46 protein-coding genes and 1 tRNA gene (2 of these 47 cut by a window edge) are annotated in these 57,671 nt (G+C 70.2%); 20 read left to right on the top strand and 27 right to left on the bottom strand.

Annotated elements, in window-relative coordinates; genetic code table 11:
* From ABZT93_RS05460 to ABZT93_RS05435, 6 genes are all read left to right on the top strand, one after another.
* Positions 1-661, top strand: the final stretch of a protein-coding gene (locus tag ABZT93_RS05460) for a cellulose binding domain-containing protein (RefSeq protein ID WP_356099283.1). Its footprint begins 734 nt before the window's first position; the window shows 661 of its 1,395 coding nt (coding positions 735-1,395); the start codon falls outside the window, past its left edge; it ends in the stop codon at positions 659-661.
* Between the two features lie 205 nt (positions 662-866).
* Complete coding sequence (locus tag ABZT93_RS05455; RefSeq protein WP_356099280.1) at positions 867-2,171, top strand: extracellular solute-binding protein; 1,305 nt, start codon at positions 867-869, stop codon at positions 2,169-2,171.
* Positions 2,172-2,184: 13 nt separating this feature from the next.
* Positions 2,185-3,165 carry a sugar ABC transporter permease gene (locus tag ABZT93_RS05450; RefSeq protein WP_356099277.1) on the top strand — a complete coding sequence of 327 codons (981 nt, stop codon included), beginning with the start codon at positions 2,185-2,187 and terminating at the stop codon, positions 3,163-3,165.
* Positions 3,162-4,058, top strand: a complete 897-nt coding sequence (locus ABZT93_RS05445) for a carbohydrate ABC transporter permease (RefSeq protein WP_356099274.1) — start codon at positions 3,162-3,164, stop codon at positions 4,056-4,058. The genes ABZT93_RS05450 and ABZT93_RS05445 overlap by 4 nt, the downstream gene beginning before the upstream one ends.
* A gap of 26 nt (positions 4,059-4,084) precedes the next feature.
* Positions 4,085-5,398: a glycoside hydrolase family 36 protein gene (locus ABZT93_RS05440; protein WP_356099271.1), complete on the top strand. Its 1,314-nt coding sequence runs from the start codon at positions 4,085-4,087 to the stop codon at positions 5,396-5,398.
* Positions 5,395-7,383 carry a beta-galactosidase gene (locus tag ABZT93_RS05435; RefSeq protein ID WP_356099268.1) on the top strand — a complete coding sequence of 663 codons (1,989 nt, stop codon included), beginning with the start codon at positions 5,395-5,397 and terminating at the stop codon, positions 7,381-7,383. Before ABZT93_RS05440 ends, ABZT93_RS05435 begins: the two co-directional genes overlap by 4 nt.
* 94 nt (positions 7,384-7,477) lie before the next feature.
* Here ABZT93_RS05435 and ABZT93_RS05430 read toward each other — a convergent pair whose 3' ends face one another.
* The 4 genes from ABZT93_RS05430 to ABZT93_RS05415 form a co-directional block, all read right to left on the bottom strand.
* Positions 7,478-8,917, bottom strand: a complete 1,440-nt coding sequence (locus ABZT93_RS05430) for a GH1 family beta-glucosidase (protein WP_356099265.1) — start codon at positions 8,915-8,917, stop codon at positions 7,478-7,480.
* A 123-nt stretch (positions 8,918-9,040) separates the two neighbouring features.
* Positions 9,041-9,934, bottom strand: coding sequence for a carbohydrate ABC transporter permease (locus ABZT93_RS05425; protein ID WP_356099262.1), 894 nt, complete (start codon positions 9,932-9,934; stop codon positions 9,041-9,043).
* Positions 9,931-10,959, bottom strand: a complete 1,029-nt coding sequence (locus ABZT93_RS05420; RefSeq protein WP_020123272.1) for a sugar ABC transporter permease — start codon at positions 10,957-10,959, stop codon at positions 9,931-9,933. The genes ABZT93_RS05425 and ABZT93_RS05420 overlap by 4 nt, the downstream gene beginning before the upstream one ends.
* Positions 10,956-12,281 (bottom strand): ABC transporter substrate-binding protein, encoded by a 1,326-nt coding sequence (locus ABZT93_RS05415; protein ID WP_356099258.1) that lies wholly within the window; start codon positions 12,279-12,281, stop codon positions 10,956-10,958. Before ABZT93_RS05415 ends, ABZT93_RS05420 begins: the two co-directional genes overlap by 4 nt.
* A gap of 354 nt (positions 12,282-12,635) precedes the next feature.
* Between ABZT93_RS05415 and ABZT93_RS05410 the strand changes: the two genes are divergently transcribed.
* Positions 12,636-13,691: a LacI family DNA-binding transcriptional regulator gene (locus ABZT93_RS05410; protein ID WP_356099255.1), complete on the top strand. Its 1,056-nt coding sequence runs from the start codon at positions 12,636-12,638 to the stop codon at positions 13,689-13,691.
* Between the two features lie 117 nt (positions 13,692-13,808).
* On the top strand, positions 13,809-14,588 hold the full coding sequence (locus ABZT93_RS05405; protein ID WP_356099252.1) for a serine/threonine protein kinase: 780 nt from the start codon (positions 13,809-13,811) through the stop codon (positions 14,586-14,588).
* Between the two features lie 9 nt (positions 14,589-14,597).
* Here ABZT93_RS05405 and ABZT93_RS05400 read toward each other — a convergent pair whose 3' ends face one another.
* Positions 14,598-15,494, bottom strand: coding sequence for an SDR family oxidoreductase (locus tag ABZT93_RS05400; protein WP_356099249.1), 897 nt, complete (start codon positions 15,492-15,494; stop codon positions 14,598-14,600).
* 165 nt (positions 15,495-15,659) lie between these two features.
* Between ABZT93_RS05400 and ABZT93_RS05395 the strand changes: the two genes are divergently transcribed.
* The gene (locus ABZT93_RS05395) at positions 15,660-16,535 is read left to right on the top strand and encodes a LysR family transcriptional regulator (RefSeq protein ID WP_356099246.1); all 876 of its coding nucleotides are present in this window, start codon (positions 15,660-15,662) and stop codon (positions 16,533-16,535) included.
* 49 nt (positions 16,536-16,584) lie between these two features.
* Here the strand turns inward: ABZT93_RS05395 and ABZT93_RS05390 are convergent.
* The 4 genes from ABZT93_RS05390 to ABZT93_RS05375 all read right to left on the bottom strand — a co-directional run bounded on the left by ABZT93_RS05390 (position 16,585) and on the right by ABZT93_RS05375 (position 19,365).
* Positions 16,585-16,660, bottom strand: a tRNA-His gene (locus tag ABZT93_RS05390).
* 77 nt (positions 16,661-16,737) lie between these two features.
* On the bottom strand, positions 16,738-17,340 hold the full coding sequence (gene orn / locus ABZT93_RS05385; RefSeq protein WP_356099243.1) for an oligoribonuclease: 603 nt from the start codon (positions 17,338-17,340) through the stop codon (positions 16,738-16,740).
* A gap of 103 nt (positions 17,341-17,443) precedes the next feature.
* Positions 17,444-18,673: a helix-turn-helix domain-containing protein gene (locus ABZT93_RS05380; RefSeq protein WP_356099240.1), complete on the bottom strand. Its 1,230-nt coding sequence runs from the start codon at positions 18,671-18,673 to the stop codon at positions 17,444-17,446.
* A 386-nt stretch (positions 18,674-19,059) separates the two neighbouring features.
* Positions 19,060-19,365: a hypothetical protein gene (locus ABZT93_RS05375; protein ID WP_356099237.1), complete on the bottom strand. Its 306-nt coding sequence runs from the start codon at positions 19,363-19,365 to the stop codon at positions 19,060-19,062.
* Positions 19,366-19,714: 349 nt separating this feature from the next.
* Between ABZT93_RS05375 and ABZT93_RS05370 the strand changes: the two genes are divergently transcribed.
* Positions 19,715-20,242 (top strand): universal stress protein, encoded by a 528-nt coding sequence (locus ABZT93_RS05370; RefSeq protein WP_020123262.1) that lies wholly within the window; start codon positions 19,715-19,717, stop codon positions 20,240-20,242.
* Positions 20,243-20,466: 224 nt separating this feature from the next.
* Here the strand turns inward: ABZT93_RS05370 and glmS are convergent, their stop codons facing one another.
* Together glmS and ABZT93_RS05360 are read right to left on the bottom strand one after the other, a co-directional pair.
* Positions 20,467-22,284 (bottom strand): glutamine--fructose-6-phosphate transaminase (isomerizing), encoded by a 1,818-nt coding sequence (gene glmS, locus ABZT93_RS05365; protein WP_356099234.1) that lies wholly within the window; start codon positions 22,282-22,284, stop codon positions 20,467-20,469.
* Positions 22,285-22,297: 13 nt separating this feature from the next.
* On the bottom strand, positions 22,298-22,555 hold the full coding sequence (locus ABZT93_RS05360; protein ID WP_356099790.1) for a hypothetical protein: 258 nt from the start codon (positions 22,553-22,555) through the stop codon (positions 22,298-22,300).
* Between the two features lie 165 nt (positions 22,556-22,720).
* Here ABZT93_RS05360 and ABZT93_RS05355 point away from each other — a divergent pair, with 165 nt between their 5' ends.
* Entirely contained in the window at positions 22,721-24,283 is a 1,563-nt protein-coding gene (locus tag ABZT93_RS05355) for a metallophosphoesterase family protein (protein WP_356099232.1), read from the top strand.
* 187 nt (positions 24,284-24,470) lie between these two features.
* Here the strand turns inward: ABZT93_RS05355 and ABZT93_RS05350 are convergent, their stop codons facing one another.
* The 11 genes from ABZT93_RS05350 to ABZT93_RS05300 all read right to left on the bottom strand — a co-directional run bounded on the left by ABZT93_RS05350 (position 24,471) and on the right by ABZT93_RS05300 (position 39,205).
* On the bottom strand, positions 24,471-26,141 hold the full coding sequence (locus tag ABZT93_RS05350) for an RICIN domain-containing protein (protein WP_356099229.1): 1,671 nt from the start codon (positions 26,139-26,141) through the stop codon (positions 24,471-24,473).
* Positions 26,142-26,307: 166 nt separating this feature from the next.
* Complete coding sequence (locus ABZT93_RS05345; RefSeq protein ID WP_356099226.1) at positions 26,308-28,080, bottom strand: IucA/IucC family siderophore biosynthesis protein; 1,773 nt, start codon at positions 28,078-28,080, stop codon at positions 26,308-26,310.
* Positions 28,077-28,610: a GNAT family N-acetyltransferase gene (locus ABZT93_RS05340; protein ID WP_356099223.1), complete on the bottom strand. Its 534-nt coding sequence runs from the start codon at positions 28,608-28,610 to the stop codon at positions 28,077-28,079. Before ABZT93_RS05340 ends, ABZT93_RS05345 begins: the two co-directional genes overlap by 4 nt.
* On the bottom strand, positions 28,607-29,884 hold the full coding sequence (locus ABZT93_RS05335; RefSeq protein WP_356099219.1) for a SidA/IucD/PvdA family monooxygenase: 1,278 nt from the start codon (positions 29,882-29,884) through the stop codon (positions 28,607-28,609). The genes ABZT93_RS05340 and ABZT93_RS05335 overlap by 4 nt, the downstream gene beginning before the upstream one ends.
* Positions 29,868-31,310 carry a lysine decarboxylase DesA gene (gene desA, locus ABZT93_RS05330; RefSeq protein ID WP_356099216.1) on the bottom strand — a complete coding sequence of 481 codons (1,443 nt, stop codon included), beginning with the start codon at positions 31,308-31,310 and terminating at the stop codon, positions 29,868-29,870. The genes ABZT93_RS05335 and desA overlap by 17 nt, the downstream gene beginning before the upstream one ends.
* 143 nt (positions 31,311-31,453) lie before the next feature.
* Positions 31,454-32,287, bottom strand: coding sequence for a siderophore-interacting protein (locus tag ABZT93_RS05325; protein ID WP_356099213.1), 834 nt, complete (start codon positions 32,285-32,287; stop codon positions 31,454-31,456).
* Between the two features lie 116 nt (positions 32,288-32,403).
* Positions 32,404-33,450 carry an ABC transporter substrate-binding protein gene (locus tag ABZT93_RS05320; protein ID WP_356099210.1) on the bottom strand — a complete coding sequence of 349 codons (1,047 nt, stop codon included), beginning with the start codon at positions 33,448-33,450 and terminating at the stop codon, positions 32,404-32,406.
* Between the two features lie 128 nt (positions 33,451-33,578).
* The gene (locus ABZT93_RS05315) at positions 33,579-34,739 is read right to left on the bottom strand and encodes an acyl-CoA dehydrogenase family protein (RefSeq protein ID WP_356099207.1); all 1,161 of its coding nucleotides are present in this window, start codon (positions 34,737-34,739) and stop codon (positions 33,579-33,581) included.
* Between the two features lie 6 nt (positions 34,740-34,745).
* Entirely contained in the window at positions 34,746-35,666 is a 921-nt protein-coding gene (locus tag ABZT93_RS05310) for a hydroxymethylglutaryl-CoA lyase (protein WP_356099204.1), read from the bottom strand.
* Positions 35,663-37,582, bottom strand: coding sequence for a biotin carboxylase N-terminal domain-containing protein (locus ABZT93_RS05305; RefSeq protein WP_356099201.1), 1,920 nt, complete (start codon positions 37,580-37,582; stop codon positions 35,663-35,665). The genes ABZT93_RS05310 and ABZT93_RS05305 overlap by 4 nt, the downstream gene beginning before the upstream one ends.
* Positions 37,583-37,588: 6 nt before the next feature.
* Positions 37,589-39,205 carry a carboxyl transferase domain-containing protein gene (locus ABZT93_RS05300; protein WP_356099198.1) on the bottom strand — a complete coding sequence of 539 codons (1,617 nt, stop codon included), beginning with the start codon at positions 39,203-39,205 and terminating at the stop codon, positions 37,589-37,591.
* Between the two features lie 97 nt (positions 39,206-39,302).
* Here ABZT93_RS05300 and ABZT93_RS05295 point away from each other — a divergent pair, with 97 nt between their 5' ends.
* The 3 genes from ABZT93_RS05295 (at position 39,303) to ABZT93_RS05285 (ending at position 42,051) form a co-directional block, all read left to right on the top strand.
* Complete coding sequence (locus ABZT93_RS05295) at positions 39,303-39,896, top strand: TetR/AcrR family transcriptional regulator (RefSeq protein ID WP_356099195.1); 594 nt, start codon at positions 39,303-39,305, stop codon at positions 39,894-39,896.
* Positions 39,897-39,992: 96 nt separating this feature from the next.
* Positions 39,993-41,150, top strand: a complete 1,158-nt coding sequence (locus ABZT93_RS05290; RefSeq protein WP_031044246.1) for an acyl-CoA dehydrogenase family protein — start codon at positions 39,993-39,995, stop codon at positions 41,148-41,150.
* A 34-nt stretch (positions 41,151-41,184) separates the two neighbouring features.
* Positions 41,185-42,051, top strand: coding sequence for an acyl-CoA thioesterase II (locus ABZT93_RS05285; protein ID WP_356099191.1), 867 nt, complete (start codon positions 41,185-41,187; stop codon positions 42,049-42,051).
* 7 nt (positions 42,052-42,058) lie between these two features.
* Here ABZT93_RS05285 and ABZT93_RS05280 read toward each other — a convergent pair whose 3' ends face one another.
* Positions 42,059-42,847: a phosphatase gene (locus ABZT93_RS05280; protein ID WP_356099188.1), complete on the bottom strand. Its 789-nt coding sequence runs from the start codon at positions 42,845-42,847 to the stop codon at positions 42,059-42,061.
* Between the two features lie 70 nt (positions 42,848-42,917).
* On the bottom strand, positions 42,918-44,378 hold the full coding sequence (locus ABZT93_RS05275) for a helix-turn-helix domain-containing protein (RefSeq protein ID WP_356099185.1): 1,461 nt from the start codon (positions 44,376-44,378) through the stop codon (positions 42,918-42,920).
* Between the two features lie 106 nt (positions 44,379-44,484).
* On the opposite strand from ABZT93_RS05275, the gene ABZT93_RS05270 reads away from it, so the two are divergent.
* The 3 genes from ABZT93_RS05270 to ABZT93_RS05260 are packed head-to-tail and all read left to right on the top strand — an operon-like array spanning position 44,485 to position 48,622.
* Positions 44,485-45,930, top strand: a complete 1,446-nt coding sequence (locus tag ABZT93_RS05270; RefSeq protein WP_356099182.1) for a sodium:solute symporter — start codon at positions 44,485-44,487, stop codon at positions 45,928-45,930.
* A 44-nt stretch (positions 45,931-45,974) separates the two neighbouring features.
* Positions 45,975-46,943, top strand: a complete 969-nt coding sequence (speB, locus tag ABZT93_RS05265; protein WP_356099179.1) for an agmatinase — start codon at positions 45,975-45,977, stop codon at positions 46,941-46,943.
* Positions 46,940-48,622: a thiamine pyrophosphate-binding protein gene (locus ABZT93_RS05260; RefSeq protein WP_356099176.1), complete on the top strand. Its 1,683-nt coding sequence runs from the start codon at positions 46,940-46,942 to the stop codon at positions 48,620-48,622. The genes speB and ABZT93_RS05260 overlap by 4 nt, the downstream gene beginning before the upstream one ends.
* Before the next feature lie 18 nt (positions 48,623-48,640).
* Here ABZT93_RS05260 and ABZT93_RS05255 read toward each other — a convergent pair whose 3' ends face one another.
* From ABZT93_RS05255 to ABZT93_RS05245, 3 genes are all read right to left on the bottom strand, one after another.
* Positions 48,641-49,447, bottom strand: coding sequence for an endonuclease (locus ABZT93_RS05255; RefSeq protein WP_356099173.1), 807 nt, complete (start codon positions 49,445-49,447; stop codon positions 48,641-48,643).
* 197 nt (positions 49,448-49,644) lie between these two features.
* Complete coding sequence (locus tag ABZT93_RS05250) at positions 49,645-51,144, bottom strand: FG-GAP and VCBS repeat-containing protein (protein ID WP_356099170.1); 1,500 nt, start codon at positions 51,142-51,144, stop codon at positions 49,645-49,647.
* Positions 51,145-51,335: 191 nt separating this feature from the next.
* Complete coding sequence (locus tag ABZT93_RS05245) at positions 51,336-53,558, bottom strand: glycosyltransferase family 39 protein (protein WP_356099168.1); 2,223 nt, start codon at positions 53,556-53,558, stop codon at positions 51,336-51,338.
* A 143-nt stretch (positions 53,559-53,701) separates the two neighbouring features.
* Here ABZT93_RS05245 and ABZT93_RS05240 point away from each other — a divergent pair, with 143 nt between their 5' ends.
* From ABZT93_RS05240 to ABZT93_RS05230, 3 genes are all read left to right on the top strand, one after another.
* Positions 53,702-54,544 carry a serine hydrolase gene (locus ABZT93_RS05240; protein WP_356099165.1) on the top strand — a complete coding sequence of 281 codons (843 nt, stop codon included), beginning with the start codon at positions 53,702-53,704 and terminating at the stop codon, positions 54,542-54,544.
* A gap of 48 nt (positions 54,545-54,592) precedes the next feature.
* Positions 54,593-55,618 carry an esterase-like activity of phytase family protein gene (locus tag ABZT93_RS05235; RefSeq protein ID WP_356099162.1) on the top strand — a complete coding sequence of 342 codons (1,026 nt, stop codon included), beginning with the start codon at positions 54,593-54,595 and terminating at the stop codon, positions 55,616-55,618.
* Positions 55,619-55,710: 92 nt separating this feature from the next.
* Positions 55,711-57,671 carry the 5' portion of an ABC transporter ATP-binding protein gene (locus ABZT93_RS05230; protein WP_356099159.1) on the top strand. The gene runs 1,747 nt beyond the window's last position, so only the first 1,961 of its 3,708 coding nucleotides appear in the window; it begins with the start codon at positions 55,711-55,713; its stop codon lies off the right edge, out of view.

The following is a 57,671-nucleotide window of genomic DNA, read 5'->3' as shown; positions in this document are numbered from 1 at the left end:
CTCCGGCTCCGAGCTGGCCACGACCTGCTCCTCGGCGGACGCGCTGGCGGCGGCGTACGGCAAGGTCGTGGACGCGTACGGCCTCACCAAGGTCGACTTCGACGTGGAGGGCGGGGCGCTGCCGAACACGGCCGCGAACACCCGCCGGGCGCAGGCGATCGCGAGGCTCCAGGACCGGCACCCGGGCCTGGACGTCTCCTACACCCTCCCGGTGATGCCCGAGGGCCTCACCCAGGACGGCGTGGACCTGCTCGCGAACGCCAAGTCCAATGGCGTGAGGATCGACACCGTCAACATCATGGCGATGGACTACGGGGCCTCGTACAGTGCGGACATGGGCACCTACGCCGAGCAGGCGGCCACCGCCACCCAGGCGCAGGTCAAGGGGGTCCTCGGGCTGTCCGACAGCGCGGCCTGGAAGACGGTCGGCGTGACGCCGATGATCGGGGTCAACGACGTGGCCTCGGAGATCTTCGAGGTCGACGACGCCTCCCAGCTCGTGAACTTCGCCAAGGCGAAGGGACTCGGCGGGCTGTCGATGTGGTCCGCCACCCGGGACAAGCAGTGCCCCGGGGGCGCGAAGCCCTCGGCCGACGCGAGCTGCAGCTCGGTCGTCCAGGACGCGTTCGCCTTCTCGAAGGCCTTCGCCGCCTACAACTGAACCCGCCCACCGCCGACGGGGCTCCTGGGTCACCGGTAGGCAGGGATGTCGGTCACGTTTCGACAAATCGCGCCGGAAGCTATTGACGCATGACCTGACATAACGCTGTCATTGCGCCAACGTGTTCGGTCAAGTTGGTTTCTGGTCGGTTTCGACTGGTCTCCAAAACCCTCCGTGCCCGAACCCCTGCCTTCAGGAGCCGTACATGCGTGACCTCTCGTCCTCTCTCCCGTCGCCCAGCCGCCGTGGTCTGCTCAAGGGTGTGGGCGGTGCCGCCCTGCTCGGGGCCGGTATCCCCCTGCTGTCCGCCTGTGGCGGCAGCGGCAGCTCCTCGGACCCCAAGACCGTCACGCTGGGCTCCAACCAGTCGGACGCCGTGCCGAAGAAGGCGTACGGGGAGATCTACACGGCGTTCACGAAGCAGTCGGGGATATCCGTCAAGGTCAACACCAAGGACCACAACACGTTCCAGGAGCAGATCAACTCGTATCTGCAGGGCACGCCGGACGACGTGTTCAACTGGTTCGCCGGGTACCGCATGCAGTTCTTCGCGGCCAAGGGGCTGGCCTCGCCGGTGGACGACGTGTGGGAGAAGATCGGCGGCAACTTCCCGGACGCGATGAAGAAGCTGTCCAAGGGCGCCGACGGCAAGTACTACTTCGTGCCGCTGGTCACCTACCCGTGGGCGATCTTCTACCGCAAGAGCGTCTTCAAGCAGCACGGCTACGAGGTCCCCACCACGTGGGACGCCTTCGTGAGCCTGTGCAAGCAGATGAAGAAGGACGGCCTGGTCCCGATCGCGTTCGGTGACAAGGACGCCTGGCCGGCGATGGGCACCTTCGACCAGATCAACTTCCGCACCAACGGCTACGACTTCCACGTCGAGCTGATGGCGGGCAAGGCCTCCTGGACCGACGCCAAGGTCAAGACCGTCTTCGACCACTGGGCCGAGATCCTTCCCTACCACCAGGACGGCTTCATGGGCCGCACCTGGCAGGACGCCGCCCAGACCCTGGTGGCGAAGAAGGCGGGCATGTACGTGCTGGGCTCCTTCGTGGCGCAGCAGTTCAGCAACAAGGCCGACCTGGACGACCTGGACTTCTTCGCCTTCCCGGAGATCAACTCCGCGTACGGCCAGGACACCGTCGAGGCGCCGACCGACGGCTTCATGGTGAGCAAGTCGCCGAAGAACAAGGCGGGCGTCACCAAGCTGATGCAGTACCTGGGCACGCCGGAGGCAGAGCAGATCTACCTCAAGTCCGACACCAGCGTGGTGGCCGCCTCCAACAAGGCCGACACCTCCTCCTACACGCCGCTGCAGAAGAAGGCGTACGACATGATCTCGAACGCCAAGAGCCTGACCCAGTTCATGGACCGTGACTCGCGTCCCGACTTCACCTCGACGGTGATGCAGCCCTCGCTGCAGAAGTTCCTCCAGAACCCCAAGGGCGTCGACAGTCTGCTGTCCTCGATCGAACGCCAGAAGAAGACGATCTTCGCGTCCTCCTGAGCTGAGCGGCTGAATGACTACCGACACGAACACGAAGAGCCCGGAGGCGGCCGCGGTGCCGCCTTCGGGCCCTGCGCCTGCGAACAAGCGGGTCCCGCGGGGGCACAAGCGCCTGCTGACCCGCCGTGACCGGCTCACGCTCGGCTTCATGGCCGGCGTGCCCACGGTCCTGCACGTGGCCCTGGTCTGGGTCACCGCCCTGGCCTCGATCGCCCTGGCCTTCACCAGCTGGGACGGTATCGGCTTCGACTCCATCAAGTGGGTGGGGCTGGACAACTTCAAGCAGTTGTTCACCGACAACCCGCAGTTCTGGCCCGCGGTCGAGCACAACATCATCTGGTTCGTCGTGCTCATCCTGATCCCGACGCCGTTCGGCCTGTTCCTGGCCGTCCAGCTGGACAAGAACATCCGCTTCTCCCGCGTCTACCAGACCGCGTTCTTCCTGCCGGTCGTGGTCTCGCTGGCAGTGACCGGATTCGTGTGGCAGCTGGTCTACAACCCCGACACCGGGCTGATCAACAGCCTGATCGGGGCGAACAAGCCGGGCCACTACATCGACTGGATCGGCGATCCGAAGCTGAACCTGTGGGCGGTGCTGATCGCCGCGTCCTGGCGGCACACCGGCTACATGATGATCCTGTACCTGGCCGGCCTCAAGGGCGTCGACCCCTCCCTCAGGGAGGCGTCCTCGCTGGACGGCGCGAACGAGTGGCAGACGTTCAAGAACGTCATCTTCCCCACCCTGCGCCCCACCAACACGGTCGTCCTGGTGGTCACGATCATCGAGGCGCTGCGCGCCTTCGACCTGGTCTTCGTCTTCAACAAGGGTGCCCAGGGCACCGAATTGCTGTCGATCCTGATCACCAACAACATCATCGGCGAGTCCAGCCGGATCGGTTACGGCTCGGCGATCGCCGTGGTCCTGCTGGTCATCTCCCTCGCGGTCATCATCCCGTACCTGATCGCGACCTTCCGGAAGGAGCGGCGCGCATGAGCACCACCGTCGCCACCGGCGCGCCGGCCAAGCAGCGCACGCCTGTCCGCCCCGCCCGGATCCTGCTGCACGTCTTCCTCGCCGGCACCGCGCTGGCCTGGCTGGCGCCGCTGCTGTGGGCGGTCCTCGCCGCCCTCAGGCCCTACTCGGAGACCAGCAACAAGGGCTATGTCTCCTGGCCGGACACGCTGAACTTCGACAACTTCAAGAACGCGTTCCAGCAGTCCGACATGATGCACTACTTCGGCAACACGCTGATCATCGCGGTGCCGGCCGTGCTGATCACCCTGCTGTTGTCGTCGATGGTCGCCTTCTACGTCAGCCGCTTCGACTTCCGCCTCAACATCGCCCTGCTGCTGGTGTTCACCGCCGGCAACCTGCTCCCGCAGCAGGTCATCATCACCCCGCTGTACCGCATGTACCTGCTCATCGACCTGCCCGGCATCACGGTGAGCGGCAAGCTGTACGACTCCGCGCTGGGCCTGGTGCTGATCCATGTGGCGTTCCAGTCCGGGTTCTGCGCCTTCGTGCTCAGCAACTACATGCGGATGCTGCCGCACGAGCTGACGGAGGCCGCCCTGGTCGACGGTGCCTCGGTGTGGCGGATGTACTGGCAGATCGTGCTGCCGCTGTGCAAGCCCGCGATGGCCGCGCTGGGCACGTTGTTGTCCATCTGGATCTACAACGACTTCTTCTGGGCGATCGTGCTGATCTCCACCGGCGAGAACATGCCGATCACCTCGGCGCTGAACAACCTCTCCGGCCAGTTCTTCACCGACCCCAACCTGGTCGCCGCCGGCGCCCTGCTCACCGCGATCCCCACCCTGGTCGTGTACTTCGTGCTCCAGCGGCAGTTCGTCAGCGGACTGACCCTCGGCGCCAACAAGGGCTGACCGCCCTCACCTGAGAGAGAACCACCGTGCCCCACCCCTTCACCACGCTCGCCTCCGTGCCCGTGGACCCCGTCAGGGCCCGCGTCCACGAGGAGGGCTGGCAGTCCTGGAGCCCCAGCGGCGCGTACACCCTCGGTGACAAGCCGTACCGCCCGACGAACGACAACTGGGCGACGGTCTGCTACCGGCCGGGCGTCACCGTCCCCGAGGGCGCCTTCCAGGGCGAGGGCCTGCTGGCGCTGGATCCGGGGGACGGATCGCCGGTACGGCTGTGGGCGGCGCCGGACCCGCTGCGGGAGGTGCCGTCGATCCGTCTGATCGTCGAAGGCTCCGTGGCGGAGGTCCTGGCCGACGGCCCGGTGAAGGAGTTCACGGGCACCGACATCCAGTCGGTACTGGCCGAGTGGGCCGCCGGACTCGGGGTCGAGACGCCCCGTCCGGCGCCCACCGTCTGGTGCTCCTGGTACGAGTACTTCACCGAGGTCACCGAGGACGACATCCACGAGAACCTCCGTGCGATGGACACCCTCGACCTGCCCGTCGACGTCGTCCAGATCGACGACGGCTACCAGAAGGCCCTCGGCGACTGGCTCACCCTCTCCGGCCGCTTCCGCTCCCGCGCGGGCATCGCTGACGCGATCCGGGCGCGGGGCCGCCGGGCCGGCATCTGGACGGCCCCCTTCCTGGTCGACCCGGCCAGTGACCTGGCCGCCCAGCACCCCGACTGGCTGGTCGAGGACCTCGACGGAGGCTTCCTGCACGCCGGCCGCAACTGGGGCCACGACCTGTGCGTCCTGGACACCACCCACCCCGAAGCGGCCCAGTACCTGGGGTCGGTCTTCAGGACCCTGGTGTCCGAGGGCTACGACTACTTCAAGGTCGACTTCCTGTACGCGGGGGCGCTGGCAGGCGTACGGCACTCCTCCGCGGACCCGCTCACGGCGTACCGCTCGGGCATCGAGCTGATCCGTGAGGCCATCGGCGAGGAGGCATACCTGCTCGGCTGCGGCGCGCCCCTCCTGCCCTCCATCGGCCTGTTCGACGCGATGCGCGTCAGCCCCGACACGGCCCCGCACCGCCGCCCCGAGGCCGACGACTACAGCCAGCCGGGCCAGGACCCGGCCGAGTTCACCGGCGCCGCACGCCAGTGGCAGCACGGCCGGCTCTGGGTCAACGACCCCGACTGCCTGATGGCCCGCCCCGCCGTGGAGACCCGCGAGCGCTGGGCGGCCCACGTGGCGGCGACGGGCGGCCTGATGGCTTCGAGCGACCGCCTGCTGTCCCTGGACCAGTGGGGCGTGGAGACGACCCGCCGCCTGCTCGGCGGTGACGTCCGATGATCGCGGAGGGCATCGCCTACGGCGGCGACTACAACCCCGAGCAGTGGCCCGAGGAGGTCTGGGCCGAGGACGTACGCCTCATGCGCGAGGCGGGCGTGAACATGGTCAGCGTCAACATCTTCGCGTGGGCGCTCCTCGAACCCAGCGAGGGCGAGTACGACTTCTCGCGCCTCGACCGGATCCTCGCCCTGCTCCACGAGAACGGCATCGCCGCGGACCTCGCCACACCGACGGCGGCCCCGCCGGCCTGGTTCTTCCGTGAGCACCCGGAGGCGCTGCCGGTCGACAAGGACGGCAGGAGACTGTCGTACGGCAGCCGCCAGACGTTCTGCCCGTCGAGCCCCGCCTACCGTGAGGCGGCCCTGCGGATCGCCCGGGTGCTGGGGGAGCGGTACGCCGACCACCCGGCGGTCGTGATGTGGCACGTCCACAACGAGTACGGCTGCCACAACGCGGAGTGCTACTGCGAGGTGAGCGCGGCGGCCTTCCGGCGCTGGCTGCGGGCGAAGTACGACGACCTGGCCGCGCTCAACCACGCCTGGGGCACGACCTTCTGGAGCCAGTGGTACTACGACTGGGACGAGATCATCCCGCCCCGCGCCACCGGTGCCGTGCCCAACCCGACCCATCAGCTGGACTGGCGGCGCTTCTGCAGCGACGAGCTGCTGGCCCTGTGCAAGGCGGAGCGCGAGGTGCTGCGGGAAGCCGCTCCCTCGGTGCCGGCCACCACCAACTTCATGGTGATGTACAACTTCGACGCGCTGGACTACTGGCGCTGGGCACCGGAGCTGGACGTCGTCTCCAACGACCACTATCTGAGGTCGACGGATCCCGAGTCGGAGATCGACATCGCGCTCAGCGGCGACCTGGTGCGTTCGCTGGCGGGCGGCCCGTGGCTGCTGATGGAGCACTCGACCGGCGCGGTGAACTGGCAGCCGGTCAACCGCGCCAAGACAGCGGGGGAGTTGCGTCGCAACGCCCTCGCGCACGTCGCCCGCGGTGCCGACGGCATCGCCTACTTCCAGTGGCGGGCCGCGAAGGCGGGCGCCGAACAGTGGCACTCGGCGATGCTGCCGCACGCGGGCACGGACAGCCAGATCTGGCGAGACGTGGTGGCGTTGGGCGCGGACCTGAAGGCGCTGGCCCAGGTGCGGGGCAGCACCAGCCCCGCCTCGGTCGCCGTGGTCTGGGACTGGAACGCCCGCTGGGCCCTGGAACTCCCCTCCCAGCCCAGCGAGTCGGTCCGCTACCTGGACCTGGTCCGGGCCTGGTACGAGCCGCTCTGGCGCTCCGGCGTGGCCGTGGACTTCGTGCACCCGTCGGCGGACCTGTCGCGGTACCGGCTCGTCCTCGCCCCCGCCCTCTACCTGGTCGACGACGAGGGCGCGGCGAACCTGACCGGCTTCGCGTCGGGCGGCGGCACGCTGGTCGTCGGCTTCCACAGCGGGGCCGTCGACGCCAACTGCCATGTCCGCCTGGGCGGTTACCCGGGCGCCTTCCGTGAGGCACTCGGCGTCAACACGGACGAACTGTTCCCGCTGCTGCCCGGCGAGACCGTGCCCCTGGACGGCGGCGGTACGGCCTCCCTGTGGTCGGAGCGGGTACGGCCGGCCGGCGCGGAGGTCGTGACCTCGTACACCTCGGGTCCGCTGAGCGGAGTCCCGGCGGTCACCCGCCACACCTACGGCGAGGGCGTGGCCTGGTACCTGGCCACCCACCCCGACCCCTCGACACTGGCGGCCCTGCTGGACCGCATCCGCACCGAGGCGGGCGTGACGCCGGTACGGGAGACGCCGGAGGGCGTGGAGACGGTGCTGCGGCGCGGCGACGAGGCGGACTATCTCTTCCTGATCAACCACGGTGAGCGGGCGGCGGAGGTCCAAGTGTCCGCGCGCGCATCGGAGTTGCTGAGCGGCAAGACCGTCGAAGGCGGCCGGGTGACGGTGGCGCCGGGCGACGTGGTGGTCGTACGGGAAGTCCGCTGAGCGACCTCGAAGGAACTGCCGCGGTGGAACGCGGCGGGGCGCGGCACCCCCCTCGGATGCCGCGCCCCTTCCCCGTCCCCCGTCTCCGCGGTGGCTAAGGGATGCTGTGGACCTCCGGGAGCGTGCCCGTGCGGGCCGCCCGGCCGTACCAGAGGGCACTGGACTTGGGTGTCCGCTCCAGCGTCGTGTAGTCCACGTAGACCGCGCCGAAGCGCTTCTCGTAGCCGTACGCCCACTCGAAGTTGTCCAGCAGGGACCACAGGTAGTAGCCGCGGACGTCCGCGCCGTCGGTGATCGCGCGGCGGACCGCGGCGAGGTGGCCGTGCAGATAGGAGACCCGCTCGGGGTCGTGGACGCGGCCGTCGGGGTCGGGCTTGTCGTCGTAGGCCGCACCGTTCTCGGTGATGTACAGCGGCAGACCCGGCGCCTCGCGCGTGTAGCGCATGATCAGGTCGTGCAGGCCCGTCGGGTCGATCGTCCAGCCCATCTCGGTGCGCTCGCCCGGCGTCTGGTGGAACGTGACGTCGTCCGCGCCCGGCCACGGGGAGTGTGCGCTGCTGCCGTGACCATCGGCGCGCGGCCCGCTGGTCTCCGGGTCGGCGGCCGAGACCAGCGCGGGCGTGTAGTAGTTGAGGCCCAGCGCGTCGAGCGGCTGGTTGATCAGCGCGAGGTCGCCGTCCTCGACGAACGACCAGTCCGTGATCAGCTCCGTCGCCGTGAACAGCGTCTGCGGATAGGCACCGTGCAGGATCGGCCCGTGGAAGACCCCGTTGGCCAGGTCGTCTATCTTCTGCGCCGCCGCCAGGTCCGCCGGGTCCTGCGAGAAGGGCCTGACGACCGAGGAGTTGAGGGCGAGCGCCACCGAGTTGCGGGCCGGCATCGAGGCGCGCAGGGCCGACGTGCCGAGCCCGTGCGCCAGGTTCAGCGTGTGCGCCGCCTTCAGCGAGGCCGCGGGGTCGGTACGGCCGGGCGCGTGCACCCCGGACGCGTAGCCCAGGAAGGCCGCGCACCACGGCTCGTTGAGGGTGATCCACTGCTCCACCCGGTCGCCGAGCGCCTCCCCGACGATCTGCGCGTACTCCGCGAACCGGTACGCCGTGTCACGCTCCGGCCAGCCGCCCGCGTCCTCCAGCTCCTGGGGCAGGTCCCAGTGGTAGAGCGTCACGGCCGGCTTGATGCCGTGCGCGAGGAGCTCGTCCACCAGCCGGCGGTAGAAGTCCAGACCACGCTGGACCGCGGGCCCGCGGCCGGTCGGCTGCACCCGGGACCACGAGATCGAGAAGCGGTACGCCGTCAGGCCCAGGTCGGCCATGAGTGCCACGTCGTCGCGGTAGCGGTGGTAGTGGTCGACAGCGATGTCACCGTGGTCGCCGCCGGCCGTCTTGCCCGGGGTGTGGCTGAAGGTGTCCCAGATGGAGGGCGTACGGCCGTCCTCCCGCACCGCCCCCTCGATCTGGTAGGCGGAGGTCGCGGCTCCCCACAGGAAGGTGGGGGGGAAGGTCACCGGGGTCGCCGGCGATTCGGGTTCAGGCATGGAAGCGCTCCCATTGGGGGTCGTTGAACAGACCGACTGATGGAGGGGGGAGGGGAGGGGCAGGGGCCGAAGCGGCGGCGGCCCGGCCCCAGGAGCCGTGGAAGAGAAGCCGTACGACGGGCGTCAGCCCTTGATCGCGCCCTGCATGATGCCGCCCACGATCTGCTTGCCGAACAGGATGAAGGCGATCAGCAGCGGCAGCGTGCCGAGCAGCGCGCCCGCCATGATCACGGCCTGGTCGGGGACATAGCCGGTGCCGAGCGAGTTGAGCGCCACCTGCACGGTCGGGTTCTGCTGGTTCAGGGCGATGATCGGCCACAGGAAGTCGTTCCAGGCGAACACGAAGGTCAGCAGCCCGAGCACGGCCATCGCAGGCCGCGCCGCCGGGAAGACCACGTGCCACACCACCCGGATGCTGCTCGCCCCGTCCACCCGGGCCGCCTCGATCAGCTCGGTGGGCAACGCCTGTACCAGGTACTGCCGCATGAAGAAGGTGCCGAAGGCCGTCACCAGGGTCGGCAGGATCACCGTCTGGAGCTGGTTCGACCAGCCGAGGTCCGCCATCCACAGATACAGCGGTACGACCGCCAGCTGCGGCGGGATCATCATCGTGCCGATCGTCAGCAGCAGCAGGAAGCCCGAGAACCTGAACCGCAGCTTGGCGAAGGCGAAGCCGGCGAGCGTGGAGAACAGCACCGTGCTGATCGTGATGGCGCCCGCCACGATCACGCTGTTCAGCATCGCGGTGCCGAGACCTGCCTCGTCCCACGCGGTCTGCATGTTCTTGAACAGGTTCCCGCCGAACCACAGCGGCGGCGGCGTCTCCGCGAGCCTGCGGTCGGTCCGCGAGGCCGCGATCGCGGTCCACACCAGGGGGGCCAGCGAGACCAGCGCGAAGACCGCCAGGACGAGGTAGGTGACCGGGCCCGCGTGCAGCTGCTTGCCCGCGCCCATCACCCGACGGGACCGGCGCCCCTCCTTACGGGCCTGAGGCAACGTCAGTTCACTGGTGGTCATTGGGACTTCCTCAGACGTCGGGTGACCAGCAGATTGATCGCGGCGATGATCAACAGGATCAGGAACATCGACCAGGCGATCGCGGACGCCTTGCCGAGGTTGCCGATGATCCAGCCCTGGTCGTACATGTACAGGCCGAGCGTCTGGTACTGGTGCTCGGAGCCGCCCTTGGAACCGCTCACCCCGCCGAACAGCAGGGGCTCACCGAAGAGCTGGGTCGCGCCGATGGTGGAGACGACCACCGTGAACAGGATGGTCGGCCTCAGCTGCGGGACCGTCACATGGAGGAACTGCTGCCAGCGGTTGGCCCCGTCGATCGCCGCCGACTCGTACAGGTCGGCCGGGATCGCCTGCATCGCCGCGAGATAGATCAGCGCGTTGTAGCCGGTCCATCGCCAGATCACGATCGAGGACACCGCGAACTGCGAACCCCAGTCGGACTCACGCCAGTTGATCGGGTCGATCCCGACGAAGTCGAGCAGCCAGTTGACCATGCCGCCGTCCCACGAGTACAGCAGCGTGAAGACGAGGGTCGCCGCCGCCACCGAAGTGGCGTACGGGGTCAGCATCACGACCCGCCACACGGTCGAGCCGCGCAGCCGGTAGTTGAGCATATGGGCGAGCCCGATCGCCGCCATGAGCTGCGGCACGGTCGAGATCAGACCGATGGTGAAGGTGTTCTTGAGGGCGTTCCAGAAGAAGTCCGAGCTGAGCAGGTTCTTGTAGTTGTCCAGGCCCGCCCAGGTCTGGGTGTCCAGCGAGGACAGCTGCACGTCGTGCAGCGAGTACCAGGCCGTGTACAGGAGCGGAACGAGCGAGAACGCCCCGAAGATGACGAAGAAGGGGGCGATGAACACGTACGGAGACGCCTTCATGTCCCAGCGGTACAGCCGGCTGCGCCAGGGGCCCTTGCCCTCGGGCGGCGTACCGCGACCGTCAGCGCCCCGGGCCGCGCCCGGCTGGGAGCCGGGCGCGGCCTCGACGCTCGACGCGGGATGCGCGAGTGCCTGCTTGGGGCTTGTCACTGGCCGAGCACGTCCTTGATCTCGTTCGTGGCAGCGTCCCAGCCCTGCTCGGGCGACTTGCCCTTCTGCTCGACCTGGAGGATGCCGATGTCGGTCAGCGCGGTGTTGATCGGCTGGTCCTTGACGCCGAAGACCTGGGCCGGGATCGTCTTCGCCGAGTCGGAGAAGATCTGGGTGATCGGCGCGTTGCTGAAGAACTCCGTGGTGGCGGCGGCCGGCTTCAGGGTCGAGTACGCCGACGGGGTCGAGGGGAAGCTGGCCTGCTTGGCGAAGACCTTCGCCTGCTGCTCGGGCGCGGTCAGCCACTTCGCCAGCGCGATGGCCTCCTTCTGGTGCTTGCCCGCAGTCGGCACGCCGATGAAGGAACCGCCCCAGTTGCCCGCGGTCGGCGCGGCAGCCACGTCCCACTTGCCCTTGCCGGCCTCACCGGACTTCTCCTGGATGTAACCGATCATCCAGGCGGGGCAGGCCACCGTGGCGAAGGAGGCGTTCGCGTAGCCCTGGTCCCACGGCTTGTCGAACTGCTTGAGCTTCGCCGACATGTTGCTGGTGGCCACGGACATCGCGACGTCCCAGGCGTTCTTCACGCCGTTGGACTTGTCCCAGACGACCTTGCCGCTCTTGTCGTAGTAGCGCTCGCTCTCACCGTTGAGGACCGCGTTGTAGACGGAGGAGGCCGAGTCCACGAACTTGGTGCCGCTCGGCGCCTTCTTCATGTACTGCTTGCCGAGGTCGACGTACTTGTTCCAGTCGCCCTTCCACTGCGCGGCGAGCTTGGTGCGGTCGGTCTCCAGACCGGCCTTCTGGAACAGGTCCTTGCGGTAGCAGATCGCCATCGGGCCGATGTCGGTGCCGAGTCCGATGAGCTTGCCGTCCTCGGTGGTGGCCTGGGCGTTCTTCCAGTCCAGCCACTGCGACTTGTCGACGTCCTTGCCGAGGTCGACGAACTTGGAGCCCTGCGTCTGCACGGCCTCGGTGATGTTGCCGACCTCGATGGCCTGGATGTCGTCGGTGCCGGAGCCGGCCTGCAGCCGGGTGAGGACCTTCGGCCAGTAGACGTCGGTGCGGGTGGTGACGTTCTCCTTGATGGTGATGTCGGGGTGCAGCTTCGTGTACTCGTCGTAGAGACCGGCCTGCTTGTAGCCGAAGACTCCGAAGGTGCCGACGGTCAGCGTGGTCTTGCCGCCGCCGGAGTTGTTGCCCGAGCCCGACGAGTCGCCGTCGTCCGAGTCGCCGGCACAGCCTGCCAGCACTCCCGTGGTCAGTGCGGCGACGGCCGCCAGGGCCAACAGCCGGTGGGACCGGCGGGTAGTCGTGCGCATTTCGTCCTCCTGTTGCCTGACGTGCCGACCCCCCGGCCAACTGCGTTGTTGGACCCGTTAGTTCATGCTGCGGCTCGGGCGGGGAACGTGCGGGATGTTTATGTGTCAGGTACCGTGGGAGCGCTCCCACCGGTGATGTGTTGAAGGTTCGCGGGTCGGAGCGAGGGTGTCAAGGGAGTGAGCGAGGAGAGATGCCTTCAGTTATCAGCCTGTTAACTGGAACCACTCGGCCCGCCCGGCGCCCGCGCACGAAGCGGTCGGGTGCGGGGCCACCGGCCCCCGTGACCGTCACGCCCGCACGCGGGACTGTTAAATTCCAGGCCAGCTTAGATACACGGTGGGAAGGCGGAGCCCATGGCAAGCCACGGAGCGCGGAGCCGGAGCGGTGGCCGGCCCACCCTCGAGGAGGTCGCCGCGCGCGCCGGCGTGGGCCGGGGCACCGTTTCCCGGGTGATCAACGGCTCGCCCCGGGTCAGTGACGCCACCCGCGCGGCGGTCGAGGCGGCGGTTGCGGAGCTCGGGTACGTCCCGAACACCGCCGCGCGCGCCCTGGCGGCCAACCGCACGGACGCGATCGCGCTGGTCGTGCCCGAGCCGGAGACACGGTTCTTCGCCGAGCCGTACTTCTCGGACATGCTCAAGGGCGTCGGCGCGGAGATCTCGGAGACCGAGATGCAGCTCCTGCTGATCTTCGCGGGTAGCGACCGCGAACGCCGTCGGCTGGCCCAGTACCTGGCCGCGCACCGGGTGGACGGCGTGCTGCTGGTGTCGGTCCACGCCGACGACCCGCTTCCCGACCTGCTGGCCCAGCTGGAGATCCCGGCGGTGATCAGCGGCCCGCGCTCGGCCGCCGAGACACTGCCCTCCGTGGACTCCGACAACTACGGCGGCGGCCGCTCGGCCGTGGAACACCTGCTGGCCGGCGGCCGCCGCACGATCGCGCACATCACGGGCCGACTCGACGTCTACGGCGCCCAGCGGCGCGTCGACGGCTACCGGGACGCGCTGCGCGACGCGGGCCACGAGGTGGACGAACGGCTGATCGAGGCCGGTGACTTCACGGAGGAGGGCGGCCGCCGGGCGATGACCAGGCTGCTGGCCCGCCGCCCCGACCTCGACGCGGTCTTCGCCGGCTCGGACGTCATGGCGGCCGGCGCCCGCCAGGTGCTGCGCGAGGAGGGCCTCGGCATCCCCTCGGACGTGGCCCTGGTCGGCTACGACGACTCGGCGATAGCCCGCCACATGGACCCGCCCCTCACCAGCGTCCGCCAGCCCATCGAGGAGATGGGCCGTCACATGATCGACCTCCTCCTCTCGGAGATCGCCGACCGCCGCCCGGCGGTGTCCCGGGGCCTTGAACGCCGCCAGGTGGTCCTGGCCACGGAACTGGTGACGCGGGCGTCCTCCTGACCACTTCGGCGGAGCCCACCAGCCGCACCAGCATCAAGAGGTTGAACGCAAGGATCACGCGCATCAGCAGCCGCGCCCGGGGCGAATCCGCCGGGACGCCCGACCCCGGTGAAGGCCATGACCGCCCATCCCCTGCTGGACGTTGACGCGATCAGCGAGACCGAGCCGTACCTGCGGAGCGTCGGCGAGGTGTTCCGTTCCTTCCGCGAACAGGACTCCGGCTGTCTCTCCCACGGCGTCCGGCTCCCCGACGGCAGCCGCTGGTTCGTGAAGGAGGCCACCACCGACCGGGCCCAGCGCTCCCTCGACCGCGCCTGGGCCTTCCACGGGACGGTCCGGCATCCGGCGATCGTCCCCCAGGTGCACCGGATCGCCGTCGGGGTCCGCCGTACGGCCGTCGTCATGCCGTGGCACGACGGCGAGATCCTCTACGACCCCACGGCCCGCGCCCGCTTCCGTGCCCTGCCCCTCGCCCGCGTCCACCATGCCCTGGACCGGGTCCTGGACGCCCACCTCGCCGTCGAGACCGCGGGCCAGGTCGCCGTGGACCTCTACGACGGTGCCTTCCTCTACGACTTCGACGCCCATGAGCTCCGCCTCATCGACCTCGACGACTACCGCCCGGGCCCGTTCGTCCTGGCCGAGGACCGCCTCCCCGGCTCCACCCGCTTCATGGCGCCCGAGGAGTGGCGGCGCGGTGCCACGATCGACACCCGCACCACCGTCCACGTCCTGGGCCGCACCGCCCGCCTCCTCCTGGACGCCGGGCCGGGCGAGGACGCCTTCCGCGGTACGGCCGCACAGCTCGCGGTCGTGGCACGGGCCACGCGTCCCGAGCCGGGCGAACGGTTCGGGGGCGTACGGGAGTTGGTGGAGGCGTGGCGGGCGGTGTCGTAGCGCGGGGGCTCAGACGGTCTTGAAGTAGTGGCCGGCCTCCAGGTCCGGGATCAGCGCGGGCTGCTCCGGCCGCCAGCCGAGCAGCTTTTGGGTGAGCTCGGCCGAGGCCCGCATGTCGATGGCGGCGAAGCGGCCGAGCCAGCCGAAGTGGTCCGTCGCCTCCTCGGGGGCCACGCTCGCGACCGGCACACCGAGTCCCCGCCCGATCGTCTTGGCGATCTCACGGAACGCCACCCCCTCGTCCCCGATCGCGTGCAGCCGTACGCCCGCCGGTGCCGCCTCCAGCGCGAGCCGGAACAACCGGGCCGCGTCCAGCCGGTGGACGGCCGCCCAGCGGTTGAAGCCGCCGCCCACCATGGCGGAGACGCCCTTCTCGCGCGCGAAGTCGATGAACATGGGCACGAAGCCGGCGTCGCCCTCGCCGTGCACGCTCGGGGGAAGCCGCAGCACCGCCGAGCGCACCCCGCGCTCGGCGAGCGCGAGCGCCGCGACCTCCGAGCCGAGCCGGTGATGGCCGGGGGAGGCGGGGTCGGCCGGGTCCTCCTCGGTGCCGACGTGTCCCGGCGCGGTCAGCAGTCCCGAGGTGACCACGAAGGGCTTGCCGGTGCCTTCGAGCACCTGGCCGACGGCCTCGATCGCCCTCAGGTCGGCCTCGCCCGAGGCGCCCAGGTCGGTGAAGTCATGGATGAAGGCCAGGTGGGCGACCCCGTCGGCCGCCTCGGCACCCCGGCGCAGACTGTCGAGGTCGGTCAGGTCCCCGCGGTGCACCTCCGCCCCCGCGGCCTTCAGTGCCTGCACGGACCGGTCCGAACGGGCCAGGCCCACGACCTCGTGCCCGGCGCCGAGCAGCTCACGGGTGACGGCGGAACCGATGAAGCCGGTCGCACCGGTGACGAATACACGCATGGTGATCCTTCGCTGTGACGAGTGTTGTGGCTCTTCCAGCGTGCGAAGGCGGGGCCACGGCCGTCCAAAGCCTGTTTCGCATGACGCAATACGGAACAGGCATGACCGCAGGTGGAATGGGTTTTGGGTGGGAATCGGCTGGGGACACGGGCGTACGCTGCAGGCATGACCGACCTCGATCTCCGGCTGGTCCGGTACTTCACCGCCGTCGCCGAGCACCGGCACTTCGGGCGGGCCGCCGACGCGCTGCACATCACGCAGCCGTCGCTGAGCCGGCAGATCCGGCGCCTTGAGCAGCAGCTGGGCGCGCGGCTGCTGGAGCGGACCCCGCAGGGGAGCAGGCTCACCGAGGCCGGGGAGGTCTTCCTGCCCCGGGCGAAGGCGCTGCTGCGTTCGGCGGCCCAGGCGGCGAGCCTCACCCTGGCGGCCGCCGAACCGAGCCGGATCACCGTGGGGTACACGGCGGGGATCATCGTCACCCCAGCGGTGCGTGCGCTGGGCGAGCGCTTCCCGGACGCGGACGTCAGGACCGCGCACATCGGCTGGGGCGAGCGGATGACGGCCCTGCCCGAGCGCAAGGCCGACGTCCTGGTGACCCGGCTGCCCTTCCCGGTCGACGGGGCACAAGTGACGGTCCTCTACGGCGAACCCCGGGCACTGGTGCTCCCGGTCACTCATCGCCTCGCGGGCAAGGAGTCCGTCACCCTCGACGACATCGCCGACGAGCCGCTGGTCCGGGTGGCCGACGAGACCTGGAACGCGTACTGGCGCATCGACCCGCGTCCGGACGGCCGCCCGGCTCCCGACGGGCCCCTGGCCGACGCCCTGGAGGACAAGTTCGAACTCGTCGCCTCCGGACAGGCCCTGCTCATCTCGGCGTTGCCCCGGGCCGGAACTCTCCGCCCCGACGTCACCGCGATCCCGCTGCACGGCGTGGAGCCGGCCCATGTGGTCCTCGCGACCCGCACCGAGGACCGGAGTCGGCTGGTCGCGGCCTTCCGCGAGATCGCGCAGGCCGTCCTCAAGGCGCCCGGCTTCTGAAACGACCTCAGCCGGTGACCTTGTTTCCAAGGCCACCGGCTGAGGTGATTGGGGTGAGTGACGGGACTTGAACCCGCGGCCACCTGGACCACAACCAGGTGCTCTACCAACTGAGCTACACCCACCATGTTCGGCTGTTCGGATCTCTCCGACCGGCCGAGAAAAAGTGTACAGGGTCTGAAGGGGTGCTCGCGCCCGGCTTTTACCGGGCGGGCAGCACGTGCTTCGCGGCGATCGTCTTCGCGGTGTCGGAGTCGGGTCCGGGCTGCGGGACGAAGATCGCCTCGCGGTAGTAGCGCAGCTCCGCGATGGACTCGCGGATGTCGGCGAGGGCGCGGTGGTTGCCGTTCTTGTCCGGGCTGTTGAAGTAGGCCCGCGGGTACCAGCGCCGGGCGAGCTCCTTGACGGAGCTGACGTCCACGATGCGGTAGTGGAGGTAGTCCTCCAGGGTGGGCATGTCCCTCAGCAGGAAACCGCGGTCCGTGCCGACGGAGTTGCCGCACAGCGGGGCCTTGCCGGGTTCCTTGACGTGCTCACGCACGTAGGCGAGGACCTGCTCCTCGGCGTCGGCGAGGGTCGTGCCGCCGGACAGCTCCTCGAGCAGCCCGGACGCGGTGTGCATCTGACGCACCACCTCCGGCATCGTCTCCAGCGCCTGGTCCGGCGGGCGGATGACGATGTCCACACCGTCGCCGAGCACATTGAGCTCGGAGTCGGTGACGAGGGCGGCAACCTCGATGAGCGCGTCGTCGGACAGCGAGAGGCCGGTCATCTCGCAGTCGATCCACACCATGCGATCGTTCATGCGAACACCCTACGGCTGACGTCTGCTTTTGTGGCGCCCCCGTCGGTGCCGGGCACCTGGAACGCCGGGCGGGCCCTGACTGGCCGCGCCCGGCGTCGGGACGTCACGCTCCGCTGCGCTGCCCCGGCAGGCTCGCCCGGCCTCCTCCGACGTACAGCTCGCGGCCGTTGTCGGAGTGCGGGCCCACGGGGGCGGGCGTGCGGCGGGTCTGGAGCGGTACCGGGCCGCTCTCCGGGTGCAGCGGCACGGGCGCGCTGGGCGCGGGGCCCGCCGGGCTGCCCATCGGACCGTCGCTGTCCACGGGCTTGTCGCCCTGCGGGCGGCGGGCCCGGTACGCGGCCCGGTAGGCGGCCGGGGACGACCCCAGCTGCCGCCGGAAGTGCCCGCGCAGCGCCACCGGTGAGCGGAAGCCGCAGCGCCCCGCGACCTCGTCCACCGAGTAGTCCGACGTCTCCAGCAGCCGCTGCGCCTGCAGCACCCGCTGGGTGATCAGCCACTGGAGAGGGGCCGAGCCCGTCAGCGAGCGGAACCGACGGTCGAACGTACGACGGCTCATGTACGCCCGTGCCGCCAGCGTCTCCACGTCGAACTGCTCGTGGAGGTGCTCCAGCGCCCAGGCGACGACCTCGGCGAGCGGGTCGGCGCCGATCTCCTCTGGTAAAGACCTGTCGAGGTAGCGCTCCTGGCCGCCCGAGCGGCGCGGTGGGACCACCAGCCGGCGGGCCAGCGCGCCGGCCGCCTCGTTGCCGTGGTCCGTCCGCACGATGTGGAGACAGAGGTCGATTCCGGCCGCGGTTCCGGCCGAGGTCAGTACGTCTCCGTCGTCGACGAAGAGTTCGCGCGGATCCACGTGCACCGACGGATAGCGCTTGGCCAGCGTCGGCGCGTACATCCAGTGTGTGGTCGCGGGGCGGCCGTCCAGCAGGCCCGCCGCGGCCAGCACGAAGGCGCCGGTGCACAGTCCTACTATGCGGGCGCCTTCCTCGTGCGCCCGGCGCAGAGCGTCGAGCGCCTCCTCCGGCGGCGGTGAAGTGATCGAACGCCAGGCCGGTACGACGACCGTGCCCGCGCGTGAGATCGCTTCCAGGCCATGCGGTGCGGTGAGTTCCAGGCCCCCTGTGGTCCGCAGTGGGCCTTCCTCGCCGCCACACACCAAAAGGCGGTAGCGCGGCACGCCGGCGTCCTGGCGGTCAATCCCGAACACCGACAAAGGTATGGAACTCTCGAAGATGGGGCCGCCGCTGAACAGCAGCACCGCGACGATCTCCTTGCGGCGTCGCCCGGAAAGCTTCCGGGCCGCGGCTTCCGGCGCGGCAGTGGAGTCGTGGCTCATCCTGCTAAGCCCCCCTCGGTGGTCGCGGCGCCCCTAACTTGTCGGGCATGTCGCTCCAGCACGTTTCCCCTCGGTCCTGCACGAGTCCCCCGCCGTAAGACGTCAAGATCGAATCTACTGTGTCCCGTGGTGTCGGCGTGACCAGTTCGTCATCCGGCACATTGTCGACATGGCAACTTGGCGTAAAGCATTCGATCACGAAGCGTTGCACTCGTGGGCCGTGCAGGGAAGTGCGCCTTGTGGCAGTGGCTAATCCACGTAGGGTGCACGGGGCCCTGGAGACCCTATCCGCGCAGGTGGAACGGGGGTTGAGGGGTGGTTGGACCAAGGGACACGCCCAACGCGGAAGTTGGCTGAAAAGAATCGTCCCGGTGCATGGAAACCGGTCAGCCGACCGGTGTATTTCCCCCGGTGTGGCGACCGCCTCGATGGGCCCCCGTGCCACTCCTGTGGTGGCGGCCGCGACGGGGCGTCCGCTCCTCGGCACGCAGCCGGGCCGCGCCGCGCTCCGACTGGCGCAGGAGAATACGGCAGACGGCCGTGACGGCGGCGAGACCGAGGGCGGTGCCCGTCGCGCCGGCCAGTGAGGTGCCGTACCAGACGAGCACCACGGGGACGAGGACGCAGCTGAACGCCGCCCATCGGACCACGTGCGTGGTGGAGTCCTCGGAGGGCGGTCGGTGTCCGGTCATCGCGTGCTCCCTGGGGCGTCTCCCTGCGGCGTGGCTCACGGGTTCAACGCGTGTTCGACCCTTCGGTCACTGGGTCGAGGGGCCGTCCGGGGGCTCTCCCGTGGCCAGGGGCCGCCGGGGCGCCGACTGCATCCCGTGCGAACCGCCTGTACAGCGCAGCAACCATTGCGTTACGGGCACCCCCTCGTGCATGCTCCCTGGAACCCCCACGGACCGGGGGGCGGGCTCTGGGCTAAGGAGGCGTGGCGCCGTACCCTTGGGGGTATGGGGTTGGGAAGATGATTCCCGGACACAGCTCCGCCGCACACGGTCGTCCCTCCCACACAAGGATCACAACGCCGAGACAGCCATGGCCGGTCACGAATTCTTCGAACCTGCGGACCGCAAGCGGCCCGTCGCCGATCCTACGGCGGCCGAGCCCCTGGCGGCGGAAGAGCCACGCCACTCCTGCGACCCCGCCTTCAAGCACGGCGTCGTGGTCGGCTTCGACGGCTCCACCTCCAGCGAGCGCGCCCTCGCCTACGCGATCGGTATGGCCCATCGCTCCGGCTCGGGCCTGATCATCGTGCATGTCGCCAACCGGCTGCCCACCACCGTGTGGGCCGGCTGTGAGCCACCGGTCTTCGTCGACGTGCCGGACCATCGCACCGAGGTGCTCGGTCTGGAGCTCGCCTGCGCGGACTATCTGGCCGAGGTCCCCTGGATCCTCGTCGAGCGCGGCGGCGACATCTGCCATGAACTCGAGGAGGTCGGGCGGGAGTACGAGGCGGACGCGATCGTCGTCGGCTCCACCCACGGCATCGTCGGGCGCATCTTCGGCTCCGTCGCGGGGCGGCTCGCCAAGCGGGCGAAGCGGCCCGTCATCGTCATTCCGTAACGCGCCGTTCTCCCAGGTGGGATCTGTGAACCTACCCGCGCGTAGGGGTGTTTGTGCCTTTGTGAAGGGCATATAGCGGTCACGGGCTGCCGGTTGGGGCGTGACGGCCACCGGTCGGCCGCGCGGGCCGGGGAGTTGGGCGGCTCCCCGCCAACAGAGACGGACCCCCCGTGCCAGGTGGCATCACGTGGGGGTCCGTTCCGTCGGTGGCCTCTGCGGGGCGCTTACTCCACGGTGACCGACTTCGCGAGGTTCCTGGGCTTGTCGATGTCCCGGCCCAGGGCCAAGGCCGTGTGGTAGGCGAGGAGTTGGAGGGGGATGCCCATCAGGATCGGGTCCAGCTCGTCCTCGTTCTTCGGGACGACGATGGTCTCGTCAGCCTTCTCCTGGTGCTGGTGGGCGACCGCCAGGATCCGGCCGCTGCGGGCCTTGATCTCCTCCAGGGCGGCGCGGTTCTTCTCCAGGAGGTCGTCGTCGGGGACGATCGCCACCGTGGGGAGGGCGGGCTCGATCAGGGCCAGGGGGCCGTGCTTGAGCTCGGAGGCGGGGTAGGCCTCCGCGTGGATGTAGGAGACCTCCTTGAGCTTCAGGGAGGCCTCGCGGGCCACCGGGTAGCCCCGGACGCGGCCGATGAACAGCATCGAGCGGGCCTCGGCGTACTGCTCGGCCAGCTTCCTGATGTGCTCCTCCTGCTCCAGCATCTCGGTGATCTGCGCGGGCAGCCTGCGCAGGCCCTCGATGATCCGCTTGCCGTCGCGGACCGAGAGGTCACGGGTGCGGCCAAGGTGGAGGGCGAGGAGGGCGAAGGCCACCGTCGTGTTGGTGAAGCACTTGGTGGAGACCACGCAGACCTCCGGGCCCGCGTGCACGTAGATGCCGCCGTCCGCCTCGCGGGCGATCGCGGAGCCGACCACGTTGACGACGCCCAGCACCCGCGCGCCCTTGCGCTTGAGCTCCTGGACGGCCGCGAGGACGTCGTAGGTCTCACCGGACTGGGAGACGGCGATGTAGAGGGTGTCGGGGTCGACGACCGCGTTGCGGTAGCGGAACTCCGAGGCGGGCTCGGCGTCCGCGGGGATGCGGGCCAGCTCCTCGATCATCTGGGCGCCGATCATGCCCGCGTGGTACGAGGTGCCGCAGCCGAGGATCTTCACGCGGCGGATCTGGCGGGCCTCGCGGGCGTCCAGGTTCAGGCCGCCCAGGTGCACGGTGGAGAAGCGGTCGTCGATGCGGCCGCGCAGCACGCGGTCCACGGCGTCGGCCTGCTCGTGGATCTCCTTGTGCATGTAGGTGTCGTGGCCGCCCATGTCGTAGGAGGCTGCCTCCCACTCGACGGTGGTGGGCTCGGCCGTCGTACGGGTGCCCTCCGTCGTGTAGGTGCGGAAGTCGTCGGCCTTGAGGGTGGCCATCTCGCCGTCGTCCAGCGTCACGATCTGCCGGGTGTGGGCGACCAGCGCGGCGATGTCCGAGGCGACGAACATCTCCTTCTCGCCGATGCCGAGGACGACCGGGGAGCCGTTGCGGGCCACCACGATGCGGTCGCCGAAGTCGGCGTGCATCACGGCGATGCCGTAGGTGCCCTCGATCACCCGCAGGGTGTCGCGGACCTTGTCCTCCAGCTTCTCCGCCTGGGAGCGCGCGATGAGGTGGACCAGGACCTCGGTGTCGGTCTCGGAGAGGAACTCGACGCCGTCCGCCTCCAGCTTGCGGCGCAGGTCGGAGGCGTTGTCGATGATGCCGTTGTGGACGACGGCGACCTTGCCCTCCGCGTCCAGGTGCGGGTGGGCGTTCACGTCGGAGGGGGCGCCGTGGGTGGCCCAGCGGGTGTGGGCGATGCCGGTGGTGCCCTTGAAGCGGGCCGGGACCTTGGCCTCCAGGTCGCGCACCCGGCCCTTGGCCTTGACCATCTTCAGGCCGGCCGTCTTCGGGGAGTTGACGACGATGCCCGCGGAGTCGTAGCCGCGGTATTCGAGGCGCTGCAGACCCTCCAGGAGCAGCGGGGCGACATCACGCTTCCCGATGTATCCGACGATTCCGCACATATGGATGTGTCCCCTAGCCGTAGACCATGCGGCGCAGCTGCCTCAGTGTCAGCTCAGGCGGCGCCACCGCTCGATATTTCAGATCCGCCGCGATCCGTCCGAAGATCTCCGCGTTCACCAGGCCCTGGGCCTGGAGCTCGCGGTGGCGGCGACGGACGAACTCCTCGGTCGTCTCGTCGAAGAAGGCGAGCACGTCCTGGATCACGCGCAGTGCCTCGCCCCTGCTGAGGGGCGTGGACCGCGTCAGATGATCAACAAGTTCGTCGTGCACCCGGTAGATCCTGGGGTACTGGAGGCCGTTTCGCAAGAATCCTGCCCGATATCGGGCAGGAGGCTATTGATGTTCTTATGAACGTCTGTTCGTAAGCTGTCCATCCTGCGTCTCACACCACGTTGCCCATGGCGACGAGTTTCAGACGTCATGGACATTCCTCGTATGGGCGTACCCGACCAGCTCGCCGAGCGCATGAGCATGGCGGAACAGCACGAGTACCTGCGCGCCAGATTCTCCCGGCGCAACATGATCAGGGGCGGCGCCGTCACGCTGGGCGCCGTCGCGGGTGGCGCGTTCGTGCCGGGCGCCGTCGCCCAGGCCGCCACGCCGACCCAGACCTTCCCCACCACCGAGAGCGTCGACGGCGCCCTCGTCGCCCCCTTCGGCCGTCACCTCGCCTACGGCAACGACCCGCGCACCGAGATGACCGTCTCCTGGCAGGTGCCGGTCGCGGTCAAGAAGCCCTTCATCCGGATCGGCGCCCGCCCCTGGGACCTCTCCCGCAAGATCGAGGCCGAGGTGCGCACCCTCTACACCCCGGCCGGCGTCGGCGCCAGCGGCGACCACACCCAGTACTACCTGCACGCCAAGCTGACCCATCTGCGCCCCGGCCAGACCTACTACTACGGAGTCGGCCACCAGGGCTTCGACCCCGCCCAGCCGCACCTGACCGGGACCCTGGGCACCTTCACCACCGCGCCCGCCCACAAGAAGCCGTTCACCTTCACGGCCTTCGGCGACCAGGGCGTCAGCTACCACGGCCTGGCCAACGACAGCCTCCTCCTCGGCCAGAACCCGGCCTTCCACCTGCACGCAGGCGACATCGCCTACGCCGACCCGGCCGGCGCGGGCAAGACCGCCGACACCGGCTTCGACTCGCGGGTGTGGGACCAGTTCCTCGCCCAGACCGAGTCGGTCGCCAAGTCCGTGCCGTGGATGGTGAGTTATGGCAACCACGACATGGAGGCCTGGTACTCGCCCAACGGCTACGGCGGCGAGGAGGCCCGCTTCACGCTCCCCGACAACGGCCCGGACAAGGCCCATCTGCCGGGCGTGTACTCCTTCGTCTACGGCAACACGGCGATCATCTCGCTCGACCCGAACGACGTCTCCTTCGAGATCCCGGCCAACCTCGGCATCTCCGGTGGCACCCAGACCACGTGGTTCGAGGGGCAGCTGAAGAAGTTCCGCGCCTCGAAGGACGTCGACTTCATCATCGTGTTCTTCCACCACTGCGCCTACTGCACCTCCACCGCGCACGCCTCGGAGGGGGGCGTGCGCCAGGAGTGGGTGCCGCTGTTCGAGAAGTACACCGTGGACCTGGTCATCAACGGCCACAACCACCAGTACGAGCGCACCGACGTCATCAAGGGCGACAAGGTCGCCAAGAAGCTCCCGATCGGCGAGACCGCGTACCCCGAGACCGAGGGGGTCGTCTACGTCACGGCGGGCGCCGCGGGCCGCAGCCTGTACGCGTTCACCGCGCCGGACTCCTACGAGGGGCACCTGAACGAGCGCGACTCCGTCGCCTCCTTCATCAACACCAAGGACGGCAAGGTCAATGAGACCGTCGCCTGGTCCCGGGTGCGCTACCTCAACTACTCCTTCCTGCGCGTCGACGTGGAGCCCGCGTCGAAGGGCCACTACGCCAAGCTGAAGGTGTCGGGCATCGCCGAGACCGGTGACCGCATCGACCACTTCACGGTGGCGCGCAGGGCGAAGTAACGCCTCCCGCAAGGCCGTTGCATCGCCGGCGCATGAGGGTGTCCCGGCGGTCCTCGGCGGGGGCGACCGGAGAAGAAGGCGTTTCCGGTCGTATGTCCGGCGTTCTGTGTACGAGGACGGCGATGGCGGCGGTCCGGGCCGGGTGCGGAAACCTGGCCCGGGCCGCCGCCGCGGCCTGGAGGTGCGCTCAGCCGCCCAGCGCCTCGCCCAGCGCCTCGCCCAGGGAGTCGTCCAGGGCGAAGCGGATCGCGCGGCCGGCTGTTCGCGTCGACAGCATGCGGACCTCGCCGTCGGTGATCCCCACGGCGATGGACGGGTTGTCCTGGCACACCAGCGTGAAGGTCCTGTCCCGGCGGGCGTCGAGGACGAACGCCTGGTCCTCCGGGAAGGGGGCGCCTGCACCCTGCCGGTAGGCACACCGCCGCAGCTGCATGGGGTCTCCCAGGACCCGGTAGCCCGCGATGTCCAGACAGGAAGCCGACGCCATGTGCCGCAGGGCGACGGCCCCGTCCCCGAGGTCGACGACCTGCCACCGCTGGGTCGCGGCTCCGTCGCAGGCGGCCGGTGCGGGGGTGTCGTCCGGCGAGTCGCCGACGGCGGTGACACAGCTCCCCACGGCGGCCGCGCTCTTCAGCGGGACGGTCGCGAGCACGGTGCCCGTACCCCGGGAGACCGAGGGGGAGATCGACGGGGCCCGCGAGGGGGCGGAGGGCGGTGGCCCGTAGGAGTTCACGGCGGCTCCGGACCCGGTGTCGGACAGCAGGTTCAGAGTGACGGCGGTGGCCACGGCCGTCACCACGACGGCGGCGGCCAGGGCGAGCACGGGACGGCGTGGCGCAGGTGCGGCGGGGCCGGGCGGGGCCGGGAAGGCGGGGACATCCGGGGCGTTCTCGGGGGCCGTGGCGCTCTGGGCGGGCCGTGCGGCCGGAACGGGCGCCGTAGGGGGAACCGGGGGTCGGGAGGGCGGCTCGGTCCCGGGGGCCGCGGCTGTCCGTGGTCCCGCCCCTGCCCTGGTCACGAGTCCTCCCCCGACCCGCGAAGCCACTCCGGCCCACGAGCCGGGCCTGGCCCGCGCGGTCCTCTCCGAGGGGGCCGGGCCCGCCCCGTCGGCCGGTCCGGGTCTCGCCGAACGGTACGCCGGGCCGCCCCACACCAGGAGCCGGTCGACGAGCAGGGACCGTAACTCCTGCGGGCCGCCCGACGTGAGCGTGCGCAGCAGCCTGATGTCGTGGGCGCAGAACTCGCAGGTCTGCAGGTGCTGTTCGAGATCGGGCGGGGTCTCGCGATGGGTGCCGCGGGCGATCGCGCCGAGCATGCCGCCGTAGTGCACACAGCGGGCGTCGGCCGTGTGTTCCGCGCGCAGCCGCAGGAAGGTGTCGGCGAGACGGGAGCGGGCCGACTCGGCCAGCGACGCGGCGAAATCCTCCGAGGTGTTCAACACGCGGGCCGCGAAAGCCGGTTCACCTTCCGCCAGACACAGCCAAAGCGCCGCCCGGGACTGGTCGGCCAGCTCCCCGAACGCCCGCAGCAGCGGCGCGTCGTGCTCCACGTGCCGCAGCGTGTCCGCCGTGCCGAAGGCCTCGCCCGCCCACCGGGCCCAGTCCCGGAACCCGGGGCGCAGGAGCCCGGCGCGGTCGTCCCGCAGCCACCCGAAGGCCGTCCGCCGTACGTCGGCCAGGAGGGTTGTGCGCGCGGCGGGCCCCGGTCGGCCGGCGAGCACCGCCACGGCGAGGTCCGCCGCCGCGGCCGACCTGCCGCAGAACGCGCCCGCGTAGGCGTGGACGGCCGTGACGTCCTCCGCCGGGAACCCGGTCGCCGGGTCGTGCGGGGCTTGCTGGGGCGGGTGCTCGGACATCATCGTCTCGTCTCCCCCAAGGAGCGCGTCACGGCAAGATGTGGACCGTAGTGGCACTCACTATGACGACGCTGTGCGGCCCGTGTGCCCGGGAGAGACCGGAAGAGCCGAAAAGAGACGGGGCTCGGGAGGACCGTACTCCCGTGCCCCGCCTGGCAGTTGGACCGTACTACCGGCCCGCGATGGGGTTGTTCAGTGTGCCGACCAGCTGGAGTGCGCCCGACGGGTCCGCCAGGTCCACCATCTGCTTGTTGTTGCGCAGCTGGAGGCGATTGAGGCAGGAGAGGGCGAACTCGGGCGCGAACATGTCGTACTGCGCGAACTTGTCGGCCAGTTCCGGCACCGAGCGCTGGTAGTCGCGGGTGACCTCGGCGACCGTGCGCCAGAAGTCGTCCTCCTCCAGGATGCCCTCGGCGGCGAGGTTCGCGGCGAGGAAGCGGAAGAAGCAGTCGAAGACGTCCGTGAAGATCGACAGCAGCTTCTTGTCGTCGGGGACCTCCACGCGCAGCCGCTCGACCGCCGGCGGCAGCACCGCGTCCTGGTCCATGACGGCGATCTCCTCTGCGATGTCCTTGTAGATCGCCCGCTCGACCACGCCGTCCTTGAGGACCAGGATGACGTTCTCGCCGTGCGGCATGTACACCAGGTCGTAGGCGTAGAAGCTGTGCAGGAGCGGGGTGTAGTAGGCGCGGAGGTAGCGGCGCAGCCAGTCGGTCGGGGTGAGCCCGGAGCGCTCGATGAGGGCGCCCGCGAAGGACCGGCCCTCGTGGTCGACGTGGACCAGGGAGGCCATCGTCGCGAGTGACTCGCCGTCCTGGAGGGACGGGACCGGGCTCTCGCGCCACAGCGCGGCCAGCATCTTGCGGTACGCCGAGTAGCGGTCCGTGGCGGCCTCGTACTCCAGGTGCCGGTAGCCGACGGCGGCCCGCTCGCGGATGATCGAAAGGCCCGTCGACTTCAGCACCGGGTCGCCCTCGATCAGCCCGGCGAGCCAGTCGTTGATGGCCGGGGTCGCCTCCATGTACGCGGCCGAAAGCCCGCGCATGAAGCCCATGTTGAGGACGGACAGGGCCGTCTTCACATAGTGCTTCTCGGGGTGGGACCTGTTGAAGAAGGTCCGGATGGACTGCTGGGCCAGGTACTCGTCGTCGCCCTCGCCGAGGCAGACCAGCAGATCGCGGGCGACCTCGGCGGCGAAGGTGACGGTGAGCTTGTTCCACCACTGCCAGGGGTGCACGGGAATGAGGAGGTAGTCGGCCGGGTCCAGGCCCTTGCCGCGCAGGACGCCGTAGAACCGCTCGACGGTCTCCTCGCCCAACTCCTGGCGTACGAAGGTCTCGTACTCGATGCCGACCCCGGCCGTGAACGCGGCGCGGGAGCGGTGTGCGGCGAGCCAGACCAGGCGGACCGGGCTCGCGGTCTCGGGGGCGTACGAGAGGTACTCGTGGATGCCGAAGCCGAGCCGGCCGTTGTTGGCGACGAAGCAGGGGTGGCCCTCGGTCATGCCGGTCTCGATGTCCTGGAAGTCGGCCTTCACCAACTCGGCCACCGGGACCCGGGGCTTGGTCAGCTTGTAGCAGGTGCCCGAGAGGGTGGAGGAGATCTCCTCCAGGTACACCGGCAGGATCTCGTCGCTCAGGCCGAGGGTGTTCTTCAGCTCGATGAAGAAGTCCAGGGCGGCGAGGGGGAGTTCGGTGCCGTCGCGGTGCCGGGTGATGGAGTCGGCGTCGACCTGCCAGTGGTCGAGCGAGCGGCGTACGGCCGTGAAGTCGTACCGGGTCTTTCCGTCGTCGCTGCGGACGACGTACTGGTCCTTGTCCGTCTCCTCGGGCTCGATCAGCCGCTCGTGCGCGAACTCGGCGAGGCTCTTGCGGATCAGCAGGCGGTTGGCCACCTCCCAGCGCTCGGGGGACAGGTGCGCCACGGTGTCGGCGAGGCTCATGCGGCCACCCCCGTGGCCGCCACGAACTGCTCCCGGGTGCAGAAGCTCAACAGGGCCTTCTTCTCCGGCTTCTGGATCTCGCGCTCGGGCACGAAGCCGACCGCCTCGTTCAGGGCGTGGACGGCCTTGTTGGAGACGTCGGGCTCCACGACCACCCGCCGGACGGCCGGGTCCTCGAAGAGGTGGGCCATCACGGCGGTGATGACGGACCGGGTGAAGCCGTGCACGGGCCGGTCGGTGGCCGGGGTGAGGAAGTGCATGCCGAGGTCCCCGGGCAATGGCTCGTACAGCCCGACGAGTTCGCGGTGGGCGGGGTCGTACTTCTCCATAAGGAAGGCGGGCTCGCCGTCCTTGTCGAGGCCCAGCAGCGCGTGGTGGTGCTCGTCGGCCGCGATGTCCATGTAGGCGCGCTCGACGTCCTCCAGCTTGGCGTCCTGCATCATCCAGAAGGCGGCCTTGGGATGGGTGACCCACCCGTGCAGCAACTCGGCGTCCTTCAGGGGGTCGAGGGGGCGGAAGGTGAAGGTCATACGGAAAACTCCTGGAACGCGATCGTCTTCTCGACCGGGTAGTACTCGGTGCCGAGCAGCTCTCGGATGATGCAGCTGTTGCGGTAGGCGCCCATGCCCAGGTCGGGGCTGGTGACGCTGTGGGTGTGGACGCCGGCGTTCTGGAGGAAGACGCCTCTGCCCGTCACGTCGATCGCGTAGGTGCGGGACACGTCGAAGTTGCCCTGGGAGTCGTACACCAGGCGGTCCTTCACCGGCGCCAGGAACTCCGGCTCGGCGTACTTGTAACCGGTGGCGAGGACCAGGCCCTGCGACTCGATCTCGAAGTCCTTCCCCTGCTCCTCCTGACGGAAGGCGAGCGTGTACGTGCCGTTGTCGTGACGGGCGCTGTTCAGCGAGGAGTTGGTGAGCAGCCGGGTGGGGACGGGGCCGCCGAGGTTCTTCTGGTAGAGCAGGTCGAAGATCTCGTTGATCAGGTCGCCGTCGATGCCCTTGAACAGGCCCTTCTGCTGGGCGGTGAGCCGGTAGCGGGTGGCCTCGGGCAGCTCGCGGTAGTAGTCGATGTACTCCGGGGAGGTCATCTCCAGCGTGAGCTTGGTGTACTCGAGGGGGAAGAAACGGGGGGAGCGGGTCACCCAGTTCAGCCGGTAGCCGTGGACGTCGATCTCGCTGAGCAGGTCGTAGTAGATCTCGGCGGCGGACTGCCCCGAGCCGACCAGCGTGATCGACTCCTTCTTCACCAGCTCGCTTCTGTGCTGCACATAGCGGGAGTTGTGGATGAAGTCGCCGTCCAGCCCCTGGCAGGCCTCCGGTATGTGCGGCGGGGTGCCGGTGCCGAGGACCAGGTGGCGGGCGCGGTACACGTCACCTGCCGACGTCGTCACGACGTACAGGTCGTCCTCGTACCGGACCCCCGTCACCGTCGTGTCGAAGCGGACGCTGCTCAGTTTGTTCGCGGCCCAGCGGCAGTAGTCGTCGTACTCCACCCGCAGCGGATAGAAGTTCTCGCGGATGTAGAACGAGTACAGCCGGCCCTTCTCCTTCAGGTAGTTGAGGAAGGAGTACGGCGAGGTCGGGTCGGCGAGGGTGACCAGGTCCGACATGAACGGGGTCTGGAGGTGGGCGCCGTCCAGGAACATGCCCGCGTGCCACTCGAAGTCGGGCTTCGACTCCAGGAAGATTCCGTCGAGTTCGGCGATGGGCTCGGTGAGGCAGGCCAGGCCCAGGTTGAACGGACCCAGTCCGATCGCCACGAAGTCGTGGGCGGTGGACGGGTTTTCAGGACGCGCGGTCAAGGGACTCTCCCAGGTACTGCTCGGCGTGGCCGGCGATCAGATCGAGGACGGCGGCGATGTCCTCGACCGTCGTCTCGGGGTTGAGCAGGGTGAACTTCAGGTAGTGGCGGCCGCCGACCTTGGTGCCCGCGACCACCGCGTCGCCGGAGGCGAACAGGGCCTTGCGGGCGTACAGGTTGGCGCGGTCGATCTCGGCCGGGTCGGTGACCGAGGCCGGGATGCAGCGGAAGACCAGCGTGGAGAGGCTCGGTGCGACGACCACGTCGAAGCGGGGGTCGGCGGCGAGCAGCTTCCAGCCCTCGGCGGCCAGGTCGCAGACCTCGTCGAAGAGCTGGCCGATGCCGTCGGCGCCCATCACGCGCAGGGTCATCCACAGCTTGAGCGCGTCGAAGCGGCGGGTGGTCTGGAGGGACTTGTCCACCTGGTTGGGGATGCGCTCCTGCACCATGCGGCGCGGGTTGAGGTACTCCGCGTGGTAGGTGGCGTGGCGCAGCGTGGACGCGTCGCGGACCAGCACGGCGGACGAACTCACCGGCTGGAAGAAGGACTTGTGATAGTCCACGGTGACCGAGTCGGCACGCTCGATGCCGTCGATGCGGTCCCGGTACTTGACCGAGGCGAGCAGTCCGCAGCCGTAGGCGGCGTCGACGTGCATCCAGCTGCCGTACTGCTCGCACAGCTCGGCGATCTCGGGCAGCGGGTCGATGGAGCCGAAGTCGGTGGTGCCGGCGGTGGCGACGACGGCCATCGGGACCAGGCCCTCGCGGCGGCAGCGCTCCAGCTCACGGGCGAGTGCCACGGTCTGCATCCGCTTGTCGTGGTCGACGGGGATCGAGACCACGGCGTCCGGGCCCAGACCGAGCAGTTTGGCCGACTTCTTGACGCTGAAGTGGCTGACCTCCGAGGCGAAGACGCGCAGTTGGGCCGTGGTGTCGGCTTTGGCCTCCTCGCGGGCCAGCAGGAGCGCCTGGAGGTTGGACTGCGTCCCGCCCGAGGTGAACACGCCGTCGGCGACCGGACCCAGACCGATGCGCGCGGTCGTCCAGTCGATCAGCTTGCGCTCGATGAGGGTGCCGCCCGCCGACTGGTCCCAGGTGTCCAGGGAGGAGTTGACCGCGGACAGGATGGCCTCGCCGAGCACGGCCGGGATGACGACGGGGCAGTTGAGGTGGGCGAGGTAGCGGGGGTGGTGGAAGTAGATCGCGTCCCGGAGGTAGACGTCCTCCAGCTCGTCGAGCACCGCCGCCGTGTCGAGCAGGGGCTTGTCGAGGTCGATCGCGTCGATGCGAGGGGAGAGGGCGTCGACGGTGACGCCGGTGAACGGCCTTGTGGTGGTGGCGAGTTTGGCCGCCACCCGCTCTATTCCTTCGGTCACGGAGCGGCGGTAGCTCTCCGCGGTCGTGTCGTTGAGCAGGTGCGAGCGCATGTGGGGGTCCTCCGGTGGGGACGATCCGTGCGGGACGGACGGGGCAGGAGCGGGGCGGAAACCGCTTCAACTTAGGTAAGCCTAACCTAATTAATTTGGGGGAAAACCTGCCCCAGCCGTGACCGGCGTCACGTCGGCGGGAGTTACTCGGCTGCCCGCAGCTGCTCCTCGGTCATCCCCTGCCGCCAGTACCCGACGAAGGTCACCCGGCGCCGGTCGATGCCGCGCTCGCGCACGAAGTGCCGGCGCAGCTCCTTCACACACCCGGACTCGCCCGCGATCCAGACGTACGGCCGCTCGGCGTGCGGGAGTCGGGCCTCGCGAAGGGCGCCGAGCGCCAGGGGGGAGCACTGGGCGCCGGTCTCGCCGGCCACGAGCCAGGTGATCTCGGCGTCGGCCTCGGTCACGACGTCCTGGATGTCCCCGGCGTCGCGCACCTCCAGCCAGACGCGGGCCCGCTGCCCGGCGGGCAGGGCTTCGAGGATCGCCGAGACGGCGGGCAGCGCGGTCTCGTCGCCCCAGAGCAGCACGAGGTCGGTGTCGGCGGGCGGCCGGAACCGGATGGCCCGGTTGTCGGCGACGGCGGGCCCGAGCAGCTGGACCCGGTCGCCGGCGGAGGCGCGCGAGGCCCAGGCGGAGGCGGGCCCGGCCGGCTCGTGCAGCATGAAGTCGATGTCGATCTCGTCAGGATCGCGCCGGAGACCCCGCAGGGTGTACGACCGCATCACAGCCCGCACCTCGTCGGGCTGCTCCCGCCAGGCCTGCCACCATCCGTCCCCGAGCTCGACGGGAACCCCGGGATCGGTCCTCCCCGCGGCGGGGATGAAGAGGGACAGCGACTGGTCGTGTCCCTCGGAGAAGAAGTGCCGGAGGTCCTCCCCGGCGAAGGTGACCCGGACCAGGGACGGCCCGAGCCGCCTCGTCCGCGCGACCTGGAGGGAGAAGAAACGGAACGGGGCGGCTACGGCCGTAGTCATCGGGTAACTCCTGAATCGACGTCAGGTATGCGTACCTAGGGGCGCGGGGCTGTTCGATTTGCGGCTCCGCCGCGTGGGCGCGACCAGCCACAACGGACCGGCAGCCAAGTACGCGCCTAACCGACCTTCTTCGCGGTCTCGATGGCCTTCGCGAGGTTCTCCACCATCGCCACGCACTTGTCGTACGACAGGATCGGCTCGGGAGAACGCGAGATGACCTGCCCCGCCTTCACCGCGGGCAGCTTCTTCCAGGTCGCCTCGGTGATGTCGGCCGGCTGGATGGTCGCGGTGCGGTCGTCCATCATGATGATGTCGGCCGCGTACTTGTCGACGTTCTCCCAGCTCAGCGACTCGTACCAGCCACCGGACGCCTTCAGTACGGAAGCCGAGGGTTCCACGAAGTTCACGCCGAGCGCCTTGAAGTACTCCAGGTCGATGGACAGGTTGGAGCCGGAGACGTAGAAGACGTCCTGGGCCGCGGACCCGGCGAGCACCTTGATGTCGGGGTGGGCCTTGGCGGCCGCGCGCAGTCGCTCCGACGCCGCCTCGAACCGCTTCTTCGCGTCGGTGACCTTCGCCGCCGTCATGTCGGCGCCGAGGGACTCCGCCAGCTCCCACACCCGCTGGAGCGGTGTGGTGATCTGACGGTCGTAGACGGAGACCGCCACGCTCGGCGCCAGCTTGGCGATCTTGGACGCGGAGGCCGCGGGGACGTACCAGAGCGTGCCCGCGCTGTCGAAGGTCGTGGTGATGAGGACCTCGGGCGCGAAGGCCGCGTACTGCTCGACGTTGAACTGGTCCCACACGTTGCCGAAGACGGTCAGCTTGCTGACGTCCATGTCGCCGGCCTGGACATCGGCCTTGCCGGCCTTGGTCTTGGTGGGCCCGAAGACGCCCTTGACCTCGATGCCGTAGTCGTGGAGCGCGGCGGCGACGCCGACGAAGGCGACGATCTTCGTGGGGACCTTGTCGAGCTTCACGGTCGTGCCACGGTCGTCCTTGAACGTCCACGCCCCGGACTTCGCGGCCGTGGTGCTCTCGCCGGAGCCCTCGCTGCCGGAGTCGTCGTCACCGCAGGCCGCGAGCACGGCGCCGAGGCCGAGTGCGCCGCCCGCGGCGAGGATGCCACGGCGGGTCAGATGGACGGCTCGTGCGTTGGACATGTGTGGCTGCTTTCGAACGGGGCGGAGCGCCCGCTGGACAAGTTCGAAGGTAGGTTAGCCTAACCTCATCAGATGTCCAGAGGGCGGGGTGCCGCCCCGTCGAAGCTGTGCGCCCTGTGAGCTGCGTCCTAACCTGTCAGCCCCAACTCCCGTGCGATCAGCATCCGCTGGACCTCGCTCGTGCCCTCGCCGATCTCCAGGATCTTGGAGTCGCGCCACATCCGGGCGACCGGGTACTCGTTCATGAAGCCGTAGCCGCCGTGGATCTGCGTGGCGTCGCGGGCGTTGTCCACGGCGATCGTGGAGGAGTACAGCTTGGCGAGGGCCGCCTCCTTCTTGAAGGGTTCGCCGGAGACCAGACGTGAGGCCGCGTCCCGCCAGGCGAGGCGGGCCGTGTGGGCCTTCATCTCCATGTCGGCGATCTTGAACTGTATGGCCTGGTTGGCGCCGATGGGCCGCCCGAAGGCCTCCCGCTCCTTGGCGTACTTCACCGACTCGTCCACACAGCCCTGCGCGAGCCCGGTCGCGAGGGCCGCGATGGCGATCCGGCCCTCGTCGAGGATCCGCAGGAACTGGGCGTAGCCGCGGCCCTGTTCGCCCAGCAGGTTCGCCGCCGGGACCCGGACGTCGGAGAAGGACAGCTCACGGGTGTCCGAGGCGTTCCAGCCGACCTTCGAGTACGGCGGTGCGACCGTGAAGCCCGGGGTGCCCGAGGGGACGATGATCGAGGAGATCAGCGGCCTGCCGTCCGGCTTGCGCCCGGTCACCGCGGTGACGGTCACCAGGCCCGTGATGTCGGTGCCGGAGTTGGTGATGAAGCACTTGGTGCCGTTGATGACCCATTCGTCGGTGTCGGGGTCCAGGCGGGCCGTCGTACGGGTCGCCCCGGCGTCGCTGCCGCCGTCCGGTTCCGTGAGGCCGAAGGCGCCCAGGATCTCGCCCGAGCACAGTCGGGGCAGCCACTCGCGCTTCTGCTCCTCGGTACCGAACAGGTGCAGGGGCATGGCGCCGAGGGAGACGCCGGCCTCCAGGGTGATCGCCACCGACGAGTCCACGCGCGCCAGTTCCTCAAGGACGAGGCCGAGCGCCAGGTAGTCGCCGCCCATCCCGCCGTACTCCTCGGGGAACGGCAGCCCGAACAGACCCATGCGGCCCATCTCGCGGACGATCTCGTAGGGGAACTCGTGGTGCTCGTAGTACTCGCCGATCTTCGGGGCCACTACGTCATGCGCGAACTCCTCGACGGTGCGGCGGAGTTCTTCCAGCTCGGGGGAGAGGCGGTGGTCCATCGGGGTTCACTCCTGGTGGGAGAGGGCGCGAACGGTACGGGACGGGCTGGGTCGGCCCAGGTGTTCGGCCATCCAGACGCTGGTGGCGACGAGACGGCCGAGGTCGACACCGGTGTCGATGCCGAGGCCCTGAAGCATCCACACGAGGTCTTCGGTGGCGAGGTTGCCGGTGGCGGACTTGGCGTAGGGGCAGCCGCCGAGGCCGCCCGCGGAGGCGTCCACGGTGGTGACACCGTGCTGGAGGGCCGCGTGGGTGTTGGCGAGCGCCTGGCCGTACGTGTCGTGGAAGTGCACGCCCACCTTCTCGACGGGGACGTCGAGTTCGGTGAGCAGCGCCCCTACGTGCCCCGGTGTCGCCACCCCGATGGTGTCGCCGAGGCTCAACTCGTCGCAACCCATGTCGAGCAGGGCGCGGCAGACCTTGGTGACCTGGGGGACCGGGACCGCGCCCTCCCACGGGTCGCCGAAGCACATGGAGAGGTAGCCGCGGACGTGCACGCCCTCCGCCTTAGCACGCGCCACGACCGGGTCGAACATCGCCAGGGCCTCGCCCACCGTGCGGTTGAGGTTGGCCTTGGCGAAGGACTCGGTGGCGCTGGCGAACACGGCGACCCGGCGGGCTCCGAGGGCCAGCGCGCGGTCCAGGCCGCGTTCGTTCGGGACGAGCACCGGGAGGTCCACGGTCAGGTCGCTGATCTGCGGGAACAGCTGCTCGGCGTCGGCGAGTTGGGGCACCCACTTCGGGTGGACGAAACTCGTCGCCTCGATGGTCGTCAGCCCCGCCTCGGCCAGGCGCCGCACGAACTGAGCCTTCACCTCCGTCGGCACGGTCGACTTCTCGTTCTGCAGGCCGTCGCGGGCGCCGACCTCGTGGATGCGGACCCGGGTCGGGAGCCCGGTCTGCGGTACGACCATGGGGAGTGTCATCGCTCTTCCTCCACGGGGGTGATGACCGCCAGCACCTGGTCCATGGCGACGGTCGCGCCCGGTGTGACGTCCAGCTCGGCGACCGTGCCGGCGTGCGGGGCGGAGATGACGTGCTCCATCTTCATCGCCTCGACGACGAGCAGACTCTGCCCGGCGGCCACCTCGTCCCCGACCGCCACCTTCACCACGGTCACGGTGCCGGGCATGGGGGCGGTGAGGGAGTCGGCGCCCCCATGCCCGCTCCGGGTGAGGGACGCGGCCACCGGGTCGTGGTCGCGCACGTGCCAGGCGTCGCCGTCGCGGCCCACCCAGTCACCGGCCCGGTGGAAGGTGTGGCGGACGCCGTCGAGGGTGACGGCGACCCGGTCACCGGTGACGGTGTGGGTGCCGCGCGGGACGTACTCCACGGGCTCCTGGACCCGCAGCGGGAAGCCGACGGGCTTCGTGAACCCGGAGCCCCCCAGCCGCCAGCCGCTCGGCACCGAGAACGGGTCGGTCCAGCCCTCCTCCCGTGGCCGCAGCGCTTCGAGGCGTACGGCCGCCGCCGCCTCGTACACCTCGTCCGGTACGTCGGTGGAGACCAGGTCGTCCACCACGCGCTCGACCAGCCCGGTGTCCAACTCGCCCGCGACGACCGCCGGATGGGCCAGCAGCCGGCGCAGGAACCCCGCGTTGGTCTGCACGCCCAGCGTCACCGTCCCCGCGAGGGCCGCCCGGAGCTTCCGGAGCGCGGTCGCGCGGTCCGGGCCGTACGCGATGACCTTGGACAGCATCGGGTCGTACAGGCTGCCGACCTCGGTGCCCTCGCTGAGCCCGGAGTCGGTGCGGACCCCGTCGCCCTGGGGCTCGTGGAGCCGGAGCACGGTGCCGCCGGACGGGAGGAAGCCCTTCGCGGGGTCCTCGGCGCAGACGCGGGCCTCGATCGCGTGCCCGGTCAGCCGGACGCCCTCCTGCCCGTACGGGAGCGGCTCGCCCGCCGCCACCCGCAGCTGCCACTCCACCAGGTCCAGGCCGGTGACGAGCTCGGTGACCGGGTGCTCCACCTGGAGGCGGGTGTTCATCTCCATGAAGTAGTACGACGACGGATCGTCGCCCGGGACGATGAACTCCACGGTGCCAGCGCCCCGGTAGCCGCAGGAGCGGGCCGCCTCGACCGCGGCCTCACCCATCGACGCGCGCGTGTCCTCGTCGAGGAGGACGCTGGGCGCCTCCTCGATGATCTTCTGGTGGCGGCGCTGGAGGGAGCACTCGCGCTCGCCGAGGTGGATCACATTGCCGTGGCCGTCCGCGAGCACCTGGATCTCGATGTGCCGGGGCCGGTCGACCCACCGCTCCACGAGCAGGGTGTCGTCGCCGAAGGAGGTGCGGGCCTCGCGGCGGGCGGCCGCGATCTCCTCTTCGAGGACCGTGAGGTCACGGACCAGCCGCATGCCCTTGCCGCCGCCGCCCGCGCTGGGCTTCAGCAGCACGGGCGCGCCCAACGCGCGTGCGGCCTCGGCGAGTTCGGGGTCACGGCCGCCGGGCACGACCGGCACTCCGGCCGCCTCGACGGTCTCCTTGGCGCGGATCTTGTCGCCCATGAGGGCGATCGCGTCGGCGGGCGGCCCGATGAAGACCAGCCCGGCGTCGGCGCACGCGCGCGCGAAGGCCGCGTTCTCGGCGAGGAAGCCGTATCCGGGGTGGACGGCCTGGGCGCCGGTGCGGGCGGCGGCCTCCAGGAGCCGCTCGGCGGACAGATAGCTCTCCGAGGCCGGTGCCGGGCCCAGTCGTACCGCTGTGTCCGCCTCCCGGACGTGCCGGGCGTCGGCGTCCGCATCGGAGAAGACGGCCACCGAGCGCACGCCCAGGGCGCGCAGGGTGCGGATGACGCGGACCGCGATCTCCCCCCGGTTGGCGACAAGCACTGTGTCAAACATGGGTCCTCACATCCGGAAGACGCCGAACTGGGGGTCGCCCAGCGGCGCGTTGGCGCATGCGGTCAGGGCCAGGCCGAGCACCTGACGGGTGTCGAGCGGGTCGATGACCCCGTCGTCCCAGAGGCGGGCGGTGGCGTAGTAGGCGTTGCCCTGGCGCTCGTACTGGGCGCGGATCGGGTCCTTGAAGGCGTCCTCGTCCGCCGCGGACCAGTCCTCGCCCCGCTGCTCCAGCTGGTCCCGTTTGACGGTCGCGAGGACGGACGCGGCCTGTTCGCCGCCCATGACGGAGATCTTGGCGTTGGGCCACATCCACAGGAAGCGCGGGGAGTAGGCCCGGCCGCACATCGAGTAGTTCCCGGCGCCGTACGAACCGCCGACGACCACCGTCAGCTTGGGCACGCGCGTGCAGGCGACCGCGGTCACCATCTTGGCGCCGTGCTTGGCGATGCCGCCGGCCTCGTAGTCCTTGCCGACCATGAAGCCGGAGATGTTCTGGAGGAACAGCAGCGGGATGCCGCGCTGGTCGCACAGCTCGATGAAGTGGGCGCCCTTCTGGGCCGACTCGGAGAACAGGATGCCGTTGTTGGCGACGATCCCGACCGGGTGGCCGTGGATCCGGGCGAAGCCGGTGACCAGGGTCTGCCCGAACTCGGCCTTGAACTCGGCGAAACGCGAGCCGTCCGTGATCCGCGCGATGATCTCGCGGACGTCGTAGGGGGTGCGGGAGTCGGTGGGGACGGCGCCGTAGAGGTCGTAGGGGTCCACCTTGGGCTCCACCGCGGGCTCGACGGACCACGGCAGCGGCCCGCGCGCGGGCAGGGTCGCGGCGATGTTCCGCACGATCCTCAGCGCGTGGGCGTCGTCCTCGGCGAGGTGGTCGGTGACACCGGAGATCCGGGAGTGCACCTCGCCGCCGCCGAGCTCCTCCGCGGTGACGACCTCGCCGGTGGCGGCCTTCACCAGCGGGGGCCCGCCGAGGAAGATCGTGCCCTGGTTGCGGACGATGACGGCCTCGTCGCTCATGGCGGGGACGTAGGCGCCCCCGGCCGTGCACGAGCCGAGCACCGCCGCGATCTGCGGGATGCCCGCGCCGGACATCCGGGCCTGGTTGTAGAAGATCCGCCCGAAGTGCTCACGGTCCGGGAAGACCTCGTCCTGCATGGGCAGGAAGGCGCCGCCGGAGTCCACGAGGTAGATGCAGGGCAGGCGGTTGTCGAGGGCGACCTCCTGGGCGCGCAGGTGCTTCTTCACCGTCATCGGGTAGTAGGTGCCGCCCTTGACGGTGGCGTCATTGGCGACGACGACGCACTCGCGCCCGCTGACCCGCCCGATCCCGGCGATGACCCCCGCGGCCGGGGCCTGTCCGTCGTACATCCCCTCGGCCGCGAGGGGGGCCAGCTCCAGGAAGGGCGAGCCGGGGTCGAGGAGGGTGTCGACCCGGTCCCGGGGCAACAGCTTCCCGCGCGCGGTGTGCCGCTCGCGCGCCCTCTCGCCGCCGCCCAGCCGGGCCGCGGCGAGCTTGTCGCGCAGCTCGTCCACGAGGGCCCGGTGGGCCTCCTCGTTGGCCTTCCAGGCCTCCGACGCGGGGTCTGCCGCGCTCGTCAGCTCGGGTGCCTGATCCATGTCCCGCGGTCCCCTCACCCAGTGATCGCCTGTTAATGAGCGTTAACCATTTCCTTCAGGTTAACGACCGCTAACCTCCCTGTCTAGAATTGCTTCCATGGCCACCAGAACCGACGCCCCCACCCGCCGCGAGCAGATCCTCAAGGAGGCCGCGCGGCTGTTCGCCGAGCGCGGGTTCCACGGCGTGGGCGTGGACGAGATAGGCGCGGCGGTCGGGATCAGCGGGCCCGGGCTCTACCGGCACTTCGCGGGCAAGGACGCGATGCTGGCGGAGCTGCTGGTCGGCATCAGCGGTCAGCTGCTGACCGGCGGCAAGCGCAGGGTCGCCGAGTCGGGGGGCGGTGACCCCGAGGTGCTGCTGGACTCGCTGATCGAGGGCCATATCGACTTCGCGCTCGACGACCGGCCCCTGATCACCCTGCACGACCGCGAGCTGGACCGCCTCCGGGACAGCGACCGCAAGCTGGTGCGGCAGCTCCAGCGGCAGTACGTCGAGCTGTGGGTGGAGATCCTGCGCGAGGTCTATCCCGGTCTCGCGGAACCCGCCGCCCGCTCGGCCGTGCACTCCGTCTTCGGGCTCCTGAACTCCACCCCGCACCTGGGTCGCCCCGGCTCGCTCCCGGGGCGCGGCGCCACCGCGGAGCTGCTGCACCGCATGGCCCGGGGGGCGTTCGCGGCCGCAGCGGCGTGACGAGCGTTACGGGATCAGCTCTGGACGCCTCTCCCTACCCGCCGGTACCTTAATGTTCTGAGCAAGCGCTTAGACACGTACCTGGAGGTGGCGGCGGTGCGCCGTACTGTGTTCAACGAGGACCACGAGGCGTTCCGGGAGACCCTGCGCGCCTTCATCGAGGCCGAGGTCGTCCCCGTCTACGACGAGTGGTTCCAGGCCGGCCAGGCGCCGCGCGACTTCTACTACAAGCTCGCCGAGCTCGGCATCTTCGGCATCCGCGTGGACGAGGAGTTCGGCGGCGCCGGCATCGACTCGTACAAGTTCGAGGCCGTGATGTACGAGGAGACCTCGCGCGCGGGTGTCCAGTTCGGCGGCTCCGGCGTGCACGTCCTGCTCGGACTGCCGTACATCAAGATGCTCGCGACCGACGAGCAGAAGAAGCGGTTCCTGCCGAAGTTCGTCTCCGCCGAGGAGATGTGGGCCCTCGCGATGACCGAGCCGGGCACCGGTTCCGACCTCGCGGGCATGAAGACCACCGCCAAGCTCTCCGAGGACGGCACGCACTACGTCCTCAACGGCGCCAAGACCTTCATCACCGGTGGCGTCCACGCCGACCGCGTGATCGTGGCCGCCCGCACCTCCCCGTCCTCCGCCGAGGACCGCCGCTTCGGCATCTCCCTGTTCGCCGTGGACACCAAGTCCGAGGGCTACTCCGTCGGCCGCAAGCTGGACAAGCTGGGCCTGAAGACCTCCGACACCGCCGAGCTCGCGTTCGTCGACGTCAAGGTGCCCGTCGAGGACCTCCTCGGCGAGGAGAACAAGGGCTTCTACTACCTCGGCCACAACCTCGCCTCCGAGCGCTGGGGCATCGCCTACGGCGCCTACGCGCAGGCCAAGGCCGCCGTCCGGTTCGCCAAGCAGTACGTCCAGGAGCGCACCGTCTTCGGCAAGCCGGTCGCCTCCTTCCAGAACACCAAGTTCGAGCTGGCCGCCTGCCAGGCCGAGGTCGACGCGGCCGAGGCCGTCGTGGACCGCGCCCTGGAGGCCCTCGACGCCGGTGAGCTGACCCCCGCCGAGGCCGCCAGCGCCAAGCTGTTCGCCACCGAGGTCGCCCACCGCGTCATCGACCGCTGCCTCCAGCTGCACGGCGGCTACGGCTTCATGAACGAGTACCCGATCGCCCGCCTGTACGCGGACAACCGCGTCAACCGCATCTACGGCGGCACCAACGAGATCATGAAGTCGATCATCGCGAAGGACATGGGCCTGTAAGCCGCGCGATATCACCGGCCGGTACAACAGCTCCATGAGCCAGGCACTTCAGGACCTCCTCGATCTGCTCGACCTCGAGCAGATCGAGGAGGACATCTTCCGCGGCCACTCCCGCGCCGCCGTCGTCCCCCGCGTCTTCGGCGGGCAGGTCGCGGCGCAGGCGCTGGTCGCCGCCGGGCGCACGGTCCCCGAGGACCGGCTCGCCCACTCCCTGCACGCGTACTTCCTGCGCCCCGGCGACCCGGGCGCGCCGATCGTCTACACCGTCGACCGCATGAACGACGGCCGGTCCTTCACCGCGCGCCGCGTGCTCGCGATCCAGCACGGCCAGCCGATCTTCGCCCTCTCCGCCTCCTTCCAGCGGCACGAGGACGGCTTCGACCACCAGGCCGCCATGCCGGCCGCCCCCGACCCGGCCACGCTGCCCACCTCCGCGGACCGGCTGCGCGGCTACGACCACCTGGACCCGGCGGTCGTGGAGCGTTTCCTGGAGACCCGCGAGGCGATCGACCTGCGGTACGTCGACGACCCGCCGTACGGAAAGTTCGGCGAGCCGCGCGAGCCGCACTCCCAGGTCTGGTTCCGCACCAACGGCAAGCTCGCGGACGACCCGCTGCTGCACGTCGTCCTCGCCACGTACGTCTCCGACATGACGCTCCTCGACTCGATCCTGCTCGCGCACGGCCGCGGCGGCTGGGCCGTCGGGGACGTCGTCGGGGCCTCGCTGGACCACGCGATGTGGTTCCACCGCCCCTTCCGCGCCGACGAATGGCTCCTGTACGACCAGGAGTCCCCGTCGGCCTCGGGCGGCCGGGGTCTGGGCCAGGCCCGCATCTACACGCGGGACGGCCGGCTGGCGATCTCGGTCATCCAGGAGGGCGTGGTCCGCGCGCCCAGGTGACCGGCGCCTACGACAGACCGGCCTCGCTCAGCAGGTACGCCGTCATCGGGTCGTAGTAGCGCGGGCTCACCACATGGTCGTCGAGGGGCACGGTCACCTGGACCGTCCCCTCGGCCTCCGCCAGGAACAGCGCCGGGTCGTTGGAGTCGGCGTAGCCCATCGCGTCCACCCCGTGCCGGCCGGCGTACCCCGCCCAGCCGTGGTCGGCGACGACCAGGTCGGGCAGCGGGCGGCCCTCGCGCTCCAGGGCCGTGAGGATCGCCTTCATCGGGTCGCCGGAGTGGGTGTGCCACAGCGTCGCGCCGTGCTCCAGGACCGCCACGTCCGCGAACTGCATGACGTACCCCTCGTCCGTCTGCAGCCCGTCCGGAATGCCGACGATCTCGCAGCCGGCGGTGCGCAGCGCGGCGGCCGTGGCGTGGTGGACGTCGAGCAGGCCGCCGGGGTGGCCGGTGGCGAACAGCACCCGCTGCGCCCCGTCTGCGGCCTTGCGCAGCCGGGCCGCCATCCGCTCCAGACCGCCGACGGTCAGCTCCGGATCGATGGTGTCCTGGCCGTACCGGTACTCCGGGTCGTCGTTGACCCCCACCCGCTCCGCCATCACCGCGAGCACGTCCTGCTCGTCGGTCCAGCGGTCCCCGAGCTCCAGCCCGAACCAGTAGTGGCGGTTGCCGTTCGCCAGCTGGCGGTAGTGGGAGAGGTTGTTCTCCCGCGGGGTGGCCACCTCGCCCGCGATACGGGTCTTCACAAGGTGGTCGACGAGCTCGGCGCGGCTGGGTGTCCCGGGTATCGGCATGTCTCCCATTCTGATGCACGTCCTCACGGCGTCGCCGCGCATCCCGCACGCTGGGACGCGGGTCACGCGATCATGCCCGGCGCAGCGCGAACCACAGCTCCATCCGTACGTCCGGGTCGTCCAGGTCCAGCCCCAGCAGCGCCGCGCACTTCGCGATCCGCTGCCGCACGGTGTTGCGGTGCACGCCCAGGGCGACCGCCGTACGGTCCCAACTGCCGTGCAGGGACAGCCAGGTGCGCAGGGTCTCGGTGAGGGCGGGGGCCAGCGGGGTCAGGAGGGCCCGGGCATGCGCGTCGGCTTCCGCCTCGGGCACCAGGTCGGCGAGGGCGGGCCGGGCCCCGTACCGGACCAGCGCGGCGCGGGTCGCGCGGGCACGGGCCAGCGCACGGCCCGCCTGGACGTCGGCGGTGGCCCACTCCCGCGGCTCGACGGGTGCGCTCACTCCGAGCGTCCACCCCGGCTGCGGGGCCGGTTCCCGGCCGACGGGCAGCAGTACGCGTACGGCATCCCGCGCCACGTCGACGAGCGGTGACCCGAGCGCCGCGCCCAGGGCGGAGGCGGCGACGGGGCCGGGGGCGGCGAGGGTGTCGGACCGGGCGTGCACGACGACCCAGCGCTCGCCACCGAGGAGCGGGGCCACGTCCTCGGCCGGGGCGCCCAGCAGCACCCGCACCAGAGCGGACGACCGCGCCGCGCCCGACCCGCCCTGATGCTCACCGGTGAGCAACGACAGCAGCACGGCGGCGACGGAGGCGATGGTGTGATCGCCGGGATCCCGCTGCGGGGCGGCGACCCCGAGCACGAAGCCGTGCCCGGCGCCGAGGGAGTAGGCGGCGAGGTGCGCGTCGGCGGTCGCATGACCGGCGGAGGTCGGGGTCCCGGGACCAGTGGGGCGCACGACCTCCGCGAGTCCGGTCAGCGCCTCCCGGGCGGCTCGGCCCACCAGCCGCCCGGCGGACGCGACCTCCACCCCCTCGGGCCCGTACAGCACCGCCCACCCCCCGACCCGCCGCGCCAGCTGCCGCAGTACCGACGGCACCGGGTCGGGGCGGGACGCGGCCGCGGCCAGGCTCTGCTGGGCCTCGGTGACGCGGCGCAGTTCCGCGTGGCGGGCCTGGGCCATGAGCTGCCAGACCGCGCGGGCCACGCCGGAGAAGGTGGTCCGGGGCGGCACCTCCAGGAGCGGGAGCCCGTACGTGTCGCAGGCCTCGACCAGCGCGCGCGGGACCGTGTCGTGCACCGGCGCCAGTCCGAAGCCGAGCGCCGCCCCGCCCGCCGCGACGACCCTGGACACGTAGTCGTCGAAGTACGTCCCCGAACCCGCCGCCTCCGGGATGTGCACCCCCGCCGTCAGCAGCAGCTCACCGCCCAGCAGATACGGGTACGGATCCGCCATCTCCGAGGTGTGGGCCCAGTGGACGACCGTGGACGGGTCCGCGGGGCCCGCGATCTGCCGCAGCCCCAGATCCTCCCGGGCCAGCAGCGCGGCCAGCGGGACCGGTGGGGTGGGTGGGACGGCCGGGTCCGGCATGGTGGACGTTCCCTCCATCCAGTACCGCTCGAATGGATGAAACGTACACTTCGCAGCCGCTTTCCGGCCACCTACTGTCGACCCAGACCGGCAGAAGGAGGGCCCCATGGCCGTCGACTACACCGTCATCGTCGTCTACCTGGCCGGCATGCTCGCCATGGGCTGGTGGGGCATGCGCCGTGCCAGGTCCAAGAGCGAGTTCCTGGTCGCCGGGCGCCGCCTCGGGCCCGCCATGTACTCCGGCACCATGGCCGCGATCGTCCTCGGCGGCGCCTCCACCATCGGCGGCGTGGGCCTCGGCTACCGGTACGGCCTCTCCGGCGCCTGGATGGTCTTCACCATCGGCCTCGGCCTGCTGGCCCTGTCCGTCTTCTTCTCCGCCCGCATCGCCCGCCTCAAGGTCTACACCGTCTCCGAGATGCTGGATCTCCGGTACGGCGGCCGGGCCGGGGTCATCTCCGGCGTGGTCATGTGGGCGTACACCCTGATGCTCGCGGTCACCTCGACCATCGCCTACGCCACGATCTTCGACGTCCTCTTCGACATGAACCGGACCGTCGCGATCATCCTGGGCGGCTCGATCGTCGTCGCGTACTCGACGCTGGGCGGCATGTGGTCCATCACCCTCACGGACATGGTGCAGTTCGTCGTGAAGACCATCGGCGTACTGCTCCTGCTGCTGCCCATCGCCGTCGTCAAGGCGGGCGGCTTCGGCGAGATGAAGGCCAAGCTGCCCACCGGGTACTTCGACCCGCTGGGCATCGGCGGCGAGACGATCTTCACCTACGTCCTGATCTACACCTTCGGCATGCTCATCGGTCAGGACATCTGGCAGCGCGTCTTCACCGCCCGCAGCGACACGACCGCCAAGTGGGGCGGCACGGTCGCCGGCACCTACTGCCTCGCGTACGCCCTCGCCGGCGCGGTCATCGGTACGGCCGCCAAGGTCCTCTACCCGAACCTGGCCAACGCGGACGACGCCTTCGCGACCATCGTCAAGGACGAACTCCCGGTCGGGGTACGGGGCCTGGTGCTGGCCGCCGCGCTCGCCGCCGTGATGTCGACGTCCTCCGGCGCGCTGATCGCCTGCGCGACCGTGGCGAACAACGACATCTGGTCGCGGCTGCGGGGGAGGCCGGCGGAGGGCGAGCGCGACGAGGTCCGGGGCAACCGCGCCTTCATCCTCGTCATGGGGGTGGCCGTGATCTGCACGGCGATCGCCCTCAACAACGTCGTCGAGGCGCTGACCGTCGCCTACAACCTCCTGGTCGGCGGCCTCCTCGTCCCCATCCTCGGCGGACTGCTGTGGAAGCGCGGCACCGCCCAGGGCGCGCTGGCCTCCGTCATCGTCGGCGGCCTCGCCGTCATCGGCCTGATGGCGGGCTACGGCATCCTCGCCAACGAGCCCGTGTACTACGGCCTGCTGGCCTCCCTGGTCGTCTACGTCGCCGTATCCCTGGCGACCCCGGCGACCGACACCGCCGTACTCGAAGCGTGGCGCGAGCGTCTCGCCGGGCGCGGTGCTCCCGAGCCGGTTCCGGCATCCCGGTAGACCGGTCGGTATCGATCAGCACGACAGAAGGAAGACATACGACCATGAGCTCCCCCGAGACCCCTCGCGGCCCCGTCGACTCCTCCCGCATCCCGCGCTACGCCGGACCCGCGACCTTCGCCCGGCTGCCGCGCCTCGACGAGGTCGGGCGGGCCGACGTCGCCGTCGTGGGCGTGCCCTTCGACTCGGGTGTCTCGTACCGGCCGGGCGCCCGCTTCGGCGGCAACGCGATCCGTGAGGCGTCCCGGCTGCTCAGGCCCTACAACCCGGCCCAGGACGCGTACCCCTTCGCGCTGGCGCAGGTGGCGGACGGCGGCGACATCGCCGTGAACCCGTTCGACATCAACGAGGCCGTGGAGACGATCGAGGCGGCCGCGGACGACCTCCTCGGCACCGGCGCCCGCCTGATGACCCTGGGCGGCGACCACACCATCGCGCTTCCCCTCCTCCGCTCGGTCGCCAAGAAGCACGGCCCGGTCGCCCTGCTGCACTTCGACGCCCACCTCGACACCTGGGACACCTACTTCGGCGCCGAGTACACGCACGGGACACCGTTCCGGCGGGCGGTGGAGGAGGGCATCCTGGACACCTCCGCCCTCTCCCACGTGGGCACCCGGGGTCCGCTGTACGGCAAGCAGGACCTGACCGACGACGAGAAGATGGGCTTCGGCATCGTGACGTCCGCGGATGTCATGAGGCGGGGTGTGGACGAGGTCGCCGACCAGCTCCGCCGGCGCATCGGCGACCGTCCGCTCTACATCTCCATCGACATCGACTGCCTGGACCCGGCCCACGCGCCCGGCACCGGCACCCCCGAGGCGGGCGGTATGACCTCCCGCGAGCTGCTGGAGATCCTGCGCGGTCTGGCATCGTGCAACCTGGTGTCGGCGGACGTCGTCGAGGTGGCCCCCGCGTACGACCACGCGGAGATCACATCGGTGGCGGCCTCCCACACCGCCTACGAACTGACCACGATCATGTCCCGCCAGATTGCAGAGGCCCGCGCGCAGTGACTCACGACCACGACCTGGTGCTCCGTCCGACCGAGGCGCAGATCTCGGCGGCCCTGAACCCGCCTCCCGGCCGCAACGGCGGAGACCTGGTCGTGGAGACCCTGGCCGCGCTCGGCGCGACCACCGTCTTCGGCCTGCCCGGCCAGCACGCGCTCGGCGTGTTCGACGCGCTGCGGCGCTCCGACCTGCGCTACATCGGCCTGCGGGTGGAGAACAACGCGGGCTTCGCGGCGGACGCGTACGGCAGGATCACGGGGGAGGCGGCCCCGCTGCTGCTGTCGACGGGACCGGGTGCGCTGACGTCCCTGGCCGCGCTCCAGGAGGCGGCCGCGGCCTCGGCGCCGGTCCTGGCGCTCAGCAGCCAGATCCCCACCGCCGGTCTGGGCGGCGGCCGCCACGGCTATCTGCACGAACTCCCGGACCAGGCAGCCTCCTTCAGGGGCGTGGTCAAGTCGGTCCACACCGTCCGCACCCAGTCCCAGATCCCCTCCGCGATCGAGGCGGCCTGGAAGTCGGCGCTGACCGCCCCGCACGGGCCGGTGTGGGTGGAGATCCCACAGGACGTGCTGCTCGCCGAGACCGCGATCCCGGTGGTGACGGGCGGCGACGCCTTCCCCGAGGAGCTGCCCCCGCGCCCCGAACTCACGGCGGTGGCAGCCGACCTGCTGTCGAACGCGGCCCGGCCGGCGATCATCGCGGGCGGGGGAGTCGTACGTTCCGATGCCTCGGGCAAGCTGCGGCAGCTGGCGGAGACCCTTGAGGCACCCGTCGTCACGACCCCCGGCGGCAAGGGAGCATTCCCCTGGACGCACCCGCTCTCGCTCCAGTCGTGGATCGAGGACCGCCACACCACCGACTTCCTGGAGGACGCGGACGTACTCCTGGTGGTGGGCTCGGGGTTGGGCGAACTGTCGTCCAACTACCACACGTTCAGGCCCCGAGGCCGGGTCGTCCAGATCGAGGCGGACCTCGGCAAGCTGGAGTCCAACCTCCCCGCGCTCGGGATCCACGCGGACGCGCGACTGGCGTTGCAGGCGCTGCTGGAGACGGTGTCCCCGAGGGAGGACGCGGAGGCCGCCGAGCGGGTCCGCACCGTCCTCGCGAAGGTCGCCGACCGTATCGCCGCCCAGGAACTCACCCTGGAGCAGGACGTGTTGGCGTCGATCCGCAGGGCGCTGCCCGCCGACTCGCCGTCCTTCTGGGACATGACGATCCTCGCGTACTGGGCCTGGTCGGCGTTCGACGCCAAGGGGCCCAACCTGCTCCACTCCGCCCAGGGTGCCGGAGGTCTGGGCTACGGCTTCCCCGCGGCGCTGGGCGCGGCGGTGGCCGACCCTTCGCGCCCGGTGCTGGCGGTCTCGGGAGACGGTGGTGCCCTCTACTCGATCGCCGAGTTGGCGACGGCCCGTCAGTACGACCTGAACGTCACCTGGCTGATCGTCGACGACGGCGGCTACGGCATCCTGCGCGAGTACATGACGGACGCCTTCGGCCAGGCCACGGCGACCGAGCTGACCCGCCCGGACTACGTGGCACTGGCCGAGTCCTTCGGAGTCCCCGGGGTCCGTACGACCCCGGGGACACTCGCGGACGACCTGTCGAAGGCGCTCGGGTCACCGGGGCCCTCGGTGGTCGTACTCCCGGCGGTGCTGCGGATGTTCGCGCCCACGCACCTGTAACCGGGGCCGGCCGGGCTCCTACCAGATCGCCTCGACCCATTCCGGGTGGTCGATGAACGGGTTGCGGTTGTGCTGGTAGGTGTCGTAGATGACCTGGTTGCGCTTCTCCTCGAAGGCGCTCGGCGGGTCCGCCTCGTTCCAGGCCTTGAGGACGGAGAGCTTGCCCATGTAGGGGTTGGAGCCGTTGTTGACCTTCTCGTTGGGCTCCAGGTCGGCGAAGCCGTCGCCGCCGTCGTAGCGCACGGCCATGTAGAGGATCATGCGGGCCACGTCGCCCCGGTCCGCGGCGCGCGGCGCGAAGGAGTCGGAGTCGACGGTGCTGCCGCCGCCATTGGTGACGGCGCTGCCGCCGTTGTCGAAGTCGAGGTTGCCGCGGATGCTGTTGACCTGGACGTCCGCGGGGCGCAGGTGGTGCAGGTCGGTACCGGGGCCGGTCACCTCGCCGAAGTCGCCGTGGGACTTGGCCCACACGTGCTCGCGGTTCCAGTCGCCGACGTCACCGCCGTTGAGGGACTTGCTGCGGGAGACACCGCTGTACAGCAGGATCACGTTGCTGCTGTTGTTCGGGTCCTGGTCGGTGACCTTGAGCGCGTCCCAGACCGCGGAGTACGAGATCTTCGAGACGTTGGCACTGATGATCGTGTGCAGGGAGGTCTTCAGGCTCGTGCCCGTCTTGCCGACCGCGTTCTTGTAGTAGGTCGTGTCGTACGCGGTGGTCGTGGCGGCGGCCGGGGTCGTCGTCACGACCGGGGCGGCGAGACCGACCAGCACGGCGGCGGTGGTGAGCGCCACCGACTTCCAGCTGCGGATGCGTGTCGCCAGCATAAAGGGGGTCCCATCTACGCGGGTTGAATGGAGGCGGCAGATGGGAGCGTGACATGGACATGCGGCGGTGTAAATGGATGGTGCGTGTCCATTGGGTGACCTGAAACGGCAAATCAGGCCTTGTCTACGCGAGTTGACACGCGAAAGCGGCCCCCGACATGTGATCGGGGGCCGTTCGCGAGGGACTCGGGTCGTGCCTAGTCGGCGAAGAGGGCACCGAACTGGGGGGTGCCCGAGGTGGAGACGCCGACCGAGGCCGCCGACAGGGCTCGGGAGCCGGTCGTGCCGATCTTCGTGCCGGTGGAGGGCAGGTAGGTCACCGCTCCGTTGCCGCCGTCCTCGTACGACCCGACGACCAGGTCGGCCTTGCCGTCCCCGTTGACGTCGTCGAGCTTGACGTCGGCGCCGAACAGGTCGCTCTTCTCGTCGGTGCCGGGGACACCCGTCGTGTTCTGTGAGAAGGCCTGGAGGCCGGTGGACGTGTTGATGCCGCTCGCCGAGCCGTACATGACGGTGACCATGCCGGCGTTGCTGACGCTGCCGAGGTCCTCGTTCGGAGCGGAGACGACCAGGTCCTGGTAGCCGTCGCCGTTGACGTCGCCCAGATCCAGGTCCCAGCCGAAGGCGTCGCCCTTCTCCGAACTGCCGGGCACGTTCCCGGTGTTCTGGGTGATGCCGGTGGTCGAGGCGGGGCCGGACGCGGAGCCGTAGGTGATGCTGACCTTGCCGCCGTTCGCGGAGTTCGGGATGGTCCGGCCGTCGCCGGTGGTGGCGTCCCAGCCGGCGCCGGTGACGATGTCGCCGTAACCGTCGCCGTTGATGTCTCCGATGCCGGTGACGACGCCCGGCTTGAGGGTCTTGACGCCCGCGATGCTCAGGCCGCTCGCGGTGCCGGGCACGTAGTAGTTGGTGTTCCAGCCGTTCTCGGTCTGCGTCTCGTAGCCGTCGACCACCAGGTCGGTGCGGCCGTCGCCGTTCACGTCGCCGGCGGTGAGCTGCTCCGGGCCGTACGGGTAGCCGGAAGAGCCGGGCATGATCGGCGGCTTGACGGTGTAACGGCCGCCGGGTCGGCCGGTGGAGCTGCTGAAGCCGCCCTTGTAGACGTACAACGTGGCGGCCGAGCTGCCGACGGCCAGGTCGGCCTTGCCGTCGCCGTCGAAGTCACCGGCGGCCAGGGACAGGCCCCAGTTGTCGTGCGAGGAGACGGCCGGGTCGGGCACGTTGCTGCTCTTGCCGGTGAGGCCGCTCGCCGAGCCCCAAAGGATCGCGAGGGCGCCACCGTCGGTGTCGGTGCCGACCTTCTCGTACGGCGAGGCCACCGCGAGGTCGTCGTATCCGTCACCGTTGAAGTCGGCGTACGCCATCGCGCCGCCGAACAGGTCTCCGGCCTCGGCGCTGCCGGGAACGTTGCCGGAGTTCTGGCTGAGAACCGTGCGCCTGGCCGAGGTCACGCCGGAGCCGGACTTGCCGTAGAGCGCGACGACCTGGCCGGCGTTTGCATGGCCGCCGACGGAGGCGCCGGCGGCCGAGGCCACCACGTCGCCGATGCCGTCGCCGTTGAAGTCGGCCTTGGCGACCTTGAACGAGTCGGCCGCGGTGGCCGTCGTCGCCGAGACCGTGAGCAGACCGCCCGTCAGCGCGGCCGCGGCGGCCGTCGCGAGGGCGAGTCTGAGGTGCGAGTGGTGCTTCTGGTGCATGCGGGATTCTCCTGCGGCATGCGGGGGATGCCTGGCGGGCATCCGCGTCGATGGGGCGCGAACCGTCCGTGTTTGCCGGGTGTTGTCCTCAGGGACACAGGCGGTTGGCGATCAAGAGACCTCCGGCGGGCACCAAGGGTTGTACGTGCGCCGGAGGTTCTTCGTCGTACGGCGGGCGGCCGGTCTTGTGGTCAGCCCACGTCGGAGGGGTCCAGCCGGTAGACCGTAGAGGTGCTGCTCGACTGGCCGCTCCGGGAGGAAGAAGCGCCGGTGCTGTAGTCGCTCGCCTTCACCGCGGTGCCGTTCTTCTGCACCCAGCTGGTGATCTCCTGACTGAGGCTGCTGTTGCCGCCCATGCCACCGCCGCCGAGCTGGATGTAGTGCAACTCGCCTTTCTTCACCAGCTCCTTGAGCCGGGCGAGGGTCATCGCCTTGTCGGTGCCGGTGAAGCCCCACATGGAGATGACGGGCTTGTGCGTGCTGAGGATCAGCTGGCCGGCGCTCTGCGAATTGGACACCGCGAGCAGCCACTTGGCGCCGTCCTGGTGCTTCTCCAGGTATGAGATCAGCGCGCTGTCGACACCGCCGCCCATGCCGCCCCCGCCGGGGCCGCCGCCCGCGTTGCCGGTACCGCCGGGAGCCGTACCGCCGCCCGGGAGTTCCCCGTTCGTGCCGCCGGGAGCCGTGCCACCGCCCGGAAACTCACCGTTCGTGCCGCCGCTCGGCGCCCCGCCCTGCGGCAGCTCGCCGTTGCCCCCACCGGGCTGCGTCTGCCCGTTGCCACCGCCCGGAAACTCACCGTTCGCCCGGCCGCCCTGCTGACCGCCCGGCCCACCTCCGGCGCCGCCGAAGCCGCCCCGGCCACCCCCGCCCCCGGGACCGCCCATGCCGCCGCCGGTCGACGGACCCGCCGTCGGGTTGGTGCCGCCCATCCCGCCGCTGGCGGTGGAGAAGGCCGGGGAGGCGGCGTACGCCGTCGGGCCCGCGAGGGCTGCCACGATCGCCGCGGCGACCGACACGCCGAGCAGCCGGAGCCTCGTCCCCGAGGACGCCGTACGCAAGACGAACAGGCCCACGATCGCGAGGGCCATGACCCCACCGACGACCGGCCACAGCCAGGTGTTCCAGCCGGCGGCCCGGCGCAGCAGCACGATCGCCCAGACGCCGGTGACCGCGAGTCCGGCCGGCAGCACCCAGGACCAGCGGGCGTCACCGGAGCGGAAGGCGCGCCACAGCATCACCCCGCCGCCACCGCACAGCGCCGCGATGCCCGGGGCGAGCGCGGTCGTGTAGTACGGGTGCATGGTGCCCTCGGCCATCGCGAAGGTCAGGTAGTGCAGCACCAGCCAGCCGCCCCACAGGACGAGCGCGGCGCGTGTCGCGTCGGTGCGCGGGGCGCGGCCGCATCGCACCAGGCCGGCGACGAGCGCGAGGAGGGCGAAGGGGATCAGCCAGGAGATCTGGCCGCCGAGGACGTCGTTGAACATCCGGCCGATGCCCGCGCTGCCGGCGAACGTGGCCCCGCCTCCGCCGCCCCCGCCGTTGCCCTCGCCGCCGAGGACCCGGCCCAGGCCGTTGTAGCCCATGATCAGGTTCCAGGCGGAGCCGTCGGTCGAACCGCCGATGTAGGGCCGGTCGTCGGCCGGGACCAGGGAGACCGCGGTCGCCCACCAGAAGCTGGAGACCGCCAACGCCACCGCGGCGAGGCCCAGGTTGACGGCCTTCTTCCGCCAACCGAGCTTCGACGCGTACACGTACACCGCGAAGACGGCCGGCAGGGCGATGTAGCCCTGGAGCATCTTGGTGTTGAAGGCGAGCCCGAACAGGACCGCGGAGCCGATCAGTGGCAGCAACCGGTCGGTGCGCACCGCGCGCAGCGCGAGAGCCGCGCCGCCGACCATCAGCAGGACGAGGACGGTGTCGGGGTTGTTGTCCCGGTTGATCGCGACGGTGATCGGGGTCAGCGCGAGGACGAGCGCGGCGATCGCGGCCGCCGTGTGCCCGAACACCCGCTTCACGGAGGCGTGCAGGATCCAGATTGTGCCGAGGGCGGCCGCGATCTCGGGCAGCATCATCTGCCAGGTGCCGAAGCCGAAGATCCGGCACGACAGCCCCATGATCATCAGGGCGAACGGCGGCTTGTCGACGGTGAGGAAGTTCCCCGCGTCGAGCGACCCGAAGAACCAGGCCTTCCAGCTCTGCGTACCGCTGTAGACGGCGGAACTGTAGAAGCTGTTGAGGCTGTTCCCGCTCAGGTTCCAGCCGTAGAGGACCCCGGCGAGGACCAGGATCGCGAGCAGCACGGGCAGCGACCAGCGCGGGGCCCTGCCCGGGGGCGCCGTGGGCACGGCCGGGGGCGGCCAGTCGGCGGACACCGTCTCGGTGTGGAGGTGGGGATCGGTGGCAGATGTCACCGGGGCATCGTGCGGAGGCGGCTTGGGTGAGGGCTGTGACGTACCTGGCGCTGTCCTGTGAAAATGCCACGCGCCAGGTAACGACTCGCACAACCATTCCCCATGCGTACAACCATTCCCCCGCACCCGAGAGTCAACAGGGCATGACACGGGGGATATCGAGATACACGAAATGGATCGCGACGGGCGCGCTGGCCGCGTGCGTCGCCGCCGCCGCTCCGGCCGCCGCCGCGACCGCACCGGCCGTCAGCTGCACGTCCGCCAAGGCGGGCCTCGCCGACAAACTCAAGCGGGACATCACGTCCGCCGTCTCCAACCGCTCCGGCACGATCGCCGTGGGCCTCTACGACCGTACGACCAAAACCACCTGCACCCTGCGTTCCTCCACCGCCTACGACTCCGCGAGCGTGGTCAAGGTGACCGTCCTCGCCACGCTGCTGTGGGACGCGAAGAAGCACAACCGGTATCTGACCACCACCGAGAGCAACCTCGCCAAGGCCATGATCACCAAGTCGGACAACGACGCCACCAGCAAGCTGTGGCGCCAGCTGGGTCTGACCAAGATCAAGGGCTTCCTCACCGCGGCCGGCATGACCCAGACCAAGCCGGGGGCGAACGGCTACTGGGGCCTGACCCAGATCACCGTCACCGACGAGCAGAAGCTGCTCAAACTGGTCACCGCGAAGAACACCGTCCTGAGCGACAACGCGCGTGCCTACATCCTGAAGTTGATGGGCCAGGTCATCTCGTCGCAGCGCTGGGGCACACCGTACGGCCGCCCCTCCGGGGTCTCCTGGCACGTCAAGAACGGCTGGCTCCAGCGCTCCACGCACGGCTGGCGGGTGCACAGCGTCGGCACCTTCACGGGCGGCGGCCACGACTACATGATCACGGTGCTCACGCACGGCAACAGCACGATGAACTACGGCGTCACCACGATCCAGGGCGTCGCCAAGGTCATCCACCGGGATCTCGCGGCGAGCTGACGCCTGCCGGACGCCCGTACGTCACCGACCCGCCCTACGGTGACGCCCATGCAGCTGAGAACCGTACTCGCCACCACCACCGCGGCCCTGGCGGCGGCGACCTGCCTCGCGGCCTCCGGCCCGGCGCAGGCCGCCGCCCCGGTGAGCCACGCCTGCTCCCCGTCCGTCTTCCTCGACCGCTTCTCCGACGCGCTCGACAAGACGACGTACGACGGCACCTTCGTCGGCAACTTCTCCGCGCTCGCGGTGGACAAGGACGGCTCCCTCGCCGCGCTCTCCGACCGCTCCTCCCTCTTCGACCTGGACGCGAGGACCCTCGCGCCGAAGAAGGCCGTTACGCTCGCCGACGAGAACGGCGCCGCGCTGGACTCCGAGGGCCTGGTGATCGACAAGGACGGCACCCGGCTGATCACCTCGGAGACCGAGCCGTCGATCCGCCGATACTCGAAGGACGGCAGGATCCTCGACCGGCTCCCCGTCCCGGCCTCCCTCCAGGTCGCCCCCGCGGGCCGCGCCACCTCCAACCAGACCTTCGAGGGCCTGACCCTCATGAACGGCGGCCGCACCCTGCTCGCCTCCATGGAGTACGCGCTCTCCGGCGACACGGCAGGGATCGTCCGCTTCCAGACCTGGCAGCGGCACGGAAAGAGCTGGAAGACCGCCGCCCAGTACGCCTACCGCACCGACGCCGCCTTCCTCGGCGTCCCCGAGGTCCAGGCCCTGCCCGACGGCCGCCTCCTCGTACTGGAACGCGGCTTCACCTCCGGCGTCGGCAACACGGTCCGCCTCTACCTGGCCGACCCCCGCCACGCGACGGACACGAGCGGCATCGAGAACCTGACGGGCCAGGACGGCGTACGGCTGATCCGGAAGACCCTGCTCACGGACATCGCGAGCTGCCCGGCCCTGGGCGCGACGGCGAAGCAGCCCCAGCCGAACCCGCTTCTGGACAACATCGAGGGCATGGTGATCACGGGCCGGGACAAGGGCCGCCTGAAGGTCCTCCTGGTCAGCGACGACAACCAGAACGCGGCGCAGACGACCCGGTTCTACTACCTGAGGGTGCGCGTCTGACCACTTCTTGTTGCGGAGGGATGAAATCCGCTTCAGTGCGCGTTGGTGCCTTCCGGTAGATCAGGACGACGAACGAACCGGAGGGCACCCGCGTGACACCGCAACGGGGATGGGCACGACGACTGGCCGGGTACGCCTGGCGCTACCCCAAGGACGTCGTCCTCGCCCTGGGCTCCTCCCTCGGCGGCATGGCCGTCATGGCGATCGTCCCCCTGATCACCAAGGTGATCATCGACGACGTCATCGGCGACCACACCCGGGACATGGCCCCCTGGGCGGGCGCCCTGATCGTCGCCGCGGTCCTCGTCTACGTCCTCACCTACATCCGCCGCTACTACGGCGGCCGTCTCGCCCTCGACGTCCAGCACGACCTGCGCACCGAGATGTTCGGCACGATCACCCGCCTCGACGGCCGCCGCCAGGACGAGCTGTCCACGGGCCAGGTCGTCGGCCGGGCCACCAGCGACCTCCAGCTGATCCAGGGCCTGCTCTTCATGCTCCCGATGACGATCGGCAACTTCGCGCTCTTCGTGATCTCCCTGGTCGTGATGGCCTGGCTGTCGATCCCGCTCACCCTGGTCGCCCTCGCGGTCGCCCCGGCCCTGTGGTGGATCGCCAAGCGCTCCCGCTCCAAGCTGCACCCCGCCACCTGGTACGCCCAGGCCCAGGCCGCCGCCGTCGCGGGCGTGGTAGACGGTGCCGTCAGCGGCGTACGCGTGGTCAAGGGCTTCGGCCAGGAGGACCAGGAGACCGGGAAGCTCCGGGAGGTCGGCCGCCGCCTCTACGCGGGTCGCCTGCGGACCATCCGCTTCAACTCGAAGTACACCCCGGCGCTCCAGGCCGTCCCGGCCCTCGGCCAGGTCGCGATGCTCGCGCTCGGCGGCTGGCTCGCGGTCCGCGGACACATCACCCTCGGCACCTTCGTCGCCTTCTCCACCTACCTCGCCCAGCTCGTCGGCCCGGTCCGCATGCTCGCCATGGTCCTCACCGTCGGCCAGCAGGCCCGTGCCGGCACCGAGCGCGTCCTGGAGCTGATCGACACCGAGCCGTACCTGAAGGACGGCACCAAGGAGCTCCCCGCCGACGCGCCGGCCACCGTCGAGTTCGACGACGTCTCCTTCGGCTACGACCACGAGCGGCCGGTACTGCAAGGCCTCAGCTTCGAGATCCGCCCCGGCGAGACCCTCGCGGTCGTCGGCTCCTCCGGCTCGGGCAAGTCCACGGTCTCCCTGCTCCTGCCGCGCTTCTACGACGTCACCCACGGCGCCGTCCTCATCGGCGGCCATGACGTCCGCGAGCTCACCCTGGACTCGCTGCGGGCCGCGATCGGCCTGGTCCCCGAGGACTCCTTCCTGTTCTCCGACACGGTCCGCAACAACATCGCCTACGGCCGTCCCGACGCGACCCAGGAGGAGATCGAGAAGGCCGCCCGCGCCGCCCAGGCGGACCGTTTCATCACCGAGCTCCCCGAGGGCTACGACACCACGGTCGGTGAGCACGGCCTCACCCTCTCCGGCGGCCAGCGCCAGCGTGTCGCGCTCGCCCGGGCGATCCTCACCGACCCGCGCCTGCTCGTCCTCGACGACGCCACCTCCGCCGTGGACGCACAGGTCGAGCACGAGATCCACGAGGCCCTGAAACACGTCATGGAGGGCCGCACGACCCTCCTCATCGCCCACCGCCGCTCCACCCTCAACCTCGCCGACCGCATCGCCGTCCTGGAGAACGGCCGCCTCGCCGAGATCGGCACCCACGAGGAACTCCAGCTCCGCTCGCCCCTCTACCGTCGCCTGCTCACCGACCCCGACGGCCTCGGCGGCGTCTCCCCGGGCCACGCCCAGCAGGTCGCCGTCCAGGAGGACACCTCCGTACGCGACGAACTGGACGCCGAGTTCGACGCCGAGCGCGGGGTGACGCCCCGCCTGTGGACCGGTGACCGCGAGCGCAAGGATCTGGCCCTGGCCGGCACCCCGGCCACCCCCGAACTCCTCGCCGAGGTCGAGGCGTTGCCCCCGGCCACGGACACCCCCGACATCGACGAGGCACGCGCGGT

The sequence above is a fragment of the Streptomyces sp. NPDC005303 genome (assembly GCF_040607335.1).
In the GTDB taxonomy this organism is placed as follows: domain Bacteria; phylum Actinomycetota; class Actinomycetes; order Streptomycetales; family Streptomycetaceae; genus Streptomyces.
This window is presented reverse-complemented; position numbering and strand designations above follow the sequence as displayed.

Coding starts and splice junctions, on each gene's coding strand:
- ABZT93_RS05455 (WP_356099280.1), top strand. CDS start 867: ATGCGTGACCTCTCGTCCTCTCTCCCGTCGCCCAGCCGCCGTGGTCTG.
- ABZT93_RS05450 (WP_356099277.1), top strand. CDS start 2,185: ATGACTACCGACACGAACACGAAGAGCCCGGAGGCGGCCGCGGTGCCG.
- ABZT93_RS05445 (WP_356099274.1), top strand. CDS start 3,162: ATGAGCACCACCGTCGCCACCGGCGCGCCGGCCAAGCAGCGCACGCCT.
- ABZT93_RS05435 (WP_356099268.1), top strand. CDS start 5,395: ATGATCGCGGAGGGCATCGCCTACGGCGGCGACTACAACCCCGAGCAG.
- ABZT93_RS05430 (WP_356099265.1), bottom strand. CDS start 8,917: ATGCCTGAACCCGAATCGCCGGCGACCCCGGTGACCTTCCCCCCCACC.
- ABZT93_RS05425 (WP_356099262.1), bottom strand. CDS start 9,934: ATGACCACCAGTGAACTGACGTTGCCTCAGGCCCGTAAGGAGGGGCGC.
- ABZT93_RS05415 (WP_356099258.1), bottom strand. CDS start 12,281: ATGCGCACGACTACCCGCCGGTCCCACCGGCTGTTGGCCCTGGCGGCC.
- ABZT93_RS05410 (WP_356099255.1), top strand. CDS start 12,636: ATGGCAAGCCACGGAGCGCGGAGCCGGAGCGGTGGCCGGCCCACCCTC.
- ABZT93_RS05405 (WP_356099252.1), top strand. CDS start 13,809: ATGACCGCCCATCCCCTGCTGGACGTTGACGCGATCAGCGAGACCGAG.
- ABZT93_RS05400 (WP_356099249.1), bottom strand. CDS start 15,494: ATGCGTGTATTCGTCACCGGTGCGACCGGCTTCATCGGTTCCGCCGTC.
- ABZT93_RS05395 (WP_356099246.1), top strand. CDS start 15,660: ATGACCGACCTCGATCTCCGGCTGGTCCGGTACTTCACCGCCGTCGCC.
- orn (WP_356099243.1), bottom strand. CDS start 17,340: ATGAACGATCGCATGGTGTGGATCGACTGCGAGATGACCGGCCTCTCG.
- ABZT93_RS05380 (WP_356099240.1), bottom strand. CDS start 18,673: ATGAGCCACGACTCCACTGCCGCGCCGGAAGCCGCGGCCCGGAAGCTT.
- ABZT93_RS05375 (WP_356099237.1), bottom strand. CDS start 19,365: ATGACCGGACACCGACCGCCCTCCGAGGACTCCACCACGCACGTGGTC.
- ABZT93_RS05370 (WP_020123262.1), top strand. CDS start 19,715: ATGGCCGGTCACGAATTCTTCGAACCTGCGGACCGCAAGCGGCCCGTC.
- glmS (WP_356099234.1), bottom strand. CDS start 22,284: ATGTGCGGAATCGTCGGATACATCGGGAAGCGTGATGTCGCCCCGCTG.
- ABZT93_RS05355 (WP_356099232.1), top strand. CDS start 22,721: ATGGGCGTACCCGACCAGCTCGCCGAGCGCATGAGCATGGCGGAACAG.
- ABZT93_RS05350 (WP_356099229.1), bottom strand. CDS start 26,141: ATGATGTCCGAGCACCCGCCCCAGCAAGCCCCGCACGACCCGGCGACC.
- ABZT93_RS05345 (WP_356099226.1), bottom strand. CDS start 28,080: ATGAGCCTCGCCGACACCGTGGCGCACCTGTCCCCCGAGCGCTGGGAG.
- ABZT93_RS05340 (WP_356099223.1), bottom strand. CDS start 28,610: ATGACCTTCACCTTCCGCCCCCTCGACCCCCTGAAGGACGCCGAGTTG.
- desA (WP_356099216.1), bottom strand. CDS start 31,310: ATGCGCTCGCACCTGCTCAACGACACGACCGCGGAGAGCTACCGCCGC.
- ABZT93_RS05325 (WP_356099213.1), bottom strand. CDS start 32,287: ATGACTACGGCCGTAGCCGCCCCGTTCCGTTTCTTCTCCCTCCAGGTC.
- ABZT93_RS05320 (WP_356099210.1), bottom strand. CDS start 33,450: ATGTCCAACGCACGAGCCGTCCATCTGACCCGCCGTGGCATCCTCGCC.
- ABZT93_RS05315 (WP_356099207.1), bottom strand. CDS start 34,739: ATGGACCACCGCCTCTCCCCCGAGCTGGAAGAACTCCGCCGCACCGTC.
- ABZT93_RS05310 (WP_356099204.1), bottom strand. CDS start 35,666: ATGACACTCCCCATGGTCGTACCGCAGACCGGGCTCCCGACCCGGGTC.
- ABZT93_RS05305 (WP_356099201.1), bottom strand. CDS start 37,582: ATGTTTGACACAGTGCTTGTCGCCAACCGGGGGGAGATCGCGGTCCGC.
- ABZT93_RS05300 (WP_356099198.1), bottom strand. CDS start 39,205: ATGGATCAGGCACCCGAGCTGACGAGCGCGGCAGACCCCGCGTCGGAG.
- ABZT93_RS05295 (WP_356099195.1), top strand. CDS start 39,303: ATGGCCACCAGAACCGACGCCCCCACCCGCCGCGAGCAGATCCTCAAG.
- ABZT93_RS05285 (WP_356099191.1), top strand. CDS start 41,185: ATGAGCCAGGCACTTCAGGACCTCCTCGATCTGCTCGACCTCGAGCAG.
- ABZT93_RS05280 (WP_356099188.1), bottom strand. CDS start 42,847: ATGCCGATACCCGGGACACCCAGCCGCGCCGAGCTCGTCGACCACCTT.
- ABZT93_RS05275 (WP_356099185.1), bottom strand. CDS start 44,378: ATGCCGGACCCGGCCGTCCCACCCACCCCACCGGTCCCGCTGGCCGCG.
- ABZT93_RS05270 (WP_356099182.1), top strand. CDS start 44,485: ATGGCCGTCGACTACACCGTCATCGTCGTCTACCTGGCCGGCATGCTC.
- speB (WP_356099179.1), top strand. CDS start 45,975: ATGAGCTCCCCCGAGACCCCTCGCGGCCCCGTCGACTCCTCCCGCATC.
- ABZT93_RS05255 (WP_356099173.1), bottom strand. CDS start 49,447: ATGCTGGCGACACGCATCCGCAGCTGGAAGTCGGTGGCGCTCACCACC.
- ABZT93_RS05250 (WP_356099170.1), bottom strand. CDS start 51,144: ATGCACCAGAAGCACCACTCGCACCTCAGACTCGCCCTCGCGACGGCC.
- ABZT93_RS05240 (WP_356099165.1), top strand. CDS start 53,702: ATGACACGGGGGATATCGAGATACACGAAATGGATCGCGACGGGCGCG.
- ABZT93_RS05235 (WP_356099162.1), top strand. CDS start 54,593: ATGCAGCTGAGAACCGTACTCGCCACCACCACCGCGGCCCTGGCGGCG.